The sequence below is a fragment of the Cytobacillus sp. T106 genome (genome assembly GCF_040492155.1).
In the GTDB taxonomy this organism is placed as follows: Bacteria; Bacillota; Bacilli; order Bacillales; family Cytobacillaceae; genus Bacillus_AB; species Bacillus_AB infantis.
The window spans coordinates 288,358-346,028 of the sequence record NZ_JBEUMK010000003.1 but is presented as its reverse complement, the minus strand read 5'-3'; the positions used below and the strand labels follow the sequence as shown (position 1 = coordinate 346,028).

At 47.8% G+C, this 57,671-nt stretch carries 56 protein-coding genes and 1 other annotated feature (2 of these 57 only partly in view); of the genes, 54 read left to right on the top strand and 2 right to left on the bottom strand.

The features are described 5' to 3' along the window. The 28 genes from ABU165_RS09330 to pyrE form a co-directional block, all read left to right on the top strand. A protein-coding gene (locus ABU165_RS09330) for a DUF881 domain-containing protein (RefSeq protein ID WP_318060124.1) crosses the window boundary here: on the top strand, positions 1-553 show its 3' portion. It extends 176 nt beyond the left edge of the window; 553 of the gene's 729 nt are visible here — the last part of the coding sequence; its start codon lies beyond the left edge, outside the window; its stop codon occupies positions 551-553. Next, positions 553-912 carry a small basic family protein gene (locus ABU165_RS09325; protein ID WP_009791189.1) on the top strand — a complete coding sequence of 120 codons (360 nt, stop codon included), beginning with the start codon at positions 553-555 and terminating at the stop codon, positions 910-912. Before ABU165_RS09330 ends, ABU165_RS09325 begins: the two co-directional genes overlap by 1 nt. Positions 913-1,038: 126 nt before the next feature. Beyond that, a complete protein-coding gene (gene ftsA, locus ABU165_RS09320) occupies positions 1,039-2,319 on the top strand; it encodes a cell division protein FtsA (RefSeq protein ID WP_009791190.1) in 1,281 nt (426 codons plus the stop codon). Positions 2,320-2,360: 41 nt separating this feature from the next. Continuing rightward, a complete protein-coding gene (gene ftsZ, locus ABU165_RS09315) occupies positions 2,361-3,527 on the top strand; it encodes a cell division protein FtsZ (RefSeq protein WP_148950233.1) in 1,167 nt (388 codons plus the stop codon). A gap of 269 nt (positions 3,528-3,796) precedes the next feature. Then, positions 3,797-4,735, top strand: a complete 939-nt coding sequence (gene spoIIGA, locus ABU165_RS09310) for a sigma-E processing peptidase SpoIIGA (RefSeq protein ID WP_094767505.1) — start codon at positions 3,797-3,799, stop codon at positions 4,733-4,735. A gap of 44 nt (positions 4,736-4,779) precedes the next feature. Next, entirely contained in the window at positions 4,780-5,499 is a 720-nt protein-coding gene (sigE, locus tag ABU165_RS09305; protein WP_009791193.1) for an RNA polymerase sporulation sigma factor SigE, read from the top strand. A gap of 143 nt (positions 5,500-5,642) precedes the next feature. After that, complete coding sequence (sigG, locus tag ABU165_RS09300; RefSeq protein WP_009791194.1) at positions 5,643-6,422, top strand: RNA polymerase sporulation sigma factor SigG; 780 nt, start codon at positions 5,643-5,645, stop codon at positions 6,420-6,422. A 467-nt stretch (positions 6,423-6,889) separates the two neighbouring features. Continuing rightward, positions 6,890-7,159: a YlmC/YmxH family sporulation protein gene (locus ABU165_RS09295; protein WP_009791726.1), complete on the top strand. Its 270-nt coding sequence runs from the start codon at positions 6,890-6,892 to the stop codon at positions 7,157-7,159. 73 nt (positions 7,160-7,232) lie between these two features. Continuing rightward, complete coding sequence (gene pgeF, locus ABU165_RS09290; protein ID WP_009791727.1) at positions 7,233-8,060, top strand: peptidoglycan editing factor PgeF; 828 nt, start codon at positions 7,233-7,235, stop codon at positions 8,058-8,060. Next, positions 8,061-8,732: a YggS family pyridoxal phosphate-dependent enzyme gene (locus ABU165_RS09285; protein WP_009791728.1), complete on the top strand. Its 672-nt coding sequence runs from the start codon at positions 8,061-8,063 to the stop codon at positions 8,730-8,732. Positions 8,733-8,748: 16 nt separating this feature from the next. Then, positions 8,749-9,189, top strand: a complete 441-nt coding sequence (locus ABU165_RS09280) for a cell division protein SepF (protein WP_009791729.1) — start codon at positions 8,749-8,751, stop codon at positions 9,187-9,189. Positions 9,190-9,195: 6 nt separating this feature from the next. Continuing rightward, entirely contained in the window at positions 9,196-9,459 is a 264-nt protein-coding gene (locus ABU165_RS09275; protein WP_009791730.1) for a YggT family protein, read from the top strand. A gap of 108 nt (positions 9,460-9,567) precedes the next feature. Next, positions 9,568-10,341 (top strand): YlmH family RNA-binding protein, encoded by a 774-nt coding sequence (locus ABU165_RS09270; RefSeq protein WP_148950235.1) that lies wholly within the window; start codon positions 9,568-9,570, stop codon positions 10,339-10,341. A gap of 122 nt (positions 10,342-10,463) precedes the next feature. Next, a complete protein-coding gene (locus ABU165_RS09265) occupies positions 10,464-10,979 on the top strand; it encodes a DivIVA domain-containing protein (protein WP_022543700.1) in 516 nt (171 codons plus the stop codon). A 44-nt stretch (positions 10,980-11,023) separates the two neighbouring features. Next, positions 11,024-11,268 (top strand) — a binding site (T-box leader). Between the two features lie 92 nt (positions 11,269-11,360). Next, on the top strand, positions 11,361-14,132 hold the full coding sequence (gene ileS, locus ABU165_RS09260; RefSeq protein ID WP_318060122.1) for an isoleucine--tRNA ligase: 2,772 nt from the start codon (positions 11,361-11,363) through the stop codon (positions 14,130-14,132). Positions 14,133-14,327: 195 nt separating this feature from the next. Further along, on the top strand, positions 14,328-14,669 hold the full coding sequence (locus ABU165_RS09255) for a hypothetical protein (protein WP_022543701.1): 342 nt from the start codon (positions 14,328-14,330) through the stop codon (positions 14,667-14,669). 99 nt (positions 14,670-14,768) lie between these two features. Next, positions 14,769-15,257 (top strand): signal peptidase II, encoded by a 489-nt coding sequence (lspA, locus tag ABU165_RS09250; protein ID WP_022543702.1) that lies wholly within the window; start codon positions 14,769-14,771, stop codon positions 15,255-15,257. After that, positions 15,232-16,137 (top strand): RluA family pseudouridine synthase, encoded by a 906-nt coding sequence (locus ABU165_RS09245; protein WP_009795987.1) that lies wholly within the window; start codon positions 15,232-15,234, stop codon positions 16,135-16,137. Before lspA ends, ABU165_RS09245 begins: the two co-directional genes overlap by 26 nt. Positions 16,138-16,353: 216 nt before the next feature. Continuing rightward, positions 16,354-16,896 carry a bifunctional pyr operon transcriptional regulator/uracil phosphoribosyltransferase PyrR gene (gene pyrR, locus ABU165_RS09240; RefSeq protein WP_009795986.1) on the top strand — a complete coding sequence of 181 codons (543 nt, stop codon included), beginning with the start codon at positions 16,354-16,356 and terminating at the stop codon, positions 16,894-16,896. Between the two features lie 142 nt (positions 16,897-17,038). Next, positions 17,039-18,343 (top strand): solute carrier family 23 protein, encoded by a 1,305-nt coding sequence (locus tag ABU165_RS09235; protein WP_035403544.1) that lies wholly within the window; start codon positions 17,039-17,041, stop codon positions 18,341-18,343. Positions 18,344-18,518: 175 nt separating this feature from the next. Next, a complete protein-coding gene (locus tag ABU165_RS09230) occupies positions 18,519-19,457 on the top strand; it encodes an aspartate carbamoyltransferase catalytic subunit (protein ID WP_035403541.1) in 939 nt (312 codons plus the stop codon). Next, positions 19,420-20,706, top strand: coding sequence for a dihydroorotase (locus ABU165_RS09225; protein ID WP_009795983.1), 1,287 nt, complete (start codon positions 19,420-19,422; stop codon positions 20,704-20,706). Before ABU165_RS09230 ends, ABU165_RS09225 begins: the two co-directional genes overlap by 38 nt. Next, complete coding sequence (locus tag ABU165_RS09220; RefSeq protein ID WP_009795982.1) at positions 20,703-21,809, top strand: carbamoyl phosphate synthase small subunit; 1,107 nt, start codon at positions 20,703-20,705, stop codon at positions 21,807-21,809. Before ABU165_RS09225 ends, ABU165_RS09220 begins: the two co-directional genes overlap by 4 nt. Further along, a complete protein-coding gene (carB, locus tag ABU165_RS09215) occupies positions 21,788-25,000 on the top strand; it encodes a carbamoyl-phosphate synthase large subunit (protein WP_009795981.1) in 3,213 nt (1,070 codons plus the stop codon). The genes ABU165_RS09220 and carB overlap by 22 nt, the downstream gene beginning before the upstream one ends. Then, entirely contained in the window at positions 24,997-25,776 is a 780-nt protein-coding gene (locus ABU165_RS09210; RefSeq protein WP_318060121.1) for a dihydroorotate dehydrogenase electron transfer subunit, read from the top strand. Before carB ends, ABU165_RS09210 begins: the two co-directional genes overlap by 4 nt. Next, on the top strand, positions 25,773-26,714 hold the full coding sequence (locus ABU165_RS09205) for a dihydroorotate dehydrogenase (RefSeq protein WP_318060120.1): 942 nt from the start codon (positions 25,773-25,775) through the stop codon (positions 26,712-26,714). Before ABU165_RS09210 ends, ABU165_RS09205 begins: the two co-directional genes overlap by 4 nt. Then, entirely contained in the window at positions 26,686-27,402 is a 717-nt protein-coding gene (gene pyrF, locus ABU165_RS09200; protein ID WP_318060119.1) for an orotidine-5'-phosphate decarboxylase, read from the top strand. Before ABU165_RS09205 ends, pyrF begins: the two co-directional genes overlap by 29 nt. Then, positions 27,399-28,034 (top strand): orotate phosphoribosyltransferase, encoded by a 636-nt coding sequence (pyrE, locus tag ABU165_RS09195; RefSeq protein WP_318060118.1) that lies wholly within the window; start codon positions 27,399-27,401, stop codon positions 28,032-28,034. Before pyrF ends, pyrE begins: the two co-directional genes overlap by 4 nt. A gap of 75 nt (positions 28,035-28,109) precedes the next feature. On the opposite strand, the gene ABU165_RS09190 is transcribed toward pyrE, so the two are convergent. Further along, entirely contained in the window at positions 28,110-29,822 is a 1,713-nt protein-coding gene (locus ABU165_RS09190; RefSeq protein WP_094767493.1) for an Rqc2 family fibronectin-binding protein, read from the bottom strand. A 330-nt stretch (positions 29,823-30,152) separates the two neighbouring features. On the opposite strand from ABU165_RS09190, the gene ABU165_RS09185 reads away from it, so the two are divergent. The 17 genes from ABU165_RS09185 to spoVM all read left to right on the top strand — a co-directional run bounded on the left by ABU165_RS09185 (position 30,153) and on the right by spoVM (position 48,314). Further along, entirely contained in the window at positions 30,153-32,831 is a 2,679-nt protein-coding gene (locus ABU165_RS09185) for a calcium-translocating P-type ATPase, SERCA-type (RefSeq protein ID WP_148950242.1), read from the top strand. A gap of 204 nt (positions 32,832-33,035) precedes the next feature. Then, on the top strand, positions 33,036-33,911 hold the full coding sequence (locus ABU165_RS09180; protein WP_224950196.1) for a YicC/YloC family endoribonuclease: 876 nt from the start codon (positions 33,036-33,038) through the stop codon (positions 33,909-33,911). Between the two features lie 57 nt (positions 33,912-33,968). After that, on the top strand, positions 33,969-34,232 hold the full coding sequence (remA, locus tag ABU165_RS09175; protein ID WP_009795972.1) for an extracellular matrix/biofilm regulator RemA: 264 nt from the start codon (positions 33,969-33,971) through the stop codon (positions 34,230-34,232). 10 nt (positions 34,233-34,242) lie between these two features. Next, complete coding sequence (gene gmk / locus ABU165_RS09170) at positions 34,243-34,857, top strand: guanylate kinase (RefSeq protein ID WP_009795971.1); 615 nt, start codon at positions 34,243-34,245, stop codon at positions 34,855-34,857. Between the two features lie 4 nt (positions 34,858-34,861). Next, entirely contained in the window at positions 34,862-35,083 is a 222-nt protein-coding gene (rpoZ, locus tag ABU165_RS09165) for a DNA-directed RNA polymerase subunit omega (RefSeq protein ID WP_022543704.1), read from the top strand. A gap of 502 nt (positions 35,084-35,585) precedes the next feature. Further along, a complete protein-coding gene (coaBC, locus tag ABU165_RS09160) occupies positions 35,586-36,791 on the top strand; it encodes a bifunctional phosphopantothenoylcysteine decarboxylase/phosphopantothenate--cysteine ligase CoaBC (protein ID WP_318060117.1) in 1,206 nt (401 codons plus the stop codon). Beyond that, the gene (gene priA / locus ABU165_RS09155) at positions 36,788-39,196 is read left to right on the top strand and encodes a primosomal protein N' (RefSeq protein WP_318060116.1); all 2,409 of its coding nucleotides are present in this window, start codon (positions 36,788-36,790) and stop codon (positions 39,194-39,196) included. Before coaBC ends, priA begins: the two co-directional genes overlap by 4 nt. Positions 39,197-39,266: 70 nt before the next feature. Then, a complete protein-coding gene (gene def / locus ABU165_RS09150; protein WP_094767532.1) occupies positions 39,267-39,752 on the top strand; it encodes a peptide deformylase in 486 nt (161 codons plus the stop codon). After that, on the top strand, positions 39,749-40,705 hold the full coding sequence (gene fmt / locus ABU165_RS09145) for a methionyl-tRNA formyltransferase (protein ID WP_094767490.1): 957 nt from the start codon (positions 39,749-39,751) through the stop codon (positions 40,703-40,705). Before def ends, fmt begins: the two co-directional genes overlap by 4 nt. Beyond that, positions 40,695-42,041 (top strand): 16S rRNA (cytosine(967)-C(5))-methyltransferase RsmB, encoded by a 1,347-nt coding sequence (gene rsmB, locus ABU165_RS09140; protein WP_094767489.1) that lies wholly within the window; start codon positions 40,695-40,697, stop codon positions 42,039-42,041. Before fmt ends, rsmB begins: the two co-directional genes overlap by 11 nt. Further along, entirely contained in the window at positions 42,041-43,129 is a 1,089-nt protein-coding gene (rlmN, locus tag ABU165_RS09135) for a dual-specificity RNA methyltransferase RlmN (protein ID WP_009795963.1), read from the top strand. The genes rsmB and rlmN overlap by 1 nt, the downstream gene beginning before the upstream one ends. A gap of 4 nt (positions 43,130-43,133) precedes the next feature. Further along, entirely contained in the window at positions 43,134-43,895 is a 762-nt protein-coding gene (locus tag ABU165_RS09130) for a Stp1/IreP family PP2C-type Ser/Thr phosphatase (RefSeq protein ID WP_009795962.1), read from the top strand. Beyond that, positions 43,889-45,865: a Stk1 family PASTA domain-containing Ser/Thr kinase gene (pknB, locus tag ABU165_RS09125; RefSeq protein WP_224950198.1), complete on the top strand. Its 1,977-nt coding sequence runs from the start codon at positions 43,889-43,891 to the stop codon at positions 45,863-45,865. Before ABU165_RS09130 ends, pknB begins: the two co-directional genes overlap by 7 nt. Positions 45,866-45,885: 20 nt before the next feature. Beyond that, a complete protein-coding gene (rsgA, locus tag ABU165_RS09120) occupies positions 45,886-46,767 on the top strand; it encodes a ribosome small subunit-dependent GTPase A (RefSeq protein WP_009795960.1) in 882 nt (293 codons plus the stop codon). Between the two features lies 1 nt (position 46,768). After that, on the top strand, positions 46,769-47,413 hold the full coding sequence (gene rpe / locus ABU165_RS09115; RefSeq protein WP_318060114.1) for a ribulose-phosphate 3-epimerase: 645 nt from the start codon (positions 46,769-46,771) through the stop codon (positions 47,411-47,413). Between the two features lie 71 nt (positions 47,414-47,484). Beyond that, positions 47,485-48,129, top strand: coding sequence for a thiamine diphosphokinase (locus tag ABU165_RS09110; RefSeq protein ID WP_094767531.1), 645 nt, complete (start codon positions 47,485-47,487; stop codon positions 48,127-48,129). A 104-nt stretch (positions 48,130-48,233) separates the two neighbouring features. Then, positions 48,234-48,314: a stage V sporulation protein SpoVM gene (spoVM, locus tag ABU165_RS09105; RefSeq protein ID WP_022543708.1), complete on the top strand. Its 81-nt coding sequence runs from the start codon at positions 48,234-48,236 to the stop codon at positions 48,312-48,314. A gap of 162 nt (positions 48,315-48,476) precedes the next feature. Here spoVM and rpmB read toward each other — a convergent pair whose 3' ends face one another. Next, positions 48,477-48,665 (bottom strand): 50S ribosomal protein L28, encoded by a 189-nt coding sequence (gene rpmB / locus ABU165_RS09100; protein WP_009795956.1) that lies wholly within the window; start codon positions 48,663-48,665, stop codon positions 48,477-48,479. A 314-nt stretch (positions 48,666-48,979) separates the two neighbouring features. Here rpmB and ABU165_RS09095 point away from each other — a divergent pair, with 314 nt between their 5' ends. The 9 genes from ABU165_RS09095 to rnc all read left to right on the top strand — a co-directional run. After that, positions 48,980-49,342 (top strand): Asp23/Gls24 family envelope stress response protein, encoded by a 363-nt coding sequence (locus ABU165_RS09095; protein ID WP_009795954.1) that lies wholly within the window; start codon positions 48,980-48,982, stop codon positions 49,340-49,342. Positions 49,343-49,358: 16 nt separating this feature from the next. Next, positions 49,359-51,041, top strand: coding sequence for a DAK2 domain-containing protein (locus ABU165_RS09090; protein WP_009795953.1), 1,683 nt, complete (start codon positions 49,359-49,361; stop codon positions 51,039-51,041). A 99-nt stretch (positions 51,042-51,140) separates the two neighbouring features. Beyond that, the gene (gene recG, locus ABU165_RS09085) at positions 51,141-53,234 is read left to right on the top strand and encodes an ATP-dependent DNA helicase RecG (protein ID WP_148950245.1); all 2,094 of its coding nucleotides are present in this window, start codon (positions 51,141-51,143) and stop codon (positions 53,232-53,234) included. Positions 53,235-53,342: 108 nt separating this feature from the next. Continuing rightward, entirely contained in the window at positions 53,343-53,912 is a 570-nt protein-coding gene (fapR, locus tag ABU165_RS09080) for a transcription factor FapR (RefSeq protein ID WP_009795951.1), read from the top strand. Between the two features lie 37 nt (positions 53,913-53,949). Then, positions 53,950-54,951 (top strand): phosphate acyltransferase PlsX, encoded by a 1,002-nt coding sequence (gene plsX / locus ABU165_RS09075; protein WP_318060177.1) that lies wholly within the window; start codon positions 53,950-53,952, stop codon positions 54,949-54,951. A gap of 32 nt (positions 54,952-54,983) precedes the next feature. After that, positions 54,984-55,931: an ACP S-malonyltransferase gene (fabD, locus tag ABU165_RS09070; protein ID WP_318060113.1), complete on the top strand. Its 948-nt coding sequence runs from the start codon at positions 54,984-54,986 to the stop codon at positions 55,929-55,931. Next, positions 55,928-56,671, top strand: coding sequence for a 3-oxoacyl-[acyl-carrier-protein] reductase (fabG, locus tag ABU165_RS09065; RefSeq protein WP_094767483.1), 744 nt, complete (start codon positions 55,928-55,930; stop codon positions 56,669-56,671). Before fabD ends, fabG begins: the two co-directional genes overlap by 4 nt. A 94-nt stretch (positions 56,672-56,765) precedes the next feature. Beyond that, positions 56,766-56,999, top strand: coding sequence for an acyl carrier protein (locus tag ABU165_RS09060; protein ID WP_009795947.1), 234 nt, complete (start codon positions 56,766-56,768; stop codon positions 56,997-56,999). A 229-nt stretch (positions 57,000-57,228) separates the two neighbouring features. Continuing rightward, positions 57,229-57,671, top strand: partial view of a ribonuclease III gene (rnc, locus tag ABU165_RS09055; RefSeq protein WP_009795945.1) — the 5' portion only. It continues 337 nt past the right edge of the window; only the first 443 of its 780 coding nucleotides appear in the window; the start codon lies at positions 57,229-57,231; the stop codon falls past the right edge of the window.

The following is a 57,671-nucleotide window of genomic DNA, read 5'->3' as shown; positions in this document are numbered from 1 at the left end:
CAGATCAAACGAGCTGAAGCTTGCTCAATATGAAAATAAGCGGGAACAAAGCAAAGAACAGGTGCTGAAGGAAACGCTGGATGAGCTTAAAGAGGAAGCTGGCCTTACGGAAGTAAAAGGTCCGGGGGTTATCATCCTCATTGAGCCTGCTTTTGAAGAAGCACTCCTGGGCAATGCACCCGGTGATGTTTCGCCTGATCTACTTAAAAGGCTGGTCAATGAGCTGAATATGCATGATGCTGAGCAAATATCGATTGACGGGCACAGAATCATTAATACGACCGTCATCCGCGATATTAACGGCGAAACCAAAATCGACGGCCATGCAGTCAGTTCTTTGCCGATTGAAGTCAGAGCGGCCGCAGAAGATATGCAGTCAGCTCAAAAGCTTTATAATCAGATGCAGGTATCCAAATCGGCAGAAGAATTTTTTGTCGAAAATCTCAGGGTCACTATCCTGAAGCCAAAGGAGAACATTGTTATCCCTGCCTATCAGGACACGATCCGGGTAAAAAATATGGAACCTGCAGAAGAAAAAGGAGGCAGTTCTTAATGTGGCTTCCCGTACTGGGTTTGCTTATCGGGGCCATACTGGGCCTTCTTACGGACTTCAGGATCCCTGATGAGTACTCCAATTATTTGTCTATTGCAGTGCTGGCTGCCCTTGACACCCTGTTTGGGGGCATCCGTGCGCATCTGCAGGATATATATGATGAAAAGGTATTTGTATCCGGCTTTTTCTTTAACATCCTGCTGGCAGCATCTTTAGCTTTTCTGGGGGTTCATCTTGGTGTAGACTTGTATTTAGCCGCTGTTTTTGCGTTTGGTGTAAGGCTTTTCCAAAACATAGCGGTCATCCGGAGAATTATTCTGACCAAATGGTCGAACCGAGAAAAAGTAGAAAAAAGTTAAGATAGAATAAAGGGAAATATATTAGTTTTGCCGAATAATTTAAATGATTATATTAATTTAAGATAAAACTAAAAATTGGCATTATTGTTGTTCAATAATCGGATTTGCAAAAGGAGGTGCCAGAGAATGAACAGCAATGAAATTTATGTTAGTCTTGACATCGGTACATCCAGTGTAAAAGTAATCATTGGTGAAATGGTCAACGACTCTTTAAACATTATCGGTGTAGGCAATGTGAAGTCTGAAGGATTGCGCAAAGGCTCAATTGTTGATATAGATGAAACCGTTCATTCTATAAAAAAGGCAATCGAACAAGCTGAGAGAATGATAGGGATGGAGATCAGGCAGGTCATCGTCGGCATCACCGGAAATCATGTCATGCTCCAGCCTTCGCATGGAGTAGTGGCAGTCTCCAGTGATAACAGGGAGATTACAGATGAAGATGTTGCAAGGGTGATCGATGCCGCCCAGGTGGTTTCCATCCCTCCTGAAAGAGAGATTGTGGATGTCATTCCGAAGCAATTCATTGTAGACGGTTTGAATGAAATAAACGACCCGCGGGGCATGATCGGTGTCCGCCTGGAAATGGAAGGCACCATTATTACAGGTTCTAAGACAATTCTACATAATATTCTGAGATGTGTTGAAAGAGCAGGGCTTGAAATTTTGGACATAACGCTCCAGCCGCTTGCAGCAGGGGCATTCGCACTTTCAAAGGACGAAATGAATCTCGGAGTGGCCTTGGTCGATATGGGCGGCGGCTCTACAACCGTTGCCCTGTTCGAGCAGGGAATCATGAAGGCAACAATCGTACTTCCTGTCGGCGGGGACCATATTACAAAGGATTTATCTATTGGCCTCAGGACCTCTACAGAGGATGCCGAAAAAATCAAAACAAAATACGGTTATGCTTTTTATGACCATGCTTCTGAAGATGAAGTCTTCAGTGTCCCGATTATCGGGAGCGATCAGCACCAGCAATTTAATCAGCTTGAAATTTCTGATATTATTGAAGCAAGGATGGAAGAAATTTTCGATCTGATCCAGAATGAGATTAAGAGATTGGGAGTCAGCGACCTGCCAGGAGGCTATGTCCTGACAGGTGGAGTAGCCAACACCCAGGGCATCCTGGAACTGGCACAGATCATTTTCCAGAACCGCGTCCGGATTGCCATTCCGGATTATATCGGCGTAAGGGAGCCGCAGTATACAACAGCAGTCGGCCTGATCAAGTTTGCCTATAAAAATGCAAGGCTTCAGGGCAGGAAGATAGAGCCTGCCCAAGTGAACGAAGCGAAGGAGAAACGCGTCCAAAAACAACCGCAACCAAAAGCAAGACCGGAAAAACAGCCGGAAGAAAAGATTACATCACGAGTTAAAAAGTTCCTTGGCTACTTTTTCGAGTAAACAGTGCTTTAAGGAATATCGACGAATTAGGAGGATTTGTCATGTTGGAATTTGACACTAATTTAGATTCACTAGCGACCATAAAGGTTATCGGCGTTGGCGGCGGAGGAAATAATGCGGTAAACCGCATGATCGAACACGGCGTTCAAGGCGTAGAATTCATCGCAGTTAATACGGATGCACAGGCACTGAACCTCTCGAAAGCAGAAGTGAAAATGCAGATCGGCGGAAAGCTGACGCGCGGACTGGGTGCCGGTGCTAATCCGGAAGTAGGCAAAAAGGCTGCTGAGGAAAGCAAAGAGCAGATTGAAGAAGCACTGAAAGGCGCAGATATGGTGTTTGTCACTGCCGGAATGGGAGGCGGTACAGGTACTGGAGCTGCACCTGTCATTGCACAGATTGCAAGGGACCTGGGCGCTTTGACAGTAGGGGTCGTTACAAGGCCGTTTACATTCGAAGGCCGCAAGCGTGCCGGACAGGCTGCAGGCGGAATTGCTTCCATGAAGGAAGCTGTTGATACCCTGATTGTCATTCCGAATGACCGTCTATTAGAAATTGTAGACAAAAGCACTCCGATGCTTGAAGCATTCCGTGAAGCGGATAATGTGCTTCGCCAGGGTGTTCAGGGCATATCCGACCTGATTGCCACTCCAGGGCTGATCAACCTTGACTTTGCTGATGTAAAGACCATCATGTCAAGCAAGGGTTCTGCACTGATGGGGATCGGCGTCTCTTCAGGAGAAAACCGTGCGGCAGAAGCGGCAAAGAAAGCTGTTTCTTCTCCGCTGCTTGAAACGTCCATTGATGGTGCACAGGGTGTCCTGATGAATATCACCGGCGGTTCAAGCCTGAGCCTTTATGAGGTTCAGGAAGCTGCAGATATCGTAGCCTCCGCTTCAGACCAGGATGTCAATATGATCTTCGGTTCTGTTATTAATGAAAACCTGAAAGACGAAATCGTGGTTACAGTAATTGCGACTGGGTTCAATGAAGAAGTGGCCGCGCCAAAACCGGCACGTCCATCATTTGGACAGCCTAAACAGCAGCAGACGCATTCACCTTCCCTTAGCCGGGACAGGGACAGGGAGCCAAAGCGCGAAGAGCAGAGCCATGAGCCGCCTGTAAGGAACTCATCATCTCAGTCTTCACAAGGTGAAGAAACATTGGATATCCCGACTTTCCTGAGAAACCGCAATAGAAGAAGATAAGATAGCATTCGCTGAACGGCGCCTCATATGAGGCGCCGTTTTATTTTGGTTTTTAAGATTGATTCGTATTTTTTAGACAGGCATATAAAACAAAATACTGACAAAAACCGAAGGGAATAGTGAAAAAATTCTCCTAAACAGGCTACAGAAAGTGACACACTTCAATGATATGGCTGGGGTATACTTTTCCATAAGATTAATAGATAGATGAATAATCAGTTTTTGGCATCCGGACTTAATAAGCCGGATATGTCTGGAGTGAAGCTGGGTTGGCTATTTATTTGGATATCATTTGGCTGCTGAACTTTCTTTTTGACAGCCTCCTGCTGTATCTCACAGCGATCTTCCTGAAAAGGGATGTTTCTATTTGGCGGATACTGGCGGGCGGTGCTGCAGGCTCAATGATCGTTCTGCTCGCGGTAACACCGGTTCAGTCTATTTCCGGGCATCCGCTATCAAAGCTGCTTTTTTCAATTGTCATGGTCGTCCTTGCCTTTGGATATAAAAGGGCCGGATATTTTATTAAAGGCCTGTTTACTTTTTATATGGCAACTTTCCTCATTGGAGGGACTTTGATAGGTGCCCATTATTTTGTGAAATTTGATTTTGAGCTTTCTTCAGCCGTCCTGCTGGGAAGTGTCAAAGGCTTCGGGGATCCGATCAGCTGGATGTTTGTCATATTTGGATTTCCTGCTGCCTGGCATTTTTCACGGAAGCATGGAGAAAACATGGAAATGGCCAATATCCAATATGACCAGCTGGCTGAGGTCTGCATTTCGATTAATGGGATTGACCTGAACTTTAAGGGGCTTGTTGATACGGGAAATCAGCTTTATGATCCAATATCCAGGACTCCGGTCATGATTGCATCCCTAAAAGGGATGGCAGAAAAGCTTCCTGAAGTTCTCCTCGCCGTTTCCCAGGATCCTGAGCCTTTCCTGATGGGGGAGGCAAGAATCCCGCCTGAATGGGAAAATCGGATGAGAATTCTTCCTTGCAAGGTGGTTGGACAAGAACATCAGCTTATTATTGCCATGAAGCCAGACAGGATCATCATCCAAAGGGGGGAAGAAAAAATCCTGGCAGGCAAGGCGCTTATCTCTTTTACAATGCAGCAGCTCTCCAGTGATGATGCATTTGACTGCATTATCCATCCAAAGATGATGACAGGTGCCGGAAAAGCAGAATCAGCGGAAAAGGTAAGTTAATAATACTATACTCGGAAAAACATAATTTAGAAGGAGGACAACTCATGAAAAATTTGAAGTTTCGCCTATCCTATTACTGGTATAAACTGCTGATCAAACTTGGGCTCAAGACTGATGAAATATTCTATATAGGCGGCAGCGAGGCTCTCCCTCCCCCTCTTTCAAAAGAAGAAGAAGAAGTTCTTCTGATTAAGCTCCCCAAAGGCGATAAAGCTGCAAGATCAATGCTGATCGAAAGAAATCTCCGCCTCGTCGTATACATTGCCCGGAAGTTTGAAAATACGGGCATCAATATTGAAGACCTGATCAGCATCGGGACAATCGGGCTCATCAAAGCGGTCAACACTTTTAATCCGGAAAAGAAAATCAAGCTTGCCACTTATGCATCCAGGTGTATTGAAAACGAAATACTGATGTACCTGAGGCGGAACAATAAAATCAGGTCGGAGGTTTCCTTCGATGAGCCTCTGAATATTGACTGGGATGGGAATGAGCTCCTTTTGTCCGATGTGCTGGGAACCGAAGAAGACATTATTACTAAGGACCTGGAGGCGAATGTAGATAAGAAGCTTCTGCTGAAGGCCCTTCACCAGCTCACTGACAGAGAGAAGCAGATCATGGAGCTCCGTTTCGGCCTCGGCTCTGGCGAGGAAAAAACACAGAAAGATGTGGCTGACATGCTTGGCATTTCACAGTCTTACATATCAAGGCTAGAAAAGAGAATCATCAAAAGATTGAAAAAGGAATTCAACAAGATGGTTTAAAATTTTTTTTATCCCGCTTAGCCCTTATTCAGACTGTATATGCCGTTTATTCCGGGGATCATGGAAAATCGGTATGTGCATATTTTTCCTTTCCGAGGAGATACTGTTTTTTGTACAGCAGCTCCTGTGAGGAGGGAAATGGATTGACTCGAAATAAAGTAGAAATTTGCGGTGTTGATACATCAAAGCTTCCCGTTTTGAAAAACGAAGAAATGAGAAAACTCTTCAAGCAAATGCATGAAGGTGATACATATGCCCGGGAGTGCCTAGTCAATGGCAACCTTCGGCTGGTACTGAGTGTCATCCAGCGCTTTAACAACAGAGGCGAATTTGTAGATGATCTCTTCCAGGTGGGATGTATCGGCCTGATGAAATCTATTGATAATTTTGATTTAAGCCAGAATGTAAAGTTCTCCACTTATGCTGTTCCGATGATCATTGGTGAGATCAGAAGGTATTTGAGGGATAATAATCCTATCAGGGTATCAAGGTCATTAAGAGATATAGCCTACAAAGCTTTGCAGGTCAGGGAACGCCTGATGAGTGAAACGTCAAAGGAACCAACGGCTGAGGAAATAGCCAGGGTCCTTGAAGTGCCCCATGAAGAAATCGTGTTTGCACTTGATGCGATACAGGATCCGGTCTCATTATTCGAGCCCATCTATAACGATGGAGGCGATCCGATATTTGTCATGGACCAGCTGAGCGACGAGCGAAATAAAGATATTCAATGGATTGAAGAAATTGCCCTCAAAGAAGGTATGCGCAGGCTTAACGAAAGAGAAAAGCTCATATTGAGAAAGCGCTTTTTCCAAGGCAAAACGCAAATGGAAGTAGCCGAAGAAATCGGCATCTCCCAAGCCCAGGTCTCCCGCCTTGAAAAAGCCGCCATCAAGCAAATGAACAAAAATATCCAAAGCTGAAAGCTGCTGAAAAGCAGCTTTTTGTTTTGGGTCTTTGTTCGAAGAATAGGATAGGGACTCAGTGTGAATATGGGGTTAAATGGCAGCTGAAAAAATTTATGAAAACCTGTTGATTGCAGTGGAAGGCACGAAGACTCCTCATAAAATGCATGCGCATTTTCTTCGTGCGATGTGATTTCAGGGAAGAAAATTCAATGTCCTGTGGGAGATAGCGGAAATGTTGAGACCCCACAGCTCGCAAGCGTGAGGAGGCTCAACTCCGCCCCACGGAAAGCGAAGTGCCTGCAACGGAAATCAACAGCCCAATCAATAAGTAAAAAAATTGAAGATAACTTATCTCGTTATTCTTAGCCGCGTAAGATGTTTTAGCTGTTATTGAATATTTCCCTAAAACCCCCCATCAAATCAAAATATTCCATCCTTCCGCAACATATAATCAAGTAAGCAACAAATGGCGGGGGTGGACCATGGTTAAGATATCAGAATTCCAGGTCAAGGACGTAGTAAATGTGGCCGACGGCAAAAAACTTGGAAGCATCGGGGATATTGACATCAATCTGATGAGCGGAAAAATTGAAGCCGTCATCATCAGCGGAGCAGGAAAAGTCCTCGGATTCTTTGGAAAAGATGAGGATATCATCATTCCGTGGAAAAATATTTTAAAAATCGGCGAGGACGTCATTCTTGTTCGCTATAAAATCTCAGAAGAACTCAAACAGGTGGAAGAGGATGCGTAAGCTTCCTCCTTTTTTCTGTAACACGAACATTCTTTATGATAAACTAAAGAAAAACACGAAGAGGACACGATAAATGGAGCCATTTGTACTAAAGGAAAGCAAGTTTTTTTCCATTGAAGACTGGACGGAAAAGTTTCCGGGCCTTGCTGCAGGTTTTTCCACGAAAAATGGAGGGAATAGCAATGGAGACTACAGCAGCCTCAACCTTGGCCTTCATGTAAATGATTCTGTCCAGGCGGTATGCGGCAACAGGGAAATTTTCTCTGAGTCAATAGGCTTTCCATTGCCAGCATGGACGGGGGCAGAGCAGACCCATGAAACCTTTATACGGAAAGTATCAAAGGAAGATGCAGGAACAGGATCTTTGGATTATGGCCAGGCATTCAGGAGGACTGATGGCTTTTTCACACTTGAGCAGGGCCTGCTTTTAACTCTATGCTTTGCTGACTGTGTCCCACTTTATTTCACACATCCTGATTCAGGGGCTATAGGGGCCGCACATGCCGGCTGGAAAGGGACTGTCGGCGGGATTGCCGGAAATATGGCCGGTGTCTTTAAGAATGAAGGAATCGATCCGGGGGAAATTTTGGCGGCAATCGGGCCTTCCATTTGCGAAAAATGTTATATTGTCGACGGCAGAGTTGTCAATTTAGTGAAAAATAGACTAGAAGATGTCGATAAAAAACCATATAATCAAGTAAAAGAGAATCAATACCAGCTTGATCTGAAAGAAGTGAACAAACAGCTTCTCATGAAATCAGGCATCCGGGAAGAGAATATAATTGTATCCGGCTATTGCACCAGCTGCCATGAGGAATACTTTTTTTCCCATCGCAGGGATGGGGGGAAGACTGGCAGGATGATGAGCTACATAGGCTGGAAGGAGGCTGACTGCAGCTAGATGAAGGTAGAGGAAAATCTTAAGAGCATCCAAGAAAAAATAGATGAAGCCTGTAAAAGGTCAGGGAGAAATCCCGGCGAAGTGACCATAATCGCTGTAACAAAATATGTTTCCACGGAAAGGGCAAAAGAGGCGGTGTCTGCGGGAATCGGCAATTTGGGCGAAAACCGGGATGATGGTATGCTTGCCAAGCATGAAGAAATCGGCCATGCTGCCAAATGGCATTTCATCGGATCGCTGCAGACCAGGAAAGTCAAGAATATAATCGGCATTGCCGATTATATCCACTCACTGGACAGGCTTTCACTGGCGAAGGAAATAGACAAGCGGGCAGAAGAAACAGTCCAATGCCTGATACAGGTCAATGCTTCCGGTGAAGAGTCAAAACAGGGGCTTTCTCCTGAGGAAGTGATTCCGTTTGTAAAAGACCTGGAGGCTTATCCTTACATTTCTGCTGCAGGGCTGATGACGATGGCCCCTTTGACGGACGATGAGGAAGTATTGCGGCATTGTTTCCGGACACTGAAAACTCTGCAGAAGAATATCCAGGATTTAAACCTTGCTCATGCGCCTTGCAGGGAACTTTCCATGGGCATGTCCAATGACTTTGGAATTGCAGTGGAAGAAGGGGCCACCATGGTCCGGATCGGAACTGCTCTTGTCGGAGAATAAGCAGGAGGTATAAAAAATGAGCATTAAATCAAAAATAAAAACATTTTTTTTCCTTGATGATGAATATGACTATAAAGAAGAGGAAATCATCGAAGAAGAAATCGAACCTGTCAGGCCTCAAAAACAGCCTGCTTCTCCAAAGCAGAATGTGGTCAGCCTGCAAAGTGTCCAGAAGTCTTCAAAGGTTGTGCTTGTTGAACCCAGGGTATATGCCGAAGCCCAGGATATTGCAGACCAGCTTAAAAACCGCCGGGCTGTGGTAGTTAATCTGCAGCGCATCGAAAGGGATCAGGCAAAAAGGATTGTCGATTTTTTGAGCGGCACGGTATATGCCATAGGCGGCGACATCCAGAAAATTGGAACAGATATCTTTTTATGCACTCCAGATAATGTGGAGGTGTCAGGGAATATTTCCCAAATCATGCAGGAGCATGATCTAGAAAATGCGAGGTGGTAGCACTACATGGCAACAGTAGTAGGTATTTTAAGTCAAATAATTTCGTTATATTCCTGGGCATTGATTATTTACATATTGCTGTCCTGGTTTCCAAATGCAAGAGAATCGTCCATTGGCCAGTTTTTAGCCCGTATATGCGAGCCATATCTGGAACCATTCCGCAGGTTCATACCGCCGCTGGGGATGATTGATATCTCGCCGATCGTGGCGATTTTTGTCCTGCGGTTTGCCACCAGTGGACTATATCAGCTCTATTATTGGGTTGCATAGAATTACCAATAACTTGGGACTCTGAGCAGTCCCTTTTTTGGTGGCTGCTGTGATATGCTTGAACATGTCCGCAGATGCCTTCCTGAATAATATAAAAGGAGAGTGCCGATGTCTATTTATCAGCATTTTCGGCCTGAGGAGAAAGAATTCATCGACCAGTCTCTGGGCTGGAAGGACTATGTTGAAACATCCTATGCACCTAAATTGACTGACTTCCTTGATCCGAGAGAGCAGCAGATTGTAAAAATGATTGTCGGGGAGCATTCCGGCGTGAAGCTTCGCTTATTCGGGGGAACTGAGGGTACAGAGCGGAAAAGGGCCCTTCTATATCCTGAATATTTTACCCCTGATGAAGAAGAATTCTCTATCACGCTCTTTGAAATAAATTATCCCAGCAAATTTGTTTCAATCGAACACCCTCAAATACTTGGCAGCCTTATGGCTCTTGGCTTGAAGAGGGGGAAATTCGGGGATATCACTGTCCAGGATGAAAGGGCGCAGTTTTTTGTCTCCCGCGAAATTGAAGACTATGTAAGCATGCAGCTGGAATCGATCGGCAAAGCTTCCGTCACTCTGAAAAAATTGCCGCTGGAGAAAGCGATCACTGCAGCAGGTGCATGGGAGGAATCGTCAGCTTCTGTTTCCTCGCTGAGACTGGATGCCGTCATTTCGGCCATATACAATATTTCCAGGCAAAAATCACAGCTCTTTGTCCAGCAGGGTCTTGTAAAAGTTAATTGGGGACAAGTAGAGGATCCTTCTTTTGTTTGCGGGGAAGCTGATGTTCTTTCTGTAAGGGGAAAAGGCCGATCTAAAATCATAGAAGTAGAAGGAAAGACAAAGAAAGATAAATGGAGAATCATTACGGGAAAGCAAAAATAAATTATTTTTTTGCAGGATTTTAAAAGAAAATGTCGAATATATCTTTATCACTGTGATAATATCAGAAATCAGCGTATTCACGCTGTCATACATATGCTTTAAGACTCATAGGGGGTGGCATTATGCCTTTAACACCATTAGATATACATAACAAGGAGTTCAGCAAAGGCTTCAGAGGCTATGACGAAGATGAAGTAAACGAATTTCTTGACCAGATCATCAAGGATTACGAAATACTGATCAGGGAGAAAAAGGAGCTTTCCGAAAGGCTTACAGATCTGAATGACCGGATCGGGCATTTCACCAATATTGAGGAAACGCTGAACAAATCCATCGTCGTTGCACAGGAAGCCGCTGAAGAAGTCAGGCGCAATGCACAGAAGGAAGCCAAGCTGATCATCAAGGAAGCGGAGAAGAATGCCGACCGCATTGTGAATGAATCCTTATCAAAAGCAAGGAAGATTGCCCTGGAGATCGAGGATTTGAAGAAGCAGTCAAAGGTCTTCAGAACACGGTTCAGGATGCTGATCGAAGCACAGCTGGATATGCTCAATACAGAGGACTGGGACCATCTCCTTCAGTATGAGCTCGATTCAACGGATCTGAAATCAACTGAGGAAGAAGACTCACTGGCTTGACGTAGCCTGCATGAATCGAATATAATCCATATCATAAGAAAATATTGACTGCGTTGAAAGGGACAGTACAGCATTCTATATGCTTTTAAGATTAAGCGATCCAGGGACGGTGGGAGCCTGGAATAAGCAGATTGCTGGAAGATCACCCTAGAGTACCTGCCTGAACGTTCTCCGAACCAGTAAGGTGCAGGCGTTTCATCCGCGTTAAGGATGCTTTGAGCGGGCAGAATGATTCTTTTCTGTCTACAAGGGTGGTACCGCGGGAGCTATAAGCCTTCTCGTCCCTTTACCGGGATGAGAGGGCTTTTTTTGTTTTTCTCAAGTGGAAAACGCCCGGTAACGGCAAGTCAAATTACCTAAATGAAAGCAGGAGGAATTGCAGTGGAATACAAAGATACATTATTGATGCCAAAAACAGAATTTCCGATGCGCGGAAATCTCCCAAAAAGGGAGCCGGAAATCCAGGGCAAATGGGAAGAAATGAATATTTATGAAAAGGTGCAGGAGCACACGAAGGGCCGGCCGATGTTTGTTCTCCATGATGGCCCTCCATATGCTAACGGCGATATCCATATGGGCCATGCGCTGAATAAAATCCTTAAAGATTTTATTGTCCGCTACAAGTCCATGAGCGGATTCCATGCACCATATGTACCAGGCTGGGATACCCACGGCCTGCCGATTGAGCAGGCATTGACGAATAAAGGCGTTAAGAGAAAAGAAATGACAGTTGCCGAGTTCAGAAAGCTTTGCGAGGAGTATGCCTATGAACAGGTTGACAGCCAGCGTTCACAATTTAAACGCCTTGGCGTCCGCGGCGACTGGGAAAACCCTTATATCACGCTGCAGCCTCAATATGAAGCACAGCAGATCAAGGTATTTGGCGATATGGCTAAAAAAGGCTATATCTACAAAGGGAAGAAACCGGTCTACTGGTCACCTTCAAGTGAATCAGCACTTGCCGAAGCGGAGATTGAATACCAGGATAAGCGCTCTCCTTCCATTTATGTTGGCTTTAAAGTCAAAGATGGAAAAGGTGTATTGGATCAGGATGTCCAAATCGTCATCTGGACGACAACTCCTTGGACGATCCCGGCCAATCTGGGGATCAGCGTCCATCCTGACCTTAATTATGTGGTTGCAGAAGCGGGCGGCAGCAAATATCTGGTCGCAGAAGAGCTCTTGGAATCTGTGGCAGGAGAAACTGGCTGGGAAGACCCGGCTGTCGTTAAGACAGTCAAAGGAAGCGAGCTGGAAAACATCCTTGCCTCCCATCCGCTTTATGGCCGCGATTCGCTTGTCATGCTTGGCGACCATGTAACCGTTGATGCAGGTACAGGCTGTGTCCACACTGCGCCCGGCCATGGTGAAGATGACTTTTATGTTGGCCAGAAATATGGACTTGAGGTATTGTGCCCAGTCGATGATAAGGGTCTTATGACCAATGAAGCTGAAGGCTTCGAAGGCCTCTTCTATGACGAAGCCAACAAGCCGATCACCGAAGCGCTTAAAGAAAAGGGTGCATTATTGGGCCTGAAGTTCATCACTCACTCTTATCCGCATGACTGGAGAACGAAGAAGCCGGTCATTTTCAGGGCTACAGCGCAATGGTTCGCATCCATCAAGGACTTCCGCAATAAGCTCCTGGAAGCTGTTAAAGAAACGAAATGGGTGCCGGCATGGGGAGAAACACGCCTGTTCAATATGGTCCGCGACCGCGGCGACTGGTGTATTTCCCGCCAGCGTGCATGGGGCGTTCCTATCCCTGTCTTTTATGCTGAAAACGGCGACAGCATCATTACTGATGAAACAATTGATCATGTTTCTGCCCTTTTCAGGGAACACGGCTCCAATATCTGGTTCGAGAAAGAGGCCAAAGAGCTATTGCCTGAAGGGTTCACACATCCTGGCAGCCCGAATGGCAAGTTCACAAAAGAAACGGATATCATGGATGTCTGGTTTGATTCCGGCTCATCCCACCAGGCTGTCCTGGAAGAACGCGATGATCTGCAGCGTCCTGCAGACCTTTACCTTGAAGGCTCTGATCAGTACAGAGGCTGGTTCAATTCATCCCTGTCCACCTCAGTGGCAGTAACTGGAAAGGCGCCGTATAAGGGCGTTCTTAGCCACGGCTTTGCACTTGACGGCGAAGGCAGGAAAATGAGTAAATCCATCGGAAATGTTGTCGTTCCGGCGAAGGTCATGAACCAGCTTGGAGCAGATATCCTGCGTCTTTGGGTGGCATCTGTAGACTACCAGGCAGACGTAAGAGTCTCTGACCCGATCCTGAAGCAGGTTGCTGAGGTTTACCGCAAGATCAGAAACACATTCAGATTCCTGCTTGGGAACCTGGCTGACTTCAATCCTGAGAAAGATGCAGTTGTCTTTGAAAACCTCAGGGAAGTCGATCAGTTCATGCTCGTGAAGCTGAACAAGCTGGTCAAAAACGTCAAGGAAGCTTATGACCGCTATGAATTCGCAGGCATTTACCATGCGATCAACAATTTCTGTACATTGGACTTAAGTTCATTCTACCTGGATTTTGCCAAAGATGTTCTTTACATCGAGGCCGAAGATAATGCTGACCGCCGTGCGATTCAGACAGTGCTTTATGAAAGCCTTGTTGCGCTTGCAAAGCTGACTGCGCCGATTCTTTCTCATACAGCTGATGAAGTATGGTCCTTTATCCCTGCTGCGAAGGAAGAAAGTGTACAGCTGACAGACATGCCTGAATACAAAGAGCTTCCTAATGCAGATGAACTGATGAAAAAATGGACATCATTCATGAATTTGCGCGATGAAGTGCTTAAAGCACTTGAAGAGGCACGAAATGAAAAAGTGATCGGGAAATCCCTGGCAGCAAAGATCACTCTTTATCCAACGGCTGAAACTAGAAGCCTTCTTGACAGCATTAAAGAAGATGTGAAACAGCTGTTCATCGTTTCCGCCTTTGAAATCGGCGGAGAGTATGGCGAGGCGCCTGAAGAAGCCCTCAAGCTCGACAAAGCGGCAATTCTTGTGTCTAAAGCAGAAGGCGAAACATGCGAGCGCTGCTGGACAGTTACACCGGAAGTCGGTGCTGATTCCAGCCACCCTTCGCTTTGCCCGCGCTGTGCAAGTGTTGTAAAAAACAACTATAGCCATTTGGCATAATAACAAGACCCGGCTGCCTGGTGCAGCCGGTTTTTGATTTTTTTCCTGTCACCTAACCCCCGAAAGATTACCTTTTTTTTCGATAAATCCTTCCACCTTATCTAAACTTTGTGCTCTTTGTTAAATGTTTATCAGGTTCTGTGCGCCCAGGCCGGAGATAATAATTTTAAACAAAGAAGAACGGAGGAAGCGGCAATGGACAGCTCATTTGAAAAGCTCTATTCAGAACTCCGTGCAACTAAAGAGGAATTGCTTCAGAGGCTGGAAAGCGGAAGATGCTCAGCCCTTATCCAGCCATTAATATATGATGAGTTGGCCGATATTAACCGCGCCATCGGAAAATTGGAAAAAGGGGAATATGGAAAATGTGAAATATCCGGGGAATTGATACCGGAAAATCTGCTGTCAGTCATCCCAACTATGGTAGCATTGTCAGATTATGATAAGCTTGGGGCGTTTTGCCGAAAGCCGATGGAATCAGTTTTTGAACCGTCCGCAGACACCGCTTCTTTCTTGATGATGATTATGAGAGGCTGAACCGGTCAGCAGCAGCCTTCATAGTGGATAAAAGGTGTCGTTTTCATGGAGATTATGCTAAAATGCTAAGGTAATGACTTCAAATTGGAGGTAGCCTTTGTGTTTTATTACATAATTGCCTTATTTGTTATTGCTCTGGATCAGCTGACCAAATGGCTGATTGTTAAAAATATGGAGCTTGGTGAAAGCATCCCGGTGATCGAGAATTTTCTTTATATCACATCGCACCGCAACAGGGGGGCGGCATGGGGAATTCTTGAAGGGCAAATGTGGTTTTTCTATGTTATTACAGTTGCCGTCATCATAGGTATTGTCTATTACATCAAGACCGCAGCAAAAGGGAAGCGATTGCTTGGCATCGCACTGGGATTAATGCTCGGAGGGGCGATCGGCAATTTTATCGACAGGGTTTTCCGCAAAGAAGTGGTTGATTTCGTCAACACATATATCTTTGGATATGATTTTCCTGTCTTTAATGTGGCCGATTCATCATTGGTTGTCGGGGTAATCATACTGATGATACAAATGCTCCGGGAAGAGCGGGAAGCGAAGGAGAAATCGAATGGAGAAAATGGAATACATCATTAATGAAGAAGTGGCAGGGGAAAGGCTTGATAAAGCTGTTTCACTGCTGAACGAAGAGCTGTCAAGATCACAGGCGCAGCAAATGATCAAGGATGGCCATATCCTTGTCAACGGCCAGGGAACTAAAACGAATTATAAATGCAGCATTGATGATAAGATTGAAATATCATTCCCAGAACCGGAAGAGCTTGATGTCTTACCGGAAGAGATGGACCTTGATATCTATTATGAAGATGGTGATGTCCTTGTCGTTAATAAGCCTAAGGGAATGGTCGTCCATCCTGCGCCAGGTCATGCATCAGGAACGCTGGTCAATGGCCTTATGGCACACTGCAAGGACCTTTCCGGCATCAATGGCGTCCTGCGCCCGGGAATCGTTCACCGCATCGATAAGGATACATCAGGCCTGCTGATGGTTGCCAAGAATGATATGGCCCATGAAAGCCTGGTGAATCAGCTTGTTGAAAAAACCGTGACAAGGAAGTACCAGGCAATTGTTCATGGAACCATCCCTCATGACTATGGAACGGTTGATGCTCCGCTTGGAAGGGATCCTAAAGACAGGCAGAGCATGACAGTGGTGGATGGCGGAAAGCATGCGGTCACGCATTTTCATGTGATTCACCGCTACAAGGATTTTACCCATGTGGAATGCCAGCTTGAAACAGGAAGGACCCACCAGATCCGCGTTCATATGAAATATATCGGCTATCCGCTGGCAGGGGACCCGAAGTACGGGCCAAGAAAGACACTTGAAATCGGCGGACAGGCACTGCATGCAGGTGTTCTGGGCTTTGTGCATCCAAGAACCGGGGAATACATGGAATTTGAGGCTCCACTTCCGGCATACTTCTCGGAACTCCTGGAAAAACTGGGCAAGTAGCATCTAAAAAATAATAATCGTTGACATCTGTCCTAAAATATTTTACTATAGCTTTAATGAATATGACCTTTAAGACCAGTCCTGTGAGACTGAGAAGGTATCGGATACGGAAGGGATTCCCCTTCCTGCACTAAAAGTGCAGCCAAACCTCTCGTCGTGCAGGCGGGAGGTTTTTTTATACAAGAATCGTGCAGCCTGATGCTGGAGGGTGATAACATGACACAAAAAGCAGTGGTATTAGATGAACAGGCAATCAGGAGGGCATTGACCAGGATTGCCCATGAAATCATTGAGAAGAACAAAGGGATAGATGAATGTGTGCTTGTAGGGATCAGGACCCGAGGCATCTACTTGGCAAATCGCCTGGCTGACAGGATTGAACAGATCGAGGGTAAAAGGATCCCTGTCGGGGAGCTGGATATTACGCTGTACCGTGATGATCTGACAAAGAAAACGGATGACGATCAGCCGCTGGTCAAAGGCAGCGACATTCCGCAGGATATCACCAATCAAAAAGTCATCCTCATCGACGATGTACTGTATACAGGCAGGACAGTCAGAGCGGGCCTCGATGCCCTGGTAGACATCGGCAGACCGGCTGCGATTCAGCTGGCAGTCCTGGTGGACAGGGGCCATAGAGAGCTCCCGATCCGGGCAGATTATGTAGGCAAAAACATACCGACTTCCAGCTCGGAAAAAATAGTCGTTGAACTGAAGGAAGTAGATGAAACCGATCAAGTAAGCATCTTTGAAAACTGAACATCCCCCTTTTAACGCAGTCCAGAGAGGCTGGCAAAGGGGAACATGGCTGGTGTCTTTTCAGCTGTGCTCCTATGCCCTCTGTGCGAAAAAGCAAGAGGGTTTTTTGCGGGGAAAAGACGAATACAAAGGAGACAAAGCCATGAATAAACCATTATTAGACGTAAACGAAGTACCAAAGCCATTTCAATGGATTACCTTAAGCATCCAGCATTTATTCGCCATGTTCGGCGCAACCATTCTTGTTCCTTACCTCGTCGGACTTGATCCGGCCATTGCACTCATTTCGAGCGGACTTGGAACCATTGCTTTTCTGATCATCACAAAATGGCAGGTTCCGGCATATCTTGGCTCATCCTTTGCCTTCATCGCACCGATCATCGCAGCGAAGACTGCAGGCGGGCCGGGCGCAGCCATGATCGGCAGCTTTATGGCCGGCCTGGTATACGGCATCGTGGCGCTCATCATTAAAAAAGCAGGTTATCGCTGGATCATGAAGCTGCTTCCGCCTGTTGTGGTCGGCCCGGTCATCATTGTCATCGGACTTGGTCTTGCAGGCACAGCGGTAGGAATGGCAATGAACAATGCAGACGGGGAATACAGCTTCCTGTACTTTTCCGCCGGCCTCGTCACATTGGCGGCCACGATTGTTTTCTCCATCTACTTTAAAGGGATGCTGAGCATGATCCCGATTCTTGGCGGGATCATCATCGGGTATATATACTCCGTATTTGCGGGTCTTGTAGATTTCACTCCGGTTCTCGAAGCAAAGTGGTTTGAAGCACCAAATTTCCTCATTCCATTTGCAGATTATAAAGTTGATCTGTCATCATTGAAGATCGCATTGCTGATGGTGCCTGTAGCAGTCGTCACTTTATCAGAGCATATAGGCCACCAGCTTGTTCTCAGCAAAGTGGTAGGCAGGGATTATATTAAAAACCCGGGACTTCACAGGTCGATTCTCGGGGACGGGATGGCAACCATCATTTCCGCGCTGATCGGCGGACCGCCTAAAACAACTTACGGCGAAAATATCGGCGTCCTTGCGATCACAAGGGTCTACAGTGTATATGTGCTGGCCGGTGCCGCAGTAGTTGCGACCGTGTTTGGCTTCATCGGCAAGATCACTGCGCTGATCGCTTCAATCCCGACACCTGTGATGGGCGGGGTTTCCATCCTGCTGTTCGGCATCATCGCCTCGTCCGGACTGAGAATGCTGGTTGACAGCAAGGTGGACTTTGGGGACAAACGGAATCTGGTCATCTCGTCTGTCATCCTGGTCATCGGGATCGGCGGAGCCCATGTAACTCTGGGCGGATTAAATCTGGAAGGTATGGCGCTCGCGGCAATCTGCGGTGTGGTGCTCAACCTGATCCTGCCAGGCAAACCTCAGATTGAAGAAGATATGTTTGAAGCGGAAACCGAAAAAAAAAGTAATGTTGCATAAGAAAGACACTTTTTAAAGAAGTCCAGAGAGGCTTGCAAGGGTGTTGATGTGCTGCGGGAGGAAGCTCGGCTGCTTTTTCCCGTGCAGTATGGCATGTTGACTTTTCAGCACCCTGAACCAGGTTCAGGGTGCTTTTTTTACAGCCTTGCCCGCCTCCGTTAAGGAGGAAGCAAAGATGAAAGATCTGCTCACGATGAATGAATTGAGCTTAATGGAAATCGGGGAGATTCTGAAACAGGCGCAGGAGTTTGCTGAAGGCGCAGTGTGGAGGCCGTCTTCACAGTCCTTCGTTGCCAATCTCTTCTTTGAGGCAAGCACAAGGACCAAGTGCAGCTTTGAAGTTGCTGAGAGGAGGCTTGGACTTGATGTCATCCCATTTGAAGCAGGGACTTCAAGCGTCCAGAAGGGCGAATCGCTTTATGACACGGTGAGGACACTCGAGTCCATTGGTGTCGATGCGGTGGTCATCCGCCATCAGGAGGAAGATTACTTCAGCGCACTTTCCGGTAAGATAGGCATCCCGGTCCTGAATGCAGGTGACGGCTGCGGGCACCATCCAACCCAGTCGCTGCTGGATCTGCTGACGATCCGGCAGGAGTTCCGCCGCTTTGCCGGCTTGAAGGTGGCCATCATCGGCGACATCCTTCACAGCAGGGTGGCAAGGTCCAATGCTGAAGCACTGGCAAGGCTTGGGGCAGAGGTTGTATTCTCAGGGCCGGAAGAATGGTTCGACCCTTCCTTCCGCCATTCTGGAAGCTTTGAAGAAATCGATGAAGCGGCTGCGACTGCGGATGTGGTCATGCTCCTGAGAATACAGCATGAGAGGCATCAGGAAAGCACAGGGATGTCTGCTGCCGAGTACCACGAAAAATACGGACTGACAGAAAAGCGCGAAAGGCGGATGAAGCAGGGAAGCATCATCATGCATCCTGCCCCGGTCAACAGAGGGGTTGAAATAGCTGACAGCCTGGTGGAATGCAGCAGGTCGAGAATTTTCAAACAAATGGAAAATGGTGTATTTGTCCGCATGGCAGTGCTGAAAAGGGCACTTGAACATAAAGAGGGGAGAGGTAATCATGAAAAAGCTGATCAAAAATGGCAGATTGCTTACTGAAAACGGAGAGCTGGTACAGAAGGATATCCTGATCGAGGGCGGAAAAATTGCGAAGATCGGGGTTGAATTTGAAGGTACAGATGCTGAAGTGATAGATGCAGGAGGGCTGCTGGCAGTCCCGGGCTTGGTCGATCTTCATGTACACCTGCGGGAACCGGGGGGAGAAAAGAAAGAAACGATTGAAACGGGGACCCTGGCTGCAGCACGCGGAGGCTTTACAACGATTGCCCCAATGCCGAACACCAGGCCGGTGCCTGACACGGTGGAGCAGCTGGAATGGCTGAACAGAAGGATTGCGGAAACGGCTCATGTGCGGGTCCTTCCTTATGCTTCGATCACCGTCAGGCAGCTTGGCAGTGAGCTGACCGATTTTGAAGGGCTGAAGCAGGCCGGCGCCTTTGCTTTTACTGATGACGGCGTGGGAGTGCAGTCAGCCGGGATGATGCTTTCTGCGATGAAAAAAGCTGCTGCTGTCAGCATGCCTGTCGTTGCGCACTGCGAAGAAAATACGCTGATCAATAAAGGCTCTGTCCATGAAGGGGAATTTTCAAGGAAGCATGCAATCAATGGGATCCCATCTGTATGCGAATCTGTACATATTGCAAGAGATGTGCTCCTGGCTGAAGCGGCTGGCTGCCACTATCATGTGTGCCACATCTCTACTAAAGAGTCTGTCAGGGTTGTCAGAGACAGCAAAAGGGCAGGGATCAAGGTAACTGCTGAGGTTACGCCTCATCATCTGCTCTTATGCGAAGATGATATTCCGGGCCTTGACGCAAATTTCAAGATGAATCCGCCGCTAAGGAGCGCCAGTGACCGTGAGGCACTGATAGAAGGTCTTTTGGACGGTACGATTGATTTTATCGCAACCGATCACGCCCCGCATACCTCGGAAGAAAAAGAGGAGGGAATGGAGCTGGCCCCATTTGGGATCACAGGGCTTGAAACAGCCTTTCCGCTTCTCTACACACATCTGGTGCTAAAGGGGACCCTTACTTTAAAACAGCTGGTTGATTTCATGACAATCAAGCCTTCAGAAGCTTTCGGCCTGCCATATGGAAAGCTGGAGGAAGGTTCTCCTGCCGACCTGGTGCTGGTTAATCTGGATCATGGGCAGAACATTGATCCGCAGGAATTTGTTTCAAAAGGGAAAAACACCCCATTCTCAGGCTGGAACTGCAAAGGCTGGCCGGTCCTGACAATAGCGGGCGGAAAAACGGTATGGGCGAAGGAGAGTGTCAACGCATGAAAAAACAGCTGATTTTGGAAGACGGAACCATTTTTATCGGGGAAGGTTTTGGGAGCGATTCTGCAGCTTTCGGAGAAGTCGTATTCAACACAGGGATGACCGGATATCAGGAAATCCTCTCTGACCCTTCATACTGCAGCCAGATCGTGGTGCTGACTTACCCTCTAATCGGGAATTATGGCATCAACAGGGATGATTTTGAGAGCATTCTGCCGGCGATTCACGGATTTGTTGTTAAAGAAGCGGCTGAATACCCTTCTAACTGGAGGAACGAGCATTCTTTAGGCGCTTATCTTGAAGCGAAAGGCATTCCTGGAATAGCGGGGATCGACACTAGGAAACTGACAAGAATCATCCGGAAGCATGGAACTTTAAAAGGGAGCATATGCCCGATTGAACAGGATCCTTCCGAAGTGATTGAAAAACTGAAATCTGCTGTCCTTCCGCATGACCAGGTGAAAAGAGTATCAACGAAGACAGCCTATCCTTCCCCGGGCCGCGGCCGCAGGGTCGTACTTGTGGATTACGGCATGAAGCATGGAATTCTCAGGGAGCTGAACAAGCGCGGATGTGATGTGATCGTGGTGCCATACCATACAACAAGCGAAGAGATCCTCAGCCTGAGCCCTGACGGGGTTATGCTTTCAAATGGGCCTGGGGACCCGAAAGATGTAGTGGAAGCCATCCCGATGATCCAGGGGCTGCTCGGGAAGGTCCCATTGTTTGGAATCTGCCTCGGCCACCAGCTGTTTGCCCTTGCTTGCGGCGCTGATACTGAGAAACTGAAATTCGGCCACAGGGGGTCCAATCATCCTGTCAAAGAACTTAAAACAGGGAAAGTGGCGCTGACTTCACAAAATCATGGATACTCTGTCAACGAAGATTCTATTTACGGTACACCGCTTGAAGTGACGCATATTGCGCTTAATGACGGAACAGTCGAAGGGCTGAAACATAAGAATGTACCTGCTTTTACAGTCCAATATCATCCTGAAGCCTCTCCGGGGCCGGAAGATGCCAATAATCTTTTTGAACAATTTATGCAAATGATCGAATCTGAGAAACGGGAAGGTGCTGCAGCATGCCAAAGCGTACAGATATAAAAAGCATTCTAGTGATCGGGTCGGGGCCCATTGTCATCGGGCAGGCGGCAGAATTCGACTATGCCGGGACACAGGCCTGCATAGCGCTGAAAGAAGAAGGATACAGGGTCATCCTTGTCAACTCGAATCCGGCGACCATCATGACAGATACAGAGATTGCCGATGCCGTCTATATTGAACCCCTGACACTTGAGTTTGTCAGCAGGATCATCCGCAAAGAGCGCCCGGATGCGATCGTTCCGACCCTGGGAGGACAGACCGGCCTGAACCTGGCAGTCGAGCTGTCTAAAGCAGGCGTGCTTGAAGAGTGCGGTGTGGAAGTGCTCGGCACAAAGCTGTCGGCCATTGAAAAGGCGGAAGACCGCGATCTGTTCAGAAGCTTAATGAATGAATTGGGTGAGCCGGTCCCTGAAAGTGAAATCATCCATAATATCGATGAGGCCCTTGCATTTGCAGAGCAGATCGGCTATCCGGTGATTGTCCGTCCTGCTTTCACGCTCGGCGGAACAGGGGGCGGCATCTGCCATGATGAGGAAGAACTGCTGGAAATCACGGCGAGCGGCCTGAAGAACAGCCCTGTCACCCAGTGCCTGCTCGAGAAGAGCATAGCTGGCTTCAAAGAAATAGAATACGAGGTTATGAGAGACTCGAACGATAATGCGATCGTTGTCTGCAATATGGAGAACATCGATCCGGTAGGGGTACATACAGGAGATTCTATCGTTGTCGCTCCGAGCCAGACCTTAAGCGACCGTGAATACCAGCTGCTCCGCAATGTATCACTGAAAATCATCCGTGCCCTGGAAATCGAGGGAGGCTGCAATGTTCAGCTCGCGCTGGATCCATACAGCTTCGACTATTACATCATTGAAGTGAATCCTCGTGTCAGCCGCTCTTCTGCGCTGGCTTCAAAAGCAACAGGCTATCCGATTGCCAAACTGGCGGCGAAGATTGCCGTTGGCCTGACGCTTGATGAGATGATGAACCCGGTCACCGGAAAAACGTATGCGTGCTTTGAGCCTGCCCTTGACTATATTGTCACCAAGATCCCGCGCTGGCCTTTTGATAAATTTGAGTCAGCCAACCGCTCTCTCGGTACACAGATGAAAGCAACAGGTGAGGTAATGGCCATAGGGCGGACTTTTGAAGAGTCACTGCTTAAGGCCATCAGGTCGCTGGAAGCCAATGTATACCATTTTGCTTTGAATAATCCTGAGGAAATCGATGATGCTCTTATGGAAAAGCGTATCCGCAAAGCAGGCGATGAGAGGCTGTTCTACATCTCTGAAGCGCTGAGGCGGGGAGTAACGATCGAAACCATCCATGAGTGGAGCGAGATCGACTTATTCTTCCTTTATAAAATGAACAAAATCGTGGCATTTGAGAAGACACTCTCTGGCAAACGGTTTGACCAGGAGATTGCGAAAAAAGCAAAGGAAATGGGCTTTTCTGACCTGGTGATTGCGGGGCTGTGGGATGCCTCAGAGCAGGAGGTCTACAGCTGGAGGAAGAAAAACGGCATTGTACCGGTATATAAGATGGTTGATACCTGTGCGGCGGAGTTCGAATCAGAAACACCTTATTATTACGGAACCTATGAAGAAGAAAACGAGTCTATCGTTACAGACAGGAAAAGCATCGTCGTGCTTGGGTCCGGGCCGATCCGCATTGGTCAGGGAATTGAGTTCGACTATGCAACCGTACACTCTGTATGGGCAATTAAAGAAGCCGGCTATGAAGCAATCATCATCAACAATAATCCGGAAACTGTGTCTACAGACTTCAGCATTTCCGATAAGCTTTATTTTGAACCGCTGACGATTGAGGATGTTATGCATATCATCGATCTGGAAAAACCCGAGGGGGCAGTGGTCCAATTCGGGGGCCAGACAGCGATCAATCTTGCGGCAGAACTTGTGAAACGAGGAGTGAAAATCCTCGGGACATCACTTGAAAACCTTGACCGTGCTGAGGACAGGGACAAATTTGAAATGGCGCTGACAGACCTGGGCATTCCCCAGCCGCAGGGAAAGACAGCTTTCTCTGCAGAAGATGCGGCCGTTATTGCTGCTGAAATCGGCTACCCTGTCCTTGTCCGCCCTTCATATGTCCTTGGGGGCAGGGCAATGGAGATTGTCTATAAAGAAGAAGAGCTGCTTCATTATATGAAAAATGCGGTACGTGTGAATCCGGAACATCCTGTTCTGATCGACCGCTACCTGACAGGCAAGGAAATCGAAGTTGATGCAATTTCTGACGGAGAAAGAGTCGTCATTCCAGGCATCATGGAGCATATCGAACGGGCAGGCGTCCACTCGGGCGACTCCATCGCCGTATACCCGCCTCAAAATCTGACTGATGAAGTGAAAGCGAAACTGGCCGAATATACGGAAAAGCTGGCAAAGGGCCTCGGCATCATCGGTCTCCTGAATATCCAGTATGTAGTGGCAAAAGGAGAGGTATTTGTCCTGGAAGTGAACCCGCGGTCCAGCCGGACAGTTCCATTCCTGTCTAAAATAACCAATGTCCCGATGGCTAATATTGCAACAAAGGTAATCCTTGGGCAGTCGCTTGAAAGCCAGGGGTATGAGTCAGGCCTTGTACCTGAAAAGCAGGGCGTGTATGTAAAGGTGCCGGTGTTTTCCTTTGCTAAGCTAAGGCGGGTAGACATCACGCTCGGCCCTGAGATGAAGTCGACAGGTGAAGTCATGGGGAAAGATCATACCCTTGAAAAAGCCTTATATAAAGGCCTTGTCGCATCAGGTATGAAAATCAGCAGTTACGGAAATGTCCTGATGACAGTGGCCGACAAAGATAAAGAAGAAGCGCTCGCACTTGCCAGGAGGTTTGCAGAAATCGGCTATCAGGTAATGGCGACAAGCGGTACGGCAGGCTATTTCTCTGCAGCAGGCATTCCAGTGAAAGTGGTCGGCAAAATCGGGGCAGAAGGCCCGGACCTGCTGGATGTCATCCGCAATGGAGAGGCACAGCTGGTCATCAATACGCTGACAAAAGGAAAGCAGCCGGCGCGCGACGGCTTCCGGATCCGCAGGGAATCAGTGGAAAACGGGGTCGCGTGCCTGACATCCCTGGACACAGCTGAAGCGATTCTCCAGGTAATTGAATCCATGAACTTCTCAGCAGAGGCCATGATGCCGGGCAGCCATGAGAAGAAGGCGGTCCTTCTATGATCAGGAAGGAACTCTGTACGATCGTCTCACATCAGGAAATTGCTAAAGACATTTATGAGCTCACCTTAAAAGGTGAGCTTGTCAATGAGATGGAGACTGCGGGACAGTTCGTCCATTTAAAAGTATCAAACGGATATGACCCGCTTTTAAGAAGGCCGATTTCGATTGCGGAAATCAATAAAAGCCGCCAGACCTTTACGATGATCTACAGGGCAGGAGGCAGGGGCACTATTCTGCTGGCTTCAAAGCAGTCAGGCGAAAAGGTTGATGTCCTTGGTCCGCTGGGCAATGGCTTTCCTGACAATGAAGCCCTGCCAGGCCAGACAGCCCTCCTTATAGGCGGGGGAATTGGTGTGCCGCCCCTATATGAATTGTCCAAAAGATTAAAAGCGAGAGGCGTCAAGACAGTACATGTGCTTGGATTTCAATCGGCTGAACAAGTGTTTTATGAAAAGGAATTTTCAGTGCTGGGAGAAACATTTATTGCAACGGCGGATGGAACATACGGATCCAGGGGCTTTGTGACAGATATTATCAGCCGGGAATCGCTTGTATTTGATGTAATATATGCCTGCGGACCGACACCAATGCTCAGGGCACTGGAAAATGCCTACCTGGACAAAAAGGTATTTTTATCGCTGGAAGAGCGGATGGGATGCGGCCTGGGTGCATGCTTTGCCTGTGTTTGCCATACGGCGGATGACCCGGAGGGCTTCAGCTATAAAAAAGTCTGCACTGACGGGCCTGTGTTCAGGGCAGGGGAGGTTGTACTATGAGTATGCTGAATGTGGAGCTGCCAGGATTAACCCTTAAAAATCCGATCATGCCTGCCTCCGGCTGCTTCGGCTTCGGAAAGGAATACAGCGGGCTGTATGATTTGAGCCTGCTGGGAGCCATTATGATAAAAGCGACCACTCTTGAGCCGAGATTCGGGAATCCGACTCCTAGGGTCGCTGAAACACCAGCTGGGATGCTGAATGCAATCGGCCTGCAAAATCCGGGGCTTGATCATGTGCTTATGGAAGAGCTTCCGAGACTGGAGCAATATGATGTTCCTATTATCGCCAATATAGCAGGCAGCACGGAAGAAGATTATATAGGAGTGGCCAGAGAGTTATCAAAGGCATCCAATGTAAAGGCTTTGGAGCTGAACATTTCCTGCCCGAACGTCAAGACGGGCGGCATAGCTTTCGGGACCATCCCCGAAATCGCAAAGAGCCTGACAAAGAAAGTAAAGGCTGCATCTGCAGTGCCTGTTTATGTAAAACTGTCCCCGAATGTCACCAATATTGTAGAAATGGCTAAAGCCGTTGAAGAAGGCGGTGCAGACGGTCTTACTATGATTAATACACTTCTTGGCATGAGGATGGATCTGAACACAGGCCGACCAATCCTTGCCAACCGGACGGGAGGCCTTTCCGGACCATCGATAAAGCCTGTGGCGTTAAGGATGATCTATGAAGTGAGCCAGCAGGTGGATCTGCCCATCATCGGAATGGGCGGAGTGGAAACAGCGGAGGATGTGATTGAGTTCTTTTATGCAGGGGCTTCAGCTGTTGCGGTCGGAACAGCCAATTTCGTCGATCCTTTTGTCTGTCCAAACATAATAGATAAGCTCCCAGAATTGCTGGAGAAGCTTGGTTTTGAGCATATTAGCGAATGTACGGGAAGGAGCTGGGGCAAGCATGAAGAATCCGCTTATCATCGCACTTGATTTTGCTGAAAAGGAAGAAGTCTTATCCTTCCTCGGGAAATTTCCGGAAGAAAAATTATTTGTCAAAGTGGGCATGGAGCTTTTTTACCAGGAGGGACCTGACATGGTCCGGGAACTGAAGGCGGCCGGGCATGAAGTATTCCTGGATTTAAAGCTCCATGATATTCCTAATACAGTCGGCAGTGCCATGCGAAGGATTGCCGGTCTTGGATGCGATCTGGTGAATGTCCATGCAGCCGGCGGCAGCGAAATGATGAAAGCCGCCCTTGAAGGGCTGGATGAAGGGACAGCAGCCGGAAAAAAAAGGCCTCTGTGCATTGCGGTGACACAGCTCACCAGCACATCAGAGGAACAGATGCAGGCAGAGCAGCTGATCCCTGTTGCACTGAATGATTGTGTTATTCATTATGCAGGGCTTGCCAGACAGTCAGGGCTTGATGGCGTCGTCTGCTCCCCGCATGAAGCAAAGCTGCTGAACAGCCGTTTTGGGAAAGGATTCCTTACAGTGACGCCAGGCATCCGTCTGGCAGAAGAGGCGGCAGGTGATCAAAAGAGGATCAGCACACCGGGATTTGCAAGGCAGGAAGGAGTCTCGGCCATAGTAGTAGGCCGTTCCATCACAAAAGCTGCTGATCCGTATGAAGCTTATCTGTCATTTAAAAATCAATGGGAGGGCGTTTTGTCATGAATAAAACAATTGCTGAAAGATTGCTGGAAATTGGAGCGGTTACTCTGCAGCCTTCCAATCCTTTCACCTGGTCATCGGGGCTGCTGTCTCCCATCTACTGTGATAACCGCCTGACAATGTCCTATCCGGAGGTGCGCAGGGAAATAGCCGCAGGGCTTAAAGTGCTTATAGAAGAGCATTTCCCTGACGCTGAAGTCATTGCCGGAACTGCGACTGCAGGGATTCCTCATGCCGCCTGGGCAAGCGATTTGCTGGAATTGCCGATGTGCTATGTCCGTTCAAAAGCGAAAGAGCATGGAAAAGGAAAGCAGATTGAAGGAAGAGCGGAAAAAGGGCAGAAAGTAGTTGTGGTCGAAGATCTTATTTCAACTGGAGGCAGCGTCATCACAGCTGTTGATGCTCTTCGTGAAGCAGGCTGTGAAGTGCTTGGGGCTGTATCCATTTTTACATATGAGCTGATGCAGGGCGATCAGAAGCTTGCTGAAGCAGGGATACAGTCATATTCCCTGGCCACCTTCACAGAGCTTGCGGAGACAGCAAGAGAGAAGGGCCATATCACAACTGGCGAAATGGATGCCCTTTCGGAATGGAGAGAGAATCCAGCCGAATGGGGCGCTGCTGCCAGACAATAATTGAAGTACTTAAAGTAAGATTTCTTATCTTGAAATAAAAAAGGAAGCAGAATCTGCGGACTCTGCTTCTTTTTTTTATTGTGATTTTTTTAGTGTCAAAACTGTTTCTTCGTCCGGCGTAACATAAACAGTCTGCTGATTGTCATAGATGACAAACCCCGGTTTTGCACCGCTTGGCTTTTTGACATGGCGCACCTGGGTATAGTCAACAGGCACCGAGCCGGAGCTGCGGGCCTTGCTGAAATAGGCAGCAAGCTTTGCGGCTTCAAGTATCGTTTCATCTGAAGGTGTTTTATCCCTGATGACGACATGAGAGCCGGGGATATCCTTTGTATGAAGCCAGATTTCATCTCTGGCAGCAAGCTTATTGGTCAGATAGTCATTTTGCTTGTTGTTCTTGCCGACATAAATTTCTGTACCGTCTGTTGCTGTATATCTGTCCAGGACTGGCTTCACATTGGCTGATTTTTTATTTTGCTTTTTCTGGCGGATGCGGATATAGCCGCCCTCTGCCAGCTCTTCTCTTATTTCCTCGATATCTTTAGTGGAAGCCGCTTCAACCTGCTGCAAAAGGGACTCAAAGTATGCGGCCTCTTCCTTTGCCTTTTCGATCTGCTCTTTAACAATGCCGGCGGCTGTTTTAGCTTTCTGATATTTGGTGAAATATTTCTGCGCATTCTCTGAAGGAGTTTTTTGCGGATCTAGCGGGATGACCATCGTCGCGCCGTTTTCATCATAATAGTTGATGACCTCGATTTCCTTCATGCCTTTTTCAGCCATATACAGATTAGCCGTGAGCAGTTCGCCGGACAGCTGGTACTGATCGGCATTCCTGGCTTCCTCCAGCGTTTTTTCAAGCTTCTCGATCTTTTTCTCGTTTTTCTCTTTCTCATTGATAATAAAGCGCTCAAGGTCATTTCCCTGCTGCTTGACCCGGTCCCTTTCGGCCTTCCCGAAATAAAACCGGTCCAGCATCCCGCTTAAGGTTTCGAAAGTCCGGCTGCTGCCTCCTGTATGCTCAAGCGGGAACAGGTAAAAATTCTCCTTCTGTCCTGCCGTAATGGCTGGAGTATACTCATGATTTTTAACTGGTCCCAGCAAATCCAAAAATGCCTTGGGAATTGTATTGCGGTTGCTCATTCCTGCCCGTTTGACAGCTTCTTTCGCGAAAAGAGGCGAAATGCCCGCAAATTGTTCCACAAGCTGCTTATCCATTTTCCCGGCATTAAAATCAAGCCTTCTGAGTATATCCTCTTCTTCAAGCCCCAGCGGGTTGATTTTATTCTGTTCCGGCGGGTTTACATATTCCTGGCCGGGCAGGATGGCCCTGTGGCTGTTCAGGGCATATGATACATGCTTGATGCTGTCAAGGATCATATTGCGGCCTTTATCTACAAGTACGATGTTGCTGTGGCGCCCCATGATTTCCACAATCAGCTGTTTGTATGAGATATCGCCAATCTCATTCCGCCCTTTAACATCAAGGATGAGAATCCTGTCCAGGCCAACCTGGCGGATATCTTCCAGTATGTAGCCTTCCAGATGCTTCCGGAGGAGCATGCAGAACATAGGGGGCTCACTTGGGTTTTCGTACGCCTCATGGGTAAGCTGCGCCCGCGCATAGCTTGGATGGGCGGAAAGCAGCAGCTTGTGGTTTTTTCCATTCGCCCTGATGACGAGTACAATTTCGTTTTTGAACGGCTGGTGGATTTTATTGATCCGCCCGCCCTGCAATGTATCTGAGAGCTCATGTGCCATGGCTCTTGTAAACAATCCATCAAATGACATAAGGAACATCCTTTTCTTTTGTCCGGCTGGGGATGATCCCAATCCGGGTGAGTATTTTCAGCGGCTGTTATATGCAGCGCTTTTTTTGTTTCTAATATCTTATTTTAGCAAAAATCCTGCAGGATTGCTCATTCTTCCCCTGGCTTCTGGCATTTTTTTGGACAGGTCTGAATAAGATTTCTTAGAGCGGAGTGGGACAGCTTTGTGCCAGAATCTGCCGCAGGGCTGGAAGACGGGGGAATTCATTCAGATCGAGCAGGATTTCTGTCATGGCCTGCTTCAAGGTGGCAGGCTCCCATAGAATTTTAAAGGAGGAAGAGTGATGGCCGGATGAAGTTCCATGAGATGAATGAAAGAGAAGTGGAAGAAGCATTAAATACGGATTTTTCGGCTGGGCTGACCGATGATGATGTGAAAAAACGGAGGAACCAGCATGGCTTCAATGAACTTTCAGAAGGGGAAAAGCAGTCGGCACTGCTGCTGTTTTTCAGCCAGTTCAAAGATTTTATGGTGCTGGTCCTGCTTGCGGCCACTCTTGTTTCAGGGCTGTTGGGAGAATATATTGATGCGATTGCCATCATTGCGATTGTCATCATTAATGGTTTGTTAGGCTTTTTCCAGGAAAGGAAAGCAGAGAAATCGCTCTCTGCTCTAAAGGAATTGTCCGCTCCGCAGGTACAGGTCCTCCGCAGCGGGAAGTGGGTCAGAGTTCCCTCCAAGGATGTAGTCCCAGGTGACCTGCTCAAGTTCTCGAGCGGAGACCGGATTGGTGCAGACATCAGGCTGATTGAATCCAAGAGCCTTGAAATTGAAGAGTCTGCTTTGACGGGTGAGTCGGTTCCTGTCCAAAAGACGACTGCATCTTTAAAAGCAGATAATCCGGGGCTTGGCGATATGGAGAATATGGCCTTTATGGGTACGATGATTACCAGGGGCAGCGGTGTTGGGGTCGTTGTCGCTACTGGCATGAAGACAGCTATGGGCCAGATAGCCGATCTGCTTCAGAATGCTGAAACGATGGAAACACCCCTTCAGCGCAGGCTTGAGCAGCTTGGTAAAATTCTGATTACGGCAGCTCTCCTTTTGACAGTTCTGGTCGTCCTGGTCGGCGTCATCCAGGGCCACGAACTGTACACGATGTTCCTCGCAGGCGTTTCCCTTGCAGTAGCAGCCATTCCAGAAGGGCTGCCAGCCATTGTAACGGTTGCCTTATCGCTCGGCGTCCAGCGGATGATCAAGAAAAAGGCCATCGTCAGGAAGCTCCCGGCTGTAGAAACGCTTGGATGCGCTTCTGTCATCTGTTCTGACAAAACCGGAACGATGACACAGAACCAAATGACGGTCACCCATCTCTGGAGCGGAGGGAAACAGTGGACGGTGGACGGCATCGGCTACGAGCCTTCCGGAACCTTTTATAGTGATGATAAGCGGGTGGATGTTAAAGCCCAGAAGTCACTCCAGCAGATGCTGATGTTCGGGCTGCTTTGCAACCATGCAGAGCTTTCAGAGAAAAAAGGGGAATACAGCATTGATGGAGATCCCACAGAAGGAGCTCTCCTGGTAGCGGCTATGAAGGCTGGCTACAGGAGGGAAAGCCTGATGGACCAGTACCAGGTCCTCAATGAGTTTCCTTTTGATTCGGCCAGGAAAATGATGAGCATCATTGTCAAAGACAGAAACGGCAGGCAGTTCATTGTTACAAAGGGTGCACCGGATGTTTTGGCGGGAATCAGCGATTCTATTCTTTGGAACGACAAGCGCCAGATGATGACGGGGGAAATGAAAAAAGAGGTCCAGGAAGCGATTGATGGACTTGCTTCCCAGGCGCTGCGGACCATTGCCATCGGCTTCAGGGAGCTCCCGGCAAACCAGGTGGTCCTTGATGAGAAAGAAGCAGAGAAAAACCTTACGCTGATCGGGCTCCAGGGCATGATAGATCCTCCCCGCCCTGAAGTGCGGACAGCGGTGAAGGAGTGCAGGGAAGCAGGCATTAAAACCGTGATGATTACGGGAGACCATGTTATCACTGCCAAGGCGATTGCCAAACAGCTTGGCATCCTGACAGGCAGCAGCAAGGTGCTTGACGGGAAAGCGCTCTCCGAGATGTCCGTTGGCCAGCTGGAGGATGTGGTTGATGAGGTTTCCGTCTTTGCAAGGGTGTCACCGGAGCATAAGCTTAAAATTGTCAAAGCCCTGCAAAACAAAGGACATATAGTTGCAATGACAGGCGACGGGGTCAATGACGCGCCTGCCATCAAAGCTGCCGACATTGGAGTGGCCATGGGCATTACAGGAACAGATGTGGCGAAGGAAGCTTCCGCTCTTGTCCTTCTGGACGATAACTTCGCCACGATCAAGGCAGCGATCAAAGAAGGACGGAATATCTATGAAAATATCCGCAAGTTCATCAGATATCTCCTTGCCTCCAACGTGGGTGAAATTCTGGTGATGCTCTTTGCAATGCTCCTTGCATTGCCGCTGCCGCTGGTTCCTATCCAGATTCTCTGGGTCAATCTGGTTACAGACGGGCTCCCGGCAATGGCCCTCGGACTTGACCAGCCGGAGGATGACGTGATGAAAAGGAAGCCGCGGAGTCCGAAGGAAGGCGTTTTTGCAAGAGGGCTCGGCTGGAAGGTGGTTTCCCGGGGCTTTTTGATCGGAATTGTAACACTTGCAGCATTCATGCTTGCATACAAGAATAATCCGGATCAGCTGGGATATGCCCAGACAGTGGCATTTGCTACCCTTGTCCTTGCCCAGCTCATCCATGTGTTTGATTGCCGGAGCGAAAAGTCAGTTCTGGCCAGGAATCCGTTCGGCAATAAATATCTTGTATGGGCCGTGATTTCTTCGCTTCTGCTGATGATTATCGTCATATACTATCCGCCGCTGCAGCCAATCTTCCACACGATGGCTATACAGCCTGGAGACTGGATTATGATCACAGCACTTGCTTCCGTTCCAACTTTTTTGCTTGCCGGAACGTTTTTGTTAAGAAAAACAAAATAAATTATGGTATAATCCTAAAGGTAGTAGAGAAGCCTCTATTACCTTTTCTTTTGTCTTGAAACGCCGGCAAGCTTTGCTTGCTGCTCAGCATACATAAATCTTGAGCAAGATTTGAAAGCCTCATAGCAGCTCCAGCTTTTGGAGACAGGGAAGAAAGTTGCTGTCTGCCGGGAATGGCCCCGAAAAAAGAATGGATGTGATTTTGTGGTTTCAAGTATGACCGGCTACGGCCGGAGCAATAAAAGCACTGATGGCTTCTCGGTCAACATCGAACTGAAAACAGTGAACCACCGGTTTTCCGAGCACCAGCTCCGGATGCCAAGGCAGATGATCAGGCTTGAGGATAAAATAAAGAAGGTTCTGGCCTCCAGGATTAAGCGGGGCAGAGTCGAATTATTTGCCAGCATAGAAGGTGAAGGGGCCGTCAGCCGGAAAGTTAATGTTGACTGGGACCTCCTGGATGAATATTATCAATACATAATGCAAATCAAAGAAAGATATCATTTGAGCGATGGTCCGTCAATCACAGATCTGGTCAGCCGCGAGGATATGCTCTCCATCCAGGAAGAGGATGCAGCGGATGGAGAGCTTGAAGCGATTGTCATTGAGGCGGTCGAGGAAGCTGCAGAGCGGCTGGTTTCCATGCGGAAAGCTGAAGGAGCAGAGCTGGAAAAAGATATCCGGGTCCAGCTGGATAAGCTGCAGGCCTGCCTTGCGCAGCTTAAGAACCTTGCCCCGCTGGTTATCAAGCAATATGGCGACCGTCTTGAGAAGAAGATGACAGAGTTCCTTGGCGAGCAGATTGACCAAAACCGCATCCTGGCCGAGGTGGCTGTGTTCTCTGATAAAGCCGATATAAATGAGGAAATAACGAGGCTTGACAGCCATATCGGCCAGTTTGAAAGCACCCTTCTGCTGGAAGAGCCTGTCGGCAGGAAGCTTGACTTCCTTCTCCAGGAAATGAACAGGGAAGCCAACACGATTGGATCTAAGGCTAATGATTCCTCGATTGCCAGGGAAGTGGTTGAGATGAAAAGCCTCCTGGAAAAGATGAAAGAGCAGGTCCAGAATATAGAATAAACGTTTAAAAGACTTCAATAACGGCCAAAATAAGTAACTGACGATTGGAGGACCACCATGCCGATTAAACTGATTAATATCGGGTTTGGCAATATCGTGTCAGCAAACCGGATTATTTCGATCGTAAGCCCTGAATCAGCACCGATCAAAAGGATTATCCAGGATGCCCGGGACCGGGGCTCTCTTATAGATGCGACGTATGGCAGGCGGACAAGGGCTGTCATTGTGATGGACAGCGACCATGTTATTTTGTCTGCTGTCCAGCCGGAGACGGTCGCCCACCGATTAAATGACCGTGATGAAATTATTGATGAAGGGTAGGATCTAATAAATGCAGGAAAAGGGTTTACTAATCGTTCTTTCTGGTCCTTCAGGGGTAGGTAAAGGAACTGTACGAAAACAGATTTTTTCACAGCCGGATACTTCTTTTGAGTATTCGATTTCAATGACTACCAGGCTTCCGCGTGATGGCGAGGTTCACGGAGTCGATTACTTTTTTTCAAAAAGGGAAGAGTTTGAAGAGCTGATCAAACAGGAAAAGCTCCTTGAATATGCCGAGTTCGTCGGCAACTATTATGGTACTCCTGTTGATTATGTAAGGGAGACACTGGATAAAGGAAGAGATGTATTCCTTGAGATCGAAGTCCAGGGCGCACGGCAGGTCCGTGAAAAATTCCCTGACGGCCTGTTCATTTTCCTTATGCCGCCAAGCCTTACAGAGCTGAAAAACCGGATAACGACAAGGGGAACTGAGACAGAGGATGTTATCAAGAATCGTCTGACTGCGGCCAAGGAAGAAATTGAAATGATGAATCTGTATGATTATGTAGTAGAGAATGACCAGGTGGAACTCGCAAGCGAAAGGATCAAATCCATTGTTGTGGCTGAACATTGCCGCAGGGAACGGGTCGAGCCGCGCTATAAAAAAATGCTGGAGGTTGAATGAACTTATGCTGTATCCTTCTATTGACTCTTTAATGACTAAAATTGACTCTAAATATTCCCTTGTATCTGTGGCGGCGAAACGTGCCCGCAAGCTTCAGATTGATGCGAAGCCTCAGCTGGACAAATATGTGTCACACAAAAATGTCGGCAAGGCGCTTGAAGAAATTCATGCCGACGAGCTTCACTACAGATTAGGAGAAGTTCCACAGGGTGAAGAGCTGGAATAAACGTTAAAATAACAACCTGGCATGCGGGGTTGTTATTTTTTTTGCTGCCCGGGGCATGCTGGACCCGGGGCTTGATGCTTGTCGGCTCTGAGCAAGCCGCTTCCGCATTTCGATTTGTCCAGCTCCAGGCGCTAGCCCCTCGAGTCATAAGCCACTTCAGGATTGAAGGCAAAGAACGCCTTCTATCCTGAAGCGTCTTATGCTTGTCGGGGCTGAACAAGCGCCTTCCGCATTTCGAATTGTCCAGCTCCAGCGGCTAGAGCCTCGAGTCATAAGCCACGGCAGAATTAAAGGCAAAGAACGCCTTTTATTCTGCCGCGTCTTATGCTGGGCCCACAGGATGTGGGTCATGCAGGCGTTGCCACAGGACGTGGCGTCTTTAGCCTGCGTTCCTAAATTCTGAGCAAGCCGCTTCCGCATTTCGGTATAAAATAGATGAAATATATGTTCGTTTGGAGCATAATGGAGTTTAGAATATTGGGTTTGGATGGGGGTTCGGTTTATGCTGAATGGAAAAAGGATTCTCTTGTGTGTTACAGGCGGGATTGCTGTTTACAAGGCGGCAGCGCTAACCAGCAAGCTGACTCAGGCCGGCGCGGAGGTTAAGGTCATGATGAGTGAGTCTGCAGTGAAATTCGTGGCGCCGCTGACCTTTCAGGCACTTTCCCGCCATGACGTTTATATAGATACTTTTGATGAAAAAGACTCCAGGGTGATTGCCCATATCGATTTGGCTGATTGGGCCGACCTTATTCTGGTTGCACCGGCGACTGCCAATGTGATCGGCAAGCTGGCCAATGGGATTGCGGATAATATGATCACAACAACGCTCCTGGCTGCGACTGCGCCTGTTTGGATTGCTCCGGCAATGAATGTGCATATGTATGACCACCCGGCGGTACAGAAAAATATCAAGCTGCTTTATGAATACGGCTGCAGATTCATTGAACCTGGTGAAGGCTACCTGGCTTGCGGGTATGTTGGGAAAGGCCGTCTCGAGGAGCCGGAAATGATCGTCAGCAATATAGAAGGATTTTTCAGGAACAGCGGAAGCCTTGCAGGCAAAAAAGTCGTGGTGACAGCAGGACCGACAAGGGAAAAAATTGATCCTGTACGCTATATCACCAACCAATCTTCAGGAAAGATGGGCTATGCCATTGCAGAAGAAGCCTTGAAGGCAGGTGCTCTGGTTACGCTGATTTCAGGTCCGTCTTCGCTGGCGAAGCCTGCCGGAGCAGCTGTTATTGATGTTGAAAGTGCCGAAGAGATGTATCAGGCTGTTGATGGTGTATTTGATGGAGCTGATATTGTCATTAAAACGGCGGCAGTTTCTGACTACCGCCCTAAAGTGGTGCACGAAAGCAAGGTGAAGAAGCAGGATGGGGACCAGGTTCTTGAGCTTGAGCGGACCAAGGACATCCTGCTGGATCTTGGCCGCAGAAAAAAACAGCAGATCCTCATTGGATTTGCTGCTGAGACGGATCATGTAGAAGAATATGCCAGAAAGAAACTGGCCAAAAAGAATGCTGATATGATCGTTGCCAATAATGTAAAATCTGAAGGCGCAGGGTTCGGCACAGATACGAATATTATCACCATATACAAAAGAGATGGCGGAGCAATAGCGCTGCCGCTTATGAGCAAGCATGAGGCTGCTGCCAGGATCCTGCAAGAAGCCTCAGCTCTGCTAAAGGATGATAACCGATGAATATTGCGAGTGTCATAGTCGATGTGCCGGCCAAACAGACTGACAGGGCCTTTGATTATAAGATCCCTGACAGCCTTATCGGGGCAATCAAGCCGGGTATGCGTGTCATAGTACCTTTTGGACCGAGAAAAATACAGGGATTCGTCATCGGCTTAAAGGACAGCTCTGATTTCGGCAAGCTGAAGGAGCTCATTGAGCCGATGGACCTGACGCCTGTTCTTAACACGGAGCTTCTTTCTCTCGGCAATTGGCTGACCAGCCATACTCTCAGCTATAAAATATCCGCCTTCCAGGCGATGCTGCCTGCAGCGCTTAAGGCGAAATATACGAAAAAGATAAGGCCAGCCGGCGGCTTGGAAACAGCTTCTTTGCCGGAGGCTGTGCAGAGTGCTTTTGGAACCAGGGACGAGGTACTCTGGGAAGATGCTTCCAAAGCGGGGCTCCTGCCGTTTATGCAGAAAGAAGCGGATAAGGGGAACCTTGAGGTCATCTATGAAGTGAAGGAAAAGGTACGGAAGAAGAAGCTGAAGCATATTATCCCTGCTGCACCGGAAAAGCTGATCAGCTTCAAAGAGGATCTGCCAGTCCAGGCTTCCAGGCAGAAAGAGGTCATCGATTATTTTATTGATAATAATGGACCTGTTGAATTGCGCGAGCTTCTCCCCGCCCTGGGTGTTTCCGCTTCCACCATCAAAGGGCTCGTTCAAAAGGGCATACTTGCTGAAAAAGAAATGGAAGTCTACCGGGATCCCTATGAAGACCGGAACTTTGAGGCAACATCTCCCCTTACACTGACCCCTGAGCAGGATGCGGCCATCAGGCCAATCCTTTCGTCCATTAATGAAACTGAGCACCATGTCTTCCTGCTGTACGGAGTCACTGGCAGCGGAAAAACCGAGGTTTACCTTCAATCCATTCAGCGCGTCCTTGAGCAGGGGCGGGAGGCGATTGTCCTTGTTCCCGAGATTTCCCTGACTCCGCAAATGGTGACCAGGTTTAAGGGCAGGTTCGGGAATCAGGTTGCCGTCCTCCACAGCGGGCTCTCTGCCGGCGAAAAATATGATGAGTGGAGAAAAATCCAGCGCAAGGAAGTGAAGGTTGTTGTCGGGGCAAGGTCTGCCGTTTTCGCCCCCTTCGAGAACCTTGGGATCATCATTATTGATGAAGAACATGAAAACAGCTATAAACAGGAAGAGAATCCCAGATATCATGCGAGGGATGCTGCGATTGAAAGGGCTCAGTACCACAGCTGCCCTGTTGTCCTCGGGAGTGCGACACCTTCGCTTGAGACCTTTGCAAGGGCCCAGAAGGGTGTCTATAAAAAGCTGGAGCTCACCAAAAGGATGAACAGCCAGCCTCTCCCAAAGGTGGAAATCGTGGACATGCGGGAGGAATTAAGGGAAGGGAACCGCTCCATGTTCTCCCGCCAGCTTCTTGAAAAATTAAAGGACAGGCTGGAGAAAAAAGAGCAGACGGTACTTTTCCTCAATAAAAGGGGACATTCCTCTTTTGTCATGTGCAGGGACTGCGGATATGTCGTCAATTGCCCTAATTGCGATATCTCGCTTACCTACCACCAATACAGCCAGCAGATGAAATGCCATTACTGCGGCCATGAAGATCATGTCCCCCCTGTATGTCCGGAATGCGGAAGCGAACATATCCGCTATTTCGGGACAGGGACGCAGAAAGTGGAAGAAGAGCTTGGAAAAATCCTGCCTGAAGCCAGGGTCGTCAGGATGGACGTTGATACAACGAGCCGAAAAGGCTCCCATGAAAGGCTGCTGAACGAATTCCAGGAGGGACATGCTGATATCCTCCTTGGAACGCAGATGATAGCCAAGGGGCTTGACTTTCCGAATATTACACTTGTAGGTGTGCTTTCAGCAGATACAATGCTGCACCTCCCCGATTTCCGGGCATCTGAAAAAACGTTCCAGCTTCTGACACAGGTGAGCGGAAGGGCTGGGCGTCATGAGCTGGAGGGAGAAGTGGTCATACAAACCTACACGCCTGAGCATTACAGCATCGAACTTGCCGGTGAGCAGGATTTCGAAAGCTTCTACCGGACAGAAATGATGGTGAGGAAGATGCATCAATATCCTCCCTTCTATTATATATCGCTCATCACTGTCAGCCATGAAGATTTAATGAAGGCAGTTTCGGTGACAGAAAAAATCACGCAGTTTGCTGCGGCAAGGCTGAGCCCGGAGGCTAACATCCTCGGCCCGGTGGCATCGCCGATTCCGCGGATCAATAATAGATATCGCTATCAATGTCTGATAAAATACAAACGGGAACCCGGATTGGAAAAAGTATTAAAATCGGTTCTCGACCATTATCAGCAGGAGATATCTGCAGGTTTGCAGATATCGGTTGATCTTAATCCCTATATTATGATGTAGACGGGGATTAATGGTTATGAGTTTCGGGGATTTTGTTGAAAATAGAGAAAAAGACATTGGAGGCAATGATTTGGCCGTTAGAAAAATAGTTACTTATCCAGCAGAGATACTTGAAGAGCCGTGCGAGACGGTTACTGAATTCGATAAGAAGCTTGTGAAGCTTTTGAATGATATGTATGATACGATGATAGAGTTTGACGGCGTAGGGCTTGCCGCCCCGCAGATCGGGATCAGGAAAAGAATCGCCGTCGTTGATATTGATGATGAAAACGGGACGATTGAGCTCATCAATCCGGAACTCATTGAAACAGGCGGGGAGCAGACAGGCCCTGAGGGATGTCTGAGCTTCCCCGGACTGTATGGAGAAGTGACAAGACCGTTCACTGTTAAAATAAAAGCCCAGGACAGAAAAGGAAAAAGCTTCACACTGGAGGCAGATGATTTTCTGGCAAGGGCGATTCAGCATGAAATCGATCATTTGGATGGTGTCCTGTTTACTTCAAAAGTGAACAGATACCTGGAAGAAGAAGAGTTGGAAGGGTTGGAAAGCGAATGACAAAAATCGTATTTATGGGAACACCGGATTTCTCGGTGCCTATCTTAAAGCAATTAATATCGGAAGGCTATAATGTGATTGCAGCGGTAACGCAGCCGGACAGGCCGGTCGGCAGGAAAAGAGTCCTGACGCCCCCTCCCGTCAAGGCGGAAGCTGTAAAGCAGGGAATCCCTGTCTACCAGCCCGAGAAAATCCGCGTAAAAGAGGAGCTGGAGAAGATCCTGGCCCTTGAGCCTGACCTGATCGTCACAGCTGCATTTGGCCAGATTTTGCCGAAGGAGCTGCTGGATTACCCTAAATACGGCTGCATCAATGTTCATGCTTCCCTGCTTCCTGAGCTGAGGGGCGGCGCACCGATCCATTATTCGATCATCCAGGGGAAAGAAAAGACAGGCATCACCATCATGTATATGGCTGAAAAGCTGGATGCAGGCGATATTCTGACACAGGCTGAGGTTAAAATCGATGAGCAGGATACAGCTGGATCTCTGTTCGATAAGCTGAGCGCTGCGGGGGCAGCACTTCTGTCAGAGACACTTCCCAAGCTGCTAAAGGGTGAACTCGAGCCAATTCCCCAGAATGATGAAGAGGCGACATTTGCTTATAATATAAAAAGAGAGCAGGAACAGGTAGATTGGACCAAGACTGGCGAAGAGATATACAACCATATCCGCGGCATGAATCCCTGGCCTGTTGCTTTTACCACTCTTGACGGGTCAGTAGTGAAACTGTGGAGCTCTGAAAAAGTCGGCTTGAAGGAAAAAGCCCTTCCCGGAACAGTTGTCGGGATTGAAAAAGATGGCTTTATCGCGGCAGCCGGGAATATGACCGGCATTAAGATTACCGAGCTGCAGCCGGCAGGAAAGAAAAAAATGTCCGGAGAACAATTTCTCCGCGGTGCAGGCTCTTCCTTGAGCATCGGCACTGTGCTGGGAGAACAGCATGGCGAATAAAAATGTGCGCGAGGCAGCGGTAGAGCTGCTGGAAGCGATCGAAAAAAACCAGTCATACAGCAATCTCCTCCTGAACAGCAGCATCAAGAAAAACGATATCAGCAGCAAAGATGTCGGGCTCCTTACTGAGCTTGTCTACGGAACCCTGCAAAGGAAAATGACCCTTGATTATCAAATGGAGCCATTCCTTAAGAATCCCAAGAAACTTGAAAGCTGGGTGAGGCAGCTGCTCAGGATCACTTTTTACCAGATGATCTATCTGGATAAAATCCCTGACCGTGCCGCTATCTATGAAGCGGTGGAAATAGCCAAGCGCAAAGGGCATAAAGGTATTTCCGGGATGGTGAATGGCGTGCTGAGAAGCCTTCAGAGGCAGGGTGCCCGCAGTCTCGACAGCATCAAAGACAGTGTGCAAAGGCTGGCAATGGAAACGAGCCATCCGCTCTGGCTTGTCAAGCGATGGGTCGACCAGCTCGGGTTTGAACGCGCAAAAGAAATGTGCGAGCTTAATCTGACAGCTCCCATGCAGACAGGAAGGGTCAACCTTATGAAAGTAAGCATGGATGAATGCATGGCGATGCTGGAAGAAGAAGGCTATCTAGTAGAAGCCAGCCCTGTCATCCCCGAGGCAGTCAAAAGCAAAAAAGGGAATCTTGCTCATTCACGGGCATTCAAGGAAGGCTATCTGAGCATCCAGGATGAAAGTTCTATGCTTGCGGCATATGCCCTGGGAGCAGAAAAGGATAATCATGTTCTTGATGCCTGTGCCGCTCCGGGCGGGAAAACAACCCATATTGCCGAAAAGCTTGGAAATACAGGACAAGTCATCTCCCTTGACCTGCATGAACATAAGGTTAAGCTTATTGCTGACAATGCCAGAAGACTGGGACTGTCAAATATCGAGACAAAGGCGATGGACAGCAGGACAGTACAGGAACACTTCAATGCGGGCTCTTTTGACCGCATCCTGCTTGACGCCCCATGTTCAGGCCTTGGTGTAATGAGGCGGAAGCCTGACATGAAATACACTAAAAAAGAAGAAGATATCATGCACCTGCAGAAGGTGCAGCTCAAACTGCTGGAAGCAGTCGCCCCTTTGCTGAAGGACGGGGGAACCCTTGTCTACAGCACATGTACAGTGGATCGGGAAGAAAACGAAAACGCAGTGAGGCAATTCCTTGATTCACATCCCGAATTCTCCGGCGACCATTCCTTAGCAGAGAGACTGCCTGATGCAGTGAAAGCATTGGCAAAAGATTTTGAACTACAAATATTGCCCCAGGACCTGGGGTCGGACGGCTTTTATATAGCCAGCCTGAGAAAGAAGGTGCAATAGTGGAAAACGTTAAAACAACAGAGAAGAAGCAGACAGCCGAGCAAAAACCATCCATCTATTCATTGCAGCTCGATGAGCTGAAGGATTGGCTCAAGGAAAATAACGAGAAGGCATTCCGTGCCGCCCAGATTTTCGAATGGCTTTACCAGAAACGGGTGGCATCATTCGAAGATATGACAAACCTCTCAAAAGCTTTGAGAGATAAACTGAATGAAACCTTTACCCTGACGACATTAAAAACACTTATCCAGCAGACCTCTTCGGATGGAACAATCAAGTTTCTGTTCGAGCTTCATGACGGCTATTCCATCGAAACCGTTTTGATGCGCCACGAATACGGAAATTCCGTCTGTGTGACAACCCAGGTGGGCTGCCGGATAGGCTGTACATTCTGCGCTTCCACACTCGGAGGATTAAAACGTAATTTAGAAGCAGGAGAAATCGTTGCCCAGGTCGTAAAAGTACAACAGGCACTTGATGAAACGGATGAAAGGGTCAGCTCTGTTGTCATCATGGGCATCGGCGAGCCATTTGACAATTATGATCATATGATGTCTTTCCTAAGAATCATCAACCATGATGACGGGCTCAATATCGGAGCGCGCCATATTACGGTTTCAACAAGCGGGATCATTCCGAAAATCTACAAATTTGCAGATGAAAACATGCAGATCAACTTCGCAGTTTCCCTGCATGCGCCAAACACGGAAATCCGCAGCAGGCTGATGCCGATCAACCGTGCATATAAACTGCCGGACCTGATGGAAGCCATCCGCTATTATGTCGATAAAACGGGCAGGCGGGTAAGCTTTGAATATGGCTTGTTCGGGAGTGTGAATGACCAGGTGGAGCATGCTGAGGAGCTGGCTTCTCTGATTAAAGGGCTGAAATGCCACGTGAACCTGATTCCCGTCAATTATGTGCCTGAAAGGGATTATGTAAGAACACCGAAGGATCAGATCTTTGCTTTTGAAAAAGCGCTGAAGAACAGAGGTGTGAACGTGACCATCCGCCGTGAGCAGGGCCATGATATTGATGCAGCATGCGGCCAGCTCCGTGCGAAGGAGCGCAAAGAAGAGACGAGGTGACAGAATGAAAGCTGTCTTTATGACGGACAGGGGAAAGATCCGTCAGCATAATGAAGATAACGGCGGAATTTTTGTCAACCGCAGCGGGCAGCGCCTTGCCATCGTAGCCGATGGCATGGGCGGCCACCGTGCGGGTGACGTTGCCAGTGAGATGACCCTCCTGAAGCTGAAGGAGCTCTGGGAAGGCAATGCAGGGATTGAGACACCTGAGCAGGCTGAAGAATGGCTGAGGACCAATATCGGGGAAGTGAATGCCCTGTTGTTCGAACATTCAAAGAATAACAGTGAATGCGAGGGCATGGGGACGACCATTGTTGCCGCCATTGCGACCGGCCTGTTTGCCACCATTGCCAATATTGGCGACAGCAGGGGTTACATATTGAATGAATCTGGGTTCAAGCAGCTGACAGAAGATCATTCCCTTGTGAATGAGCTCCTCCGGTCAGGCCAGATTACAAAAGAAGATGCAGAGCATCACCCCCGGAAGAATGTTTTGCTGAGAGCACTTGGAACAGAAGAAAAGGTACAGATGGACACCAGGACCATCGTATTTGAGGAAGAAGATCTGCTGCTTCTCAGTTCGGATGGATTGACAAATAAGGTTTCAGAGCAGGAGATGCATGAAATCCTTGCCGGGGAGAAAAAGCTCGATGATAAGGCAGCGGATCTGATCCGGCTTGCCAATGACAACGGCGGTGAGGACAATATCACCCTTGTGATTGTCGAGTTCATGGATGCCGGCAGCTCTGGTGATACAGAATGCTGATTGGTAAAAGAATAAGCGGCCGCTATAAGATTTTGGATATGATCGGCGGCGGCGGGATGGCGAATGTTTATCTGGCGCATGACATGATCCTGGACCGCGATGTGGCCGTAAAGATCCTGCGCCTGGATTTTGCTGAAAATGATGAATTCATCAGGAGATTCCACCGTGAAGCGCAATCGGCTACAAGCCTCGCACATCCGAATATAGTGAGCATCTATGACGTCGGCGAAGAAGATTCAATCTATTATATTGTCATGGAATATGTGGAAGGGCAAACACTCAAACAGTATATACAGCAGCATTCCCCTGTACCCGTTGACACGGCACTGGATATTATGAAACAGCTTCTTTCCGCTATTTCCCACGCCCATCAGCATCATATTGTGCACAGGGACATCAAGCCGCATAATATCCTGGTTGACCGGCTCGGGAATGTGAAAATTACAGATTTCGGGATTGCCATGGCCCTGAGTTCAACAAGCATCACCCAGACCAACTCTGTGCTTGGCTCTGTCCATTATCTATCCCCTGAACAGGCAAGAGGGGGGATGGCCAATAAGAAATCGGATATATACTCCCTTGGAATTGTGATGTTTGAGCTTCTGACCGGCAGGCTGCCGTTTTCAGGAGAGTCGGCGGTTTCCATCGCGCTTAAGCATCTTCAGTCCGAAACCCCTTCATTAAGAAGGTGGAATCCGTCTATTCCCCAAAGCGTTGAGAATATCGTCCTGAAGGCAACTGCGAAGGACCCCTTCCATCGGTATGAAAATGTAGAGGATATGGAGGAAGATATCAGGACCGCCCTTGAACCGGGCAGAATGAATGAGAAGAAATTTTCGGTGCCTGATGATGATGATGCCACCAAAGCGATTCCGGTGATCACAAGCGATCGTCCCTATCAGAATATGGACGAAACGCGCGTGCATGAAAAAGATGATAAAGGCTCTTCAGCGGGTCCGGCTCCTGCTGCCAAAAAACAAAAGAAAGATAAGAAAAAGAAGAAGAAGTGGCCGATTGTCCTTGTTTCTCTTTTTCTCTTCTTTGTTGTAATGGGAGTACTGGCCCTGACAGTCCTTCCTGAGCTGTTTCTGCCTAAGGAAATCGAGGTTCCTGATGTGGCAGGGGAAACGATTGAGGATGCCACATCTATACTGACAAAAGCAGGTTTTGAGGTGGAAGATCCGGTCGAGATTAATGATGAAGAGGTAGAAGAGGGACTCGTTATCAAAACCGATCCGAAAGCCGGCAGGATGGCGAAGGAAGAATCCAGTATAACGATATATTTAAGTTCCGGGAAAGAGAAGTTTGAAATGTCGGACTATACCGGAAGATCCTTTGAAGAGGTCGAAAGCCTCCTCGAGAAAGAGGGCTTTACACAAATCACCCGGGAGGACGCCAATAATGAGGATGAGCCTGAAGGTACAATCCTTGAGCAGTCAATCGGTGAAGGGGAAGAAGTAATCCCTGGCGAAACCGGGATCGAGTTCACCGTAAGCAGTGGACCCGCACCCATTGTCCTGAAGGATCTTACTGGTCTGAATCTAAAGGGAGTTCAGGATTATGCCGAATCAACGGGACTGAAGATCGATACATCAAAAGAAGAGTACCATGATACAGTTGAAAAAGGCCTCGTCATCAGCCAGTCGCAGCCCGCAGGAACTGAGCTTGGCAAAGGTTCAGGCCTGTCAGTCACCTTCTCAAAAGGCAAGGAAGAGATTCCTCCAAAAACAGTGCCCATAGAAATCACGATACCATATGAGCCTGAGGAAGAAGGGGAACCGCAGGAAATCCAGATCCTTGTGGAAGATATGAATAATAAGATGACAGCGCCTTTTGATACCTTCTACATTACGGAAGAACGTAAGTATAATATGGAACTATTGATACAGGAAGGCAGCAAAGCGTATTATAAAGTTCTGAGAAACAGCCAGCAGATTATTGATGAAGAAGTCGATTATCCCGGGAACTAAAAAGAATTAGGAGTGTTTGTATGCCTGAAGGCAAAATCATTAAGGCATTAAGCGGATTCTATTATGTGCTTAGCGGCGAAAGAACTGTGCAATGCAGGGGCAGGGGAGTGTTCAGGAAAAATAAGATCACACCCCTTGTCGGAGACAATGTCGTATATCAGGCAGATAACGACAGTGAAGGATATATCCTTGAAGTGAAAGAAAGAAAAAATGAACTGATCAGGCCTCCGATTGCCAATGTGGATCAGGCAATTCTTGTTTTTTCAGCTATTGAACCGGATTTCAGTACAGCTTTACTTGACCGTTTCCTTGTGCTGGTTGAATTTAACCATATCCAGCCGGTTATCTGCATCTCAAAAATGGATCTGGTAAATGAAGAAGAAAGAATGAAGATTGAGGATTACGCAGCTTCGTACAGGGACGCAGGCTATGATGTGCTGCTGACTTCTTCAGAAAATGGGATCGGGATTGATGAACTGCTTCCTTTCCTTGAAAGAGGAATTTCGGTTTTTGCAGGGCAGTCGGGAGTTGGAAAGTCTTCTCTCCTCAATGCCCTCAGGCCGGAGCTGGAACTCAAAACGGACATCATTTCCTCACATCTGGGAAGAGGGAAGCATACAACACGCCACGTGGAGCTGATTGAAATCGGCCAGGGATTTGTTGCTGATACGCCGGGATTCAGTTCCCTTGAATTCACCGATATTGAAGCAGAAGAACTGAATTTCTGCTTCCCTGATATCAGGGAAAAAAGCGAGGCTTGCAAATTCCGTGCCTGCCTGCATATTTCCGAGCCGAAATGTGCGGTCAAAGCAGCGGTCGACAACGGAGAGATCCCGCAATACAGATATGAGCATTACAAAGATTTCCTCCAGGAAATAAAAGATAGAAAGCCGAGGTATTAATATGGTTAAGATTGCACCATCGATATTATCTGCTGATTTTTCCCGGCTGGGAGAAGAAATCAAGGATGTAGAAAGGGGAGGGGCCGACTATATCCATGTGGATGTAATGGATGGCCATTTTGTCCCGAATATCACGATCGGCCCGCTGATTGTAGAGGCAGTCAGACCGATTACAAAGCTGCCGCTTGATGTGCATCTGATGATTGAAAATCCAGATAAGTATATCGAAGCCTTCGCCAAGGCAGGCGCCGATTATATTACAGTCCATGCAGAAGCATCCAGGCATCTGCACCGGACGATCCATCTTATCAAGTCTTATGGTGTAAAAGCAGGCGTCGTCCTGAATCCAGCGACCCCTGCAGAAGCTCTTAAGCATATCATCCAGGATATCGACATGGTCCTGCTGATGACAGTGAATCCTGGCTTTGGGGGCCAGAAATTCATTTCATCGGTGCTCCCGAAAATCAGGCAGGTAAAAGAAATGGCTGCAGAGCAGGGGCTGGATCTTGAAATTGAAGTGGATGGCGGTGTGAATGAGGAGACGGCTAAGCTCTGTATAGAGGCAGGCGCAAATGTCCTTGTCGCCGGTTCTGCCGTTTATAATCAGAAAGACCGTGCGAAAGCAATCGCAGCACTTAGAGGATAAAAAAAGAAAAGCCAGCTGAATGATTCGGCTGGCTTTTCTATAAGCTAATTTATGAAAGACAGGTGATACCGCTGATTATCCATATACTTGCAGGAGGGCCGGTGGAACTTCTTCCGGAACTTGTACCTGCTGATGAAGGGGATATTTGGGCAGGTGTGGACCGGGGAGTTTTTACCCTGCTCTCAAAAGGTATTGTTCCGCAGGCCGCATTCGGCGACTTTGATTCAGTATCTCCCGATGAGATGATGAAAATCCGGGAAGCTGTAAAGAAAGTCCGGCTGTTCAACCCTGAGAAAGATGAAACCGATATGGAGCTTGCCATCATCTGGGCACTGAAGCAGGAACCCGAAGCCATCAAAATATATGGAGGGACCGGGGGGCGCCTCGACCACTTCTTTGGCAATGTGCAGCTCCTCATCGGGCCGCTCCTGAAAGGCGCTAGCACCCATATCGAGCTGATAGACAGCAGAAATATCATTTATGCCAAAGGCCCGGGGGCTTATACTGTCCTGCCCTTGGAGAATATGAAATATGTCTCCTTCGTCCCGGTGACGAGCCATATAAAGGACCTGACGCTCGAAGGCTTTAAATATCCGCTGAAAAATAAATATGTCCCGCTCGGGTCTACCCTGTGCATTAGTAACGAACTTAATCATGATTATGGTACTTTTTCATTTACCGAAGGCATAATAATGGTGATAAGGAGTCATGATTAAAAGTCTTAAACAAAGTGTACTCATCTTAATCTTTTGAATATGATGGTAAGGGCGCAAAAGAGGACAGAGAGATTTGCGGTTAGATGGCGAGGAGGGACATATCCATGAAGTTTTATACGATTAAATTGCCGAAGTTTTTAGGCGGACTTGTCCGCGCGATGCTAGGAACCTTCAAAAAGGAATAAAAGTGATAGATCCATAGCAGAACGTACAAAAATACCACACCTTCAGCAGCATCCGGACAGCGGATGCTGATTTTTTTTTGCAAGGAAGGTTATAGAAGCAAGTGCGGTTTGCGGGGACGGAGAAATAAAAAAGGACATCCGCGGGATGTCCTTTTCGAGCTGTTACACTCGTTCTACTTTACCTGATTTAAGCGCTCTTGCAGAAACCCAAACACGTTTAGGCTTACCGTCTACAAGGATGCGAACTTTTTGAAGGTTAGCTCCCCAAGTACGCTTGTTTGCATTCATAGCGTGGGAACGCTTATTGCCTGAAGTTGTTTTTCTACCTGTTACGACACATTTGCGTGGCATGTATATTTCCCTCCTAACTCACAAAGCTTGAAACTATTTTTTCATGCTTTCATTTGCAATGATCATATTGCTCAATCTAAGTAATGGAAAAACAGTAACGAGTATGTTTTTCGGCATTAAAAGATACTTTAATAATTTATCATACAACCCAAATGAATGCAATAGTTGTGATGCAACCTTTCAAGAAAATTTCCTTGACATAGTATACGGGAAGCTGCCCTATAATAAGAAAGGGGAAGTATAGCTTTTAAATTTACCCTTGATATAGTAAAATGACTTTAGTCAAGGAGCAATTTCCAAAGGGGGAACGACTCATGTCCATTGAATTAAAAACGAAATTCGGGCAAATTGATATATCTAATGATGTGATTGCTACTATTGCCGGTGGTGCAGCTGTTGACTGCTACGGCATTGTAGGGATGGCTTCCAAGAACCAGATTAAGGACGGGCTTACCGATATTCTGCGCAAGGAAAACTTTACACGCGGTGTGATTGTGCGCCAGGAAAGCGAAGAAGTACATATCGATATGTATATTATTGTGAGTTATGGAACGAAAATTTCCGAGGTTGCCCACAACGTGCAATCAAAAGTAAAGTACACCCTTGATAAAACTGTTGGACTTGCCGTTGACTCGGTTAATATTTACGTTCAGGGAGTTCGTGTAACGAACCCGTAGTGAGGAGGAAAGATTTGTGTCAATTACAGTTTTAGATGGAAAGCGTTTCGCGGAAATGGTGATGCAGGGTGCAAACCACTTATCCTCTAATGCCAAATATGTAGATGCGCTAAACGTTTTCCCGGTTCCTGATGGAGATACAGGAACCAATATGAATTTATCGATGACTTCCGGAGCGAAGGAAGTCAGGAATAATGTCCAGGCGCATATTGGAAAAGTGGGCACTGCCCTTTCAAAAGGATTATTGATGGGTGCCCGCGGGAATTCGGGTGTCATCCTGTCACAGCTGTTCCGCGGCTTCTCTAAAGCAATTGAGCAAAAGTCTGAAATTACAGCAAGCGAGTTTGCAGACGCGCTGAATACTGGTGTCGAGACCGCCTATAAAGCTGTCATGAAGCCGGTTGAAGGGACGATCCTGACCGTTGCAAAGGATTCTGCCAAAAGGGGTGTCCAGGCTGCGCAAAGCGAGGACGATATTATCAAAGTCCTTGAGGAAGTCCTGAAGGAAGCAAAAGCTTCGCTGAACAGGACGCCTGACCTGCTGCCTGTTCTGAAGGAAGTCGGCGTTGTGGACAGCGGCGGGCAAGGCCTTGTATTTGTCTACGAAGGCTTTCTTGCTGAGCTGAAGGGCGAAAAGCTTCCTGACGCACCTGCCTCTCTTCCGAGCATGGATGAAATGGTAAATGCCGAACATCATAAATCAGTCCAGGGGCATATCAATACGGCAGATATTGAATTCGGCTATTGCACTGAATTCATGGTTAAGCTTGAAGAAGAAAAACTGAACGGAAAAAACTTTTCTGAAGATCTTTTCCGTCAGGATTTAAGCCGTTTCGGTGATTCTCTTCTGGTGATTGCCGATGAAGAACTGGTGAAGGTACATATTCATTCTGAGCAGCCCGGAGATGTGCTGAGCTATGGCCAGAAATATGGCAGCCTGGTGAATATGAAAATTGAAAATATGCGCCAGCAGCACACAAACATAGTGGGTGAGACACATACCCCGCTAAGGACCGGAGAACCTGCCAAAACAAACGAGAAGCTTGAATACGGCATTGTAGCTGTGTCTATGGGCAGCGGCATTGCTGACCTTTTCAGAAGCATTGGCGCCCATGTTGTCATTGAAGGCGGCCAGACAATGAATCCGAGCACCGAGGACATTGTTAAGGCGATAAAGGATGCGAATGCCAAAAAGATCATCATCCTGCCGAACAACAAGAACATTATTATGGCTGCCCAGCAGGCCGCCGAGGTAGCAGAGGAAGACGTTGTTGTCATTCCATCCAAAACTGTGCCGCAGGGTATGGCTGCACTGCTTGCTTTCAACCCTGGTGCAGGCCTTCAGGACAATGAAAGCGGCATGAGCGAGGCTTTAAGCCATGTCAAGACAGGACAGATCACTTTTGCTGTCCGTGACACGAGCATCGACGGCCTTGAAATCGAAAAAGAAGATTTCATGGGCATCGCTGATGGCAAAATCGTTGTCAAAGATAAGGATAAAACTGAATCAGCCAAAAAGCTCCTCACACATATGATTGATGAGGATGCTGAAATTATTACAATCCTTAAGGGCGAGGATGCATCCGAGGCAGATTTGGAAGCCATTGCAGACTTCCTGGAAAAAGAATACGAAGACATAGAAGTTGAAGTGCATGACGGCAAACAGCCATTGTACGCTTTCATCTTTTCAATCGAATAGCCTTACCAGGAAATAGAAGGGGATGCCCCTTCTATTTCTATCTATGCAGGCAGTCAATGCCCCCGAAACTTGCCGAAGCTCCCAAATAGAGATCCCCGGATGCATCCACAGTCATATTCTCCTATAAAGTATAATCGAAATCAGGTGATTAATATGTTGAACGAACCAGTTACAAGTATAAAAGGAATAGGTGCAGAGACCGCTGAGGCACTGGCAGATATGAATATTTTTACTGTCGGCGACCTTTTGGAGCATTTCCCGTTCCGCTATGAGGACTACCGGCTTAAAGACCTGTCAGAAGTCAAGCATGAGGAAAGGGTTACAGTGGAGGGGAAAATCCACAGCGAGCCTTTGCTGACTTATTATGGGAGAAAACGGTCGCGCCTGACGATAAGAGTCCTTGTCGGCCGTTATTTGATCCAGGCGGTATTTTTTAACCAGCCTTACTTAAAAAAGAAGTTTGCTATCAATGATTCTGTCACGATTACCGGGAAGTGGGATCAGCACCGCCAGATGATTTCCGCCAGTGAAATTCATCTTGGGGAGAATGCAGCTTCCAAGGATTTCGAACCTGTATACGCAGTGAAAGGCAGCATTACGGTAAAAGGCATCCGCAGATTCATTGGCATGGCGTTCAGCCAGTATGCTGACAGCATTGTGGAGACACTGCCTGAGCGGCTTCTTGAGCAGTATAAGCTCTTGAACAGGAAAGATGCCCTCAGGGCGATGCATTTTCCGGGCGGGCCCGAGGATTTGAAGCAGGCAAGGCGCAGATTTGTTTATGAAGAATTTTTATATTTCCAGCTTAAAATGCAGGCGCTCAGAAAATTCGAGCGTGAACAGTCAAAAGGGATTGTCCAGACGTATGACTTGAAAAAGCTGAAAGAATTCATCGGATCGCTTCCCTTTCCTTTGACTGGAGCCCAAAAAAGAGTAGTGAACGAAATCCTGTCTGATATGAAATCCCCATACCGGATGAACAGGCTCCTGCAGGGTGATGTAGGCTCCGGCAAGACGGTCGTAGCTGCCATCGGTTTATATGCAGCAGCAACAGCAGGCTATCAGGGGGCACTGATGGTCCCGACAGAGATACTTGCCGAGCAGCATGAGAAATCGCTGAAAGAGCTGCTGGAGCCTCAGGGCCTGTCGTGTGAGCTGCTGACAAGCTCTGTTAAGGGAAAGAAGAGAAAAGAGATCCTAGCCAGGCTTTCGGAAGGGGAAATTGATGTTCTGATCGGTACCCATGCCCTCATCCAGCAGGAAGTCGAGTTCAAGCGGCTCGGATTTGTCATAACAGACGAACAGCACCGGTTCGGCGTAGAACAGCGCAGGGTGCTCCGTGAAAAGGGTGAAAGCCCTGATGTCCTGTTCATGACAGCAACTCCGATTCCAAGGACGCTTGCCATAACGGTGTTCGGGGAAATGGATGTATCTATTATTGATGAGATGCCTGCAGGCAGGAAGACAATCGAAACTTACTGGGCAAAGCAGGAAATGCTGGACCGGATTCTCCAATTCATGGAGAAGGAGCTTTCCAAGGGAAGGCAGGCATACGTCATTTGCCCGCTGATTGAGGAATCGGACAAGCTGGATGTCCAGAATGCAATCGATGTCCACAGCAATCTGACATTCTATTATCAGGACCGGTATAAAGTAGGGCTGATGCATGGCAGGCTCCATCCAGAGGAAAAAGATGGAGTGATGAAAGATTTCAGCCGCAACGAGATACAGATCCTTGTATCTACAACTGTCGTTGAAGTTGGGGTCAATGTGCCTAATGCTACCATTATGGTAATCTATGATGCAGAGAGATTCGGGCTGTCCCAGCTGCACCAGCTGAGAGGAAGGGTCGGAAGGGGAAGCGAACAGTCTTATTGCATCCTCCTTGCCGATCCAAAATCAGAGGTCGGGAAAGAACGAATGAAAATCATGTCTGAGACCAATGATGGCTTTGTTCTCAGTGAAAAGGATCTGGAACTGAGGGGGCCTGGAGACTTTTTCGGCCGCAAGCAAAGCGGCATGCCTGAATTCAAGGTGGCAGATATGGTCCATGACTACCGCGCTCTTGAAACGGCACGGAATGATGCATCGAAGCTGATACAGTCCAGCATCTTCTGGGAAGGTCCGGAATATGGGATGCTAAGGGAATATCTTAAAAATACAGGAGTATTCCATGGGGAAAAGCTTGATTGAAGCGGGAAGCAGACGGAGACAGAACGGAAAAGTTCTGCCTTGCGCTCTGCTTTTTTTTTGTATATACTGCTATTAGTACCTAGTCTTAATATCTCGGCGGTGGAGGATATGAGAAAAAATAAAAAAGAACGCCAGCAGCTGCTGGTTGAAACGATAAAAGATAATCCCTTCATTACAGACGAGGATCTGGCCGACCGTTTTTCAGTCAGCGTCCAGACCATCCGGCTCGACCGTCTCGAGCTTTCCATTCCCGAGCTGAGGGAAAGGATCAAAAATGTTGCGGAGAAATCTTTCGAGGATGAAGTAAAATCTCTTCCAATAGATGAAGTCATTGGGGAAATCATTGACATAGAACTTGATAATACGGCGATTTCTATATTTGATGTAAAAGAAGAGCATGTATTCAAAAGGAACCGGATTGCCCGAGGCCACCACCTTTTTGCACAGGCCAATTCACTGGCTGTCGCTGTCATAAATGACGAGCTGGCACTAACGGCTAAAGCGAGCATACAGTTTACCCGCTCAGTACACCAGAATGAGAGGGTAATCGCAAAAGCAAAAGTCGTTAAGATCGACAACAGCTCTGGCAGGACACTTGTAGAGGTTTCAAGCTTTGCGAACAATGAACTGGTTTTCAAAGGCGAGTTCGACATGTTCCGTTCCCACAGAGAAGCATGAAAATAATCCGTTAACAAGCAGGGGATGATGCAGAATGATGAAGATAGCGATAGATGCAATGGGCGGAGACAATGCCCCAAAGGAAATTGTACTCGGGGCCATGAAGGCTGCAGCAGAATTCAAGGACATACATATTACACTCGTCGGTGACGAAAAGAGAATCAGGGAGCATCTCACAGTGAGTGAGCGGATCGAAATCATCCATACAGAAGAGATGATCCTTGGCACCGATGAACCGGTCAGGGCAGTGCGGAGGAAGAAGGATGCTTCTATGGTCCTCGCAGCCAGGCAGGTCGCTGATGGCAATGCGGATGCATGCATTTCAGCCGGGAATACAGGCGCACTGATGGCAGCAGGGTTATTCGTTGTAGGAAGGATTGAGGGCATTGAAAGGCCGGCATTATCGCCGACTTTGCCGACAACAGATGGCAAGGGATTCCTCCTGCTTGATGTAGGGGCAAATGTCGATGCCAAACCTGAGCACCTTCTGCAGTATGCCGTCATGGGATCGATATATTGCGAAAAAGTCAGGGGCATCTCCAATCCCCGAGTAGGCCTTTTAAATATCGGCACAGAAGAAAAAAAAGGAAATGAACTGGCCAAGAATGCATTTGGACTGATCAAAGATGCCGGACTGAATTTTGTCGGGAATGTAGAAGCAAGGGATCTTCTGGAAGGTGCGGCAGATGTTGTCGTCACTGATGGATTTACAGGGAATATGGTTCTGAAGACGATAGAAGGCACCGCCTTATCCGTCTTTAAAATGATGAAAGAGGCGATGACAAGCAGCCTGAAGAGCAAAATGGCAGCAGCAGTGCTGAAGCCGGACCTTGTCCAGCTGAAATCAAAGATGGACTATTCGGAGTACGGCGGAGCCGGGCTGTTCGGACTGAACGCTCCTGTCATCAAGGCCCATGGTTCCTCTGACAGCAATGCGCTCTACAGCGCAGTCAGGCAGACACGTGAAATGGTGCAGAATAATGTGGCGGAAACAATAAAGGCAGCAGCAGGAAAGCTGTCTGTAACAGGCAGGGAATAGCCTGCAGATTTCTTTGAAAAGGAGAAGAGAAAATGGGGAAAATTGCATTTTTATTTCCTGGCCAGGGCTCTCAGACTGTTGGCATGGGGAAATCTTTGGCAGAATCAGATAATAAAGTAAAAGCTGTCTTTGATCAGGCAGACCAAAGGCTGAATGATAAGCTATCAAGCCTGATATTCGAGGGGCCGCAGGAGACACTGACATTAACGGTCAATGCCCAGCCGGCGCTTTTGACGACAAGCATTGCCATTCTCGCTAAGTTCCGTGAGTCAGGAATCAGAGCTGATTATACAGCCGGACACAGCCTTGGTGAATATACTGCCCTTGTCGCTGCAGGCAGCATCTCTTTTGAAGACGCGGTGCATGCGGTAAGAAAAAGAGGCGAGTTCATGGAGGCAGCGGTTCCAAACGGTGAAGGCACGATGGCAGCAGTCCTCGGCCTCGGCAGGGATGAACTGCGTGCGGTGACAGAGGAAATTTCAGGGAAAGGATATCCGGTACAGCTGGCAAACCTGAATTGCCCCGGCCAGATCGTAATATCCGGCTCCAGGCAGGGCGTTGAGCAAGCTTCTGCAAAAGCGAAAGAAGCAGGCGCCAAGAGGGTCCTTCCGCTTGATGTCAGCGGACCGTTCCACTCATCTCTCATGAAGCCGGCAGCAGAGAATCTGCGGGGTGTCCTGGACAGCATCACGGTTTCCGATGCGCAAATTCCAGTCATCTCCAATGTCAGTGCCGCCGAAATGACGGAATCAGGGGATATTAAAGAAAAGCTTGTCCAGCAGCTCTATTCCCCGGTGCTGTGGGAGGATTCCATTGAAAGGATGATCGGCCTCGGAGTCGATACATTCATTGAAATCGGCCCAGGAAAAGTTTTATCAGGGCTTGTGAAAAAAGTAAACCGCTCAGCCAAAACATATGCTGTTTCAGATGAAGCAAGCTGTGCGGCTGCAATTGAGGCATTAAAGGGGGAACAGCAATGAAGCTTGAGGGCAAGTCAGCGATCGTAACAGGCGCTTCCAGGGGAATTGGCCGCGAAATTGCATTGGAGCTTGCAAGGCAAGGAGCCAATGTGACAGTCAACTATTCAGGAAGCGAAGCAAAAGCTAACGAGACTGTTGAAGAAATTAAGGCGCTCGGCCGTGACGCATTTGCTGTAAAGGCAGATGTATCAGACAGTGAGGCTGTAACGGCCATGATGAAAGAGACAATCGAAAAATTCGGAAGCATTGATATTCTTGTCAATAATGCAGGCATCACCCGCGATAATCTTCTTATGAGAATGAAAGAGGAAGAATGGGATGAAGTCATCAGCATCAATCTCAAAGGTGTCTTCCTTTGCACGAAGGCGGCAACAAGGCAAATGATGAAGCAGCGCAGCGGCAGGATCATCAATGTATCATCGATCGTCGGTGTCAGCGGCAACCCTGGACAGGCCAACTATGTTGCCGCAAAGGCAGGCGTCATCGGCTTGACAAAAACTTCTGCAAAAGAACTGGCTACAAGGGGAATTACCGTCAATGCAATTGCCCCTGGCTTCATCTCGACTGATATGACAGACAAGCTTAATGAAGAAGTGAAAGAGCAGATGCTGTCAGGAATCCCCCTCGGACGGCTTGGCGAACCTTCAGATATTGCAAAGGTAGCCTTATTCCTGGCTTCTGAGGACAGCCGCTACATGACAGGGCAGACCCTCCATGTTGACGGCGGAATGGTGATGTAGAAGCCTCTTCAGCAGACAAAAGAAAAAATTGTTAGGCTGGACATTTATTAATCTGCTAAAATGCTCTATAATGTCTTGAGGGGAGGTGACAAGCATGGCAGATGTGTTAGAACGTGTAACAAAGATCATCGTAGATCGTCTTGGTGTTGAAGAGTCTGAAGTAACATTGGAAGCTTCTTTCAAAGAAAATCTTGGCGCAGATTCCCTGGATGTAGTTGAACTGGTTATGGAACTGGAAGATGAATTCGATATGGAAATCTCTGACGATGATGCAGAAAAGATCGCAACAGTCGGCGACGCTGTGAATTACATAAAAGCTAATGTGTAATCGTTAGATTGAGCAAAGCTCCGTTTTGAACGGGGCTTTCTTCTATAAAGGCGGATACAGGGATGATTCACATGCCGGCAGAGCCCGTGCTTCCTGATGAATCGGCCCATTGGTCCAAGAGGCTGGAAGCTGCCTGGAATATTCAGGATGCTTTCAGGTTTTTTTGCGTTTTTAAGAATTATTACGTAAACTGATAATGTATGTAAACTATTAGCAAGGTGGAGGCAATATGCGCAAGAACAATAAAGACCAAGAGAAAAAAGCATACCGCGCGGCAGAAATGCAATTCAGGGAGTTCCAGAAGAAAATCGGGATTTCCTTTGAAAATGAAAAGCTGCTGAAGCAGGCTTTTACACATTCATCGTATGTGAATGAGCATCGGAGAAAGCCGTATGAAGATAATGAACGGCTGGAGTTTTTAGGGGACGCCGTACTTGAACTGACTGTATCCCAGTTTTTATACAAGAAATATCCCATGATGAGCGAAGGAGAGCTGACAAAGCTGAGAGCGGCAGTTGTGTGTGAGCCATCCCTGGTTACATTTGCCAATGAGCTTGAGTTCGGGAAGCTCGTCCTTCTCGGCAAAGGGGAGGAAATGACAGGCGGAAGAGAGCGTCCGGCTTTGCTTGCAGATGTGTTCGAGGCATTTATCGGCGCATTATACCTGGAAAA

Coding starts and splice junctions, on each gene's coding strand:
- ABU165_RS09210 (WP_318060121.1), top strand. CDS start 24,997: ATGATCAGGAAGGAACTCTGTACGATCGTCTCACATCAGGAAATTGCT.
- ABU165_RS09185 (WP_148950242.1), top strand. CDS start 30,153: ATGAAGTTCCATGAGATGAATGAAAGAGAAGTGGAAGAAGCATTAAAT.
- ABU165_RS09230 (WP_035403541.1), top strand. CDS start 18,519: ATGAAAGATCTGCTCACGATGAATGAATTGAGCTTAATGGAAATCGGG.
- ABU165_RS09130 (WP_009795962.1), top strand. CDS start 43,134: ATGAAAGCTGTCTTTATGACGGACAGGGGAAAGATCCGTCAGCATAAT.
- sigE (WP_009791193.1), top strand. CDS start 4,780: ATGAAAAATTTGAAGTTTCGCCTATCCTATTACTGGTATAAACTGCTG.
- fabD (WP_318060113.1), top strand. CDS start 54,984: ATGGGGAAAATTGCATTTTTATTTCCTGGCCAGGGCTCTCAGACTGTT.
- pknB (WP_224950198.1), top strand. CDS start 43,889: ATGCTGATTGGTAAAAGAATAAGCGGCCGCTATAAGATTTTGGATATG.
- ABU165_RS09295 (WP_009791726.1), top strand. CDS start 6,890: ATGGTTAAGATATCAGAATTCCAGGTCAAGGACGTAGTAAATGTGGCC.
- pyrR (WP_009795986.1), top strand. CDS start 16,354: ATGACACAAAAAGCAGTGGTATTAGATGAACAGGCAATCAGGAGGGCA.
- ABU165_RS09235 (WP_035403544.1), top strand. CDS start 17,039: ATGAATAAACCATTATTAGACGTAAACGAAGTACCAAAGCCATTTCAA.
- ABU165_RS09280 (WP_009791729.1), top strand. CDS start 8,749: ATGAGCATTAAATCAAAAATAAAAACATTTTTTTTCCTTGATGATGAA.
- ABU165_RS09285 (WP_009791728.1), top strand. CDS start 8,061: ATGAAGGTAGAGGAAAATCTTAAGAGCATCCAAGAAAAAATAGATGAA.
- pyrE (WP_318060118.1), top strand. CDS start 27,399: ATGAATAAAACAATTGCTGAAAGATTGCTGGAAATTGGAGCGGTTACT.
- ABU165_RS09190 (WP_094767493.1), bottom strand. CDS start 29,822: ATGTCATTTGATGGATTGTTTACAAGAGCCATGGCACATGAGCTCTCA.
- recG (WP_148950245.1), top strand. CDS start 51,141: ATGCATCCACAGTCATATTCTCCTATAAAGTATAATCGAAATCAGGTG.
- rsgA (WP_009795960.1), top strand. CDS start 45,886: ATGCCTGAAGGCAAAATCATTAAGGCATTAAGCGGATTCTATTATGTG.
- fmt (WP_094767490.1), top strand. CDS start 39,749: ATGACAAAAATCGTATTTATGGGAACACCGGATTTCTCGGTGCCTATC.
- coaBC (WP_318060117.1), top strand. CDS start 35,586: ATGCTGAATGGAAAAAGGATTCTCTTGTGTGTTACAGGCGGGATTGCT.
- rpe (WP_318060114.1), top strand. CDS start 46,769: ATGGTTAAGATTGCACCATCGATATTATCTGCTGATTTTTCCCGGCTG.
- pyrF (WP_318060119.1), top strand. CDS start 26,686: ATGAAGAATCCGCTTATCATCGCACTTGATTTTGCTGAAAAGGAAGAA.
- ABU165_RS09325 (WP_009791189.1), top strand. CDS start 553: ATGTGGCTTCCCGTACTGGGTTTGCTTATCGGGGCCATACTGGGCCTT.
- ABU165_RS09220 (WP_009795982.1), top strand. CDS start 20,703: ATGAAAAAACAGCTGATTTTGGAAGACGGAACCATTTTTATCGGGGAA.
- remA (WP_009795972.1), top strand. CDS start 33,969: ATGCCGATTAAACTGATTAATATCGGGTTTGGCAATATCGTGTCAGCA.
- ftsZ (WP_148950233.1), top strand. CDS start 2,361: ATGTTGGAATTTGACACTAATTTAGATTCACTAGCGACCATAAAGGTT.
- fabG (WP_094767483.1), top strand. CDS start 55,928: ATGAAGCTTGAGGGCAAGTCAGCGATCGTAACAGGCGCTTCCAGGGGA.
- priA (WP_318060116.1), top strand. CDS start 36,788: ATGAATATTGCGAGTGTCATAGTCGATGTGCCGGCCAAACAGACTGAC.
- carB (WP_009795981.1), top strand. CDS start 21,788: ATGCCAAAGCGTACAGATATAAAAAGCATTCTAGTGATCGGGTCGGGG.
- ABU165_RS09270 (WP_148950235.1), top strand. CDS start 9,568: ATGTCTATTTATCAGCATTTTCGGCCTGAGGAGAAAGAATTCATCGAC.
- gmk (WP_009795971.1), top strand. CDS start 34,243: ATGCAGGAAAAGGGTTTACTAATCGTTCTTTCTGGTCCTTCAGGGGTA.
- ABU165_RS09095 (WP_009795954.1), top strand. CDS start 48,980: ATGTCCATTGAATTAAAAACGAAATTCGGGCAAATTGATATATCTAAT.
- ABU165_RS09255 (WP_022543701.1), top strand. CDS start 14,328: ATGGACAGCTCATTTGAAAAGCTCTATTCAGAACTCCGTGCAACTAAA.
- rpoZ (WP_022543704.1), top strand. CDS start 34,862: ATGCTGTATCCTTCTATTGACTCTTTAATGACTAAAATTGACTCTAAA.
- rsmB (WP_094767489.1), top strand. CDS start 40,695: ATGGCGAATAAAAATGTGCGCGAGGCAGCGGTAGAGCTGCTGGAAGCG.
- ftsA (WP_009791190.1), top strand. CDS start 1,039: ATGAACAGCAATGAAATTTATGTTAGTCTTGACATCGGTACATCCAGT.
- ABU165_RS09205 (WP_318060120.1), top strand. CDS start 25,773: ATGAGTATGCTGAATGTGGAGCTGCCAGGATTAACCCTTAAAAATCCG.
- ABU165_RS09225 (WP_009795983.1), top strand. CDS start 19,420: ATGAAAAAGCTGATCAAAAATGGCAGATTGCTTACTGAAAACGGAGAG.
- fapR (WP_009795951.1), top strand. CDS start 53,343: ATGAGAAAAAATAAAAAAGAACGCCAGCAGCTGCTGGTTGAAACGATA.
- spoVM (WP_022543708.1), top strand. CDS start 48,234: ATGAAGTTTTATACGATTAAATTGCCGAAGTTTTTAGGCGGACTTGTC.
- rpmB (WP_009795956.1), bottom strand. CDS start 48,665: ATGCCACGCAAATGTGTCGTAACAGGTAGAAAAACAACTTCAGGCAAT.
- plsX (WP_318060177.1), top strand. CDS start 53,950: ATGAAGATAGCGATAGATGCAATGGGCGGAGACAATGCCCCAAAGGAA.
- ABU165_RS09060 (WP_009795947.1), top strand. CDS start 56,766: ATGGCAGATGTGTTAGAACGTGTAACAAAGATCATCGTAGATCGTCTT.
- pgeF (WP_009791727.1), top strand. CDS start 7,233: ATGGAGCCATTTGTACTAAAGGAAAGCAAGTTTTTTTCCATTGAAGAC.
- ABU165_RS09245 (WP_009795987.1), top strand. CDS start 15,232: ATGGAGAAAATGGAATACATCATTAATGAAGAAGTGGCAGGGGAAAGG.
- ABU165_RS09275 (WP_009791730.1), top strand. CDS start 9,196: ATGGCAACAGTAGTAGGTATTTTAAGTCAAATAATTTCGTTATATTCC.
- ABU165_RS09265 (WP_022543700.1), top strand. CDS start 10,464: ATGCCTTTAACACCATTAGATATACATAACAAGGAGTTCAGCAAAGGC.